Genomic DNA, 57,671 nt, shown 5'->3' with positions numbered 1-57,671 from the left:
TTAATGTCCTCTGACATACCTGTGAAGGGGTTATCTTTAACCAGCCCAGAGGCTACAGCCCATTTACAGCAAGCTGATAGGTAGGTTAGTACTCTCTTAGCTGCATTAGTGGATAGGGTAGCTAATAAATGGTTTCTAATGGCTACTGACTGGTTTAAGTCCTTAATAGGTAAGGCGGCTATATGGTTGGTATACTTCCTTGCATAGTCCCTTCTGTAGGTAGTTGTAGCTAGCTGAGGTTGCATATACTGGCAATAAGCCGCCCATAGTTGCCCTAAGTCAGTCTGAGGCGCGGTTGGTTTGACTATAGTTAGCTGAGGTCTGTTGTAACCCTCTATTTCCCTCTTATAGCGCTCAAGAGTGCAGTCAAATGACCCTGTAGCTATTTCCTCATTCATTAGCGCTACTAGCTTTTGCATCTGTTTTCTGTTATAGTCAGATGCATCTAGACCAGTCATTACATACCTGCTCTGACCTTCTTTGGTCAGCATGGTAGGCAACCTAAGCCTGAGTTTACCTCTATGGTCTTCAATGCCTACTGTTCCATTGGCTTGTCTTGTCCTCATTGGTTGCATCATGTTAGCTACCTATAACCTTTACCTTACTTAAGGTAGCTGAATGGTAGCTAGAAGTCAAGAGGGTAGCTTAAAGGGTAGCTGAATAGGGTCTAGCTAAGGTCTGGCGGCATAGCCAAGTGGTAAGGCAGAGGTCTGCAAAACCTCCATTCGGGAGTTCGAGTCCCCCTGCCGCCTTAAAGTGTACATTAACTAATTATTTGTCACTGTTAACAGATTGATGTCATGTTTAACAAAATGATGTCACTGTTAACAGGTTTTTTGTCATAACTACAAACGGATACCTATCACAAAGGCAGACCTCTGCCTTACCTTTCAACCCACCATAAATCTAGTAAAGTTTTAGTATAACTACTAAAACCTTAATATGTAGAAGCTTTCTCAACTCAAACTTGATAGAGGCTTATTGAAAAAAGCGATGCCTACCGCGGGCTACGCCTACGCGTATCTGAAAATGTGTTAGTACTCAACCTTCAATAAGCCTTATAGATGGAAAGGCTTTTAACTCGCTCCCTGTCGGTTTTTTCAACCCATCCGTTTGAAAAGGTTGTTAAAGCACCCAAGGATGCGCTAACCTTTTCCTCTAAGAATCTTTCAATCCTCCTAATTTAATAACGGGAGTTGAAACTGCTTGAATCTTTAACCCGGATCAAAAATAATTAAGGTGGGTTCCTCCTTGGTCGAAGGTGAAACGGTCACGCCACCACTGCGGTAAACCCGCACCTCTATTACTGGGGGCGCACCTGATTCGTGTCTACAACAGACAGCAGCTTCAAGGTGGGCAGCTACTAGGGTCAGAAAGCACGACTGTGTTCCCACAGTCAAACTAACCCAAACTTTTCACAGTTCAGCGGTTGATTACAACATGAACTGCGGCGCTATTACTTATTTTATTTTCAAGGTTCAAATTTTTGTCAATCTGCCATAACTCCACTGATGGACACTATGCCGATACTGTTTGGCATAATTTTTCTGTGCTTCCAGGCAATCTGGCAAAGATCAAGAGCCAGAGTTATTTATTTCAGGTAAAGGTAAGCGCTTTATGTTGTTGCAAGCACAGGAGCGATCGCTTAAGGTTGTGGAGTTTGACCGAAAAAAGGCGATCGCTTCTTTGGATGAAGGTAAACCTGTAATTCCGGTGTGGTTGGACGAAATTTATCAAAAGTTGGCGCTGAAGTTGGGAAAAAGTTAAAACTTCTGGGATAAAGCGGAAATGGTATTTACGCTTTCTCTAACCGTCGAACTCACATTTTTTTACCGTTTGGTGTAGTTTTCTGATAGAGAGTACCAATAAGCATCTCATGTATTGCCGTAAGCTGATTGGTTCAGCAGGGACTAGGAAGACAATTCATGGAGCGATCGCTTAATGGTGTAGAGTTTGGCTTGGAAAGTGCGATCGCACATCTGATAATGAGACTCAACTCATGATTCAGCTTTACTCAAATGCGATTTGGAGGAACATCGAAAGATATGAAATAGCATGGGACGATTACTTCAAATTTAAAGATAATAGAGGTAGATACTTTAGGTAAAGCAATATCTCATGGTTAATGTCATTCGAGGTGATGTAGATAATAAGCCAGTTTCATCTAGAAGGCTAGCTGAGTACTTTGAGAAGAGGACCGATATCGATGGCAGCTTATATCTGGGATACCCAATAATAGGAACGCCTCAAGGTGGTTATCAAATTGATGCTCTTTTATTATCCAGAGAGCATGGTGTTGTTATTTTCAATGTTATTGAGGGAACTAGTACTAACATAAATATAGAGGAGGCACAAGATGAAAGTGTAACCAAAGTTCAATCAAAACTACTTCAGCATAAAACTCTGATTGAAAGAAGGAAACTAATGGTGCAAATCAGTGTCGTAACATTTGCACCTGCGTTGAGTAATACACCAAATAATGTTTCAGAAGACTATCCAATCATAACTGATGAGCCTACCCTAGAAGAGTACTTGAAATCTTGTAAATGGGAACACAACCAATATTTTGAGAGCCTTAGCTCAGTTATACAAGCTATAACTTCCATCAGAAAAAGAAAGCAGCGTAGCTATGTTAAACGAGAAGATTCTAGGGGCGCAAAACTCCAGAAACTGGAAGATTCTATCGCCAACCTAGATAATAATTAGAGTGCTGCTGTCCTTGAAACTGTAGAAGGCGTACAGCGAATTAGAGGACTTGCCGGCTCAGGTAAAACTATAGTTCTAGCTCTTAAAGTTGCATATTTACAGGCAAAACATCCTGATTGGAATATTGCTGTTACTTTTAATACTCGCTCTCTTAAAAATCAGTTTAAACACTTTATTAACACTTTTAGTATTGAACATACTAGTGAAGAGCCGGACTGGGAAAAAATAAAAATTATTCACGCTTGGGGAAATCCCTCAACGGAAGGAATTTATTATGAAATATGTAAAAAACATAATATTGAATTCAGGGATTTAAATGCAGCAAAAAATATTACTAATGTATCTGGTCAAGAATTTGACAAAGTTTGTGAGGAAGCACTCGATAAAATCCACAGCTTTGAGCAGTATTATGATGCAATACTAGTTGATGAAGCACAAGATTTTTCTAAACATTTTCTGCAACTTTGTTACAAAATTTTGAAGCAGCCGAAAAGACTAGTTTATGCATACGATGAGTTACAAAGTCTGAGTAATAAGACAATGGAATCACCAGAAGAAATCTTTGGAAAAGATACTTATGGTAATCCATATGTTCAACTTCAAAACAGATCAGGAAAACCAAAACAAGACATTATATTAGAGAAATGCTATAGAAATTCTCGCCCACTTCTAACTTCTGCACATGCTTTGGGTTTTGGAATATATAGAAATGAAGGATTAATCCAGATGTTTGATGATGCAGGTTTATGGAGAGATATTGGTTATGAGTTAGAAGAAGGAAATCTAGAAGATGGAAAGCCTGTAAAGCTTAGTAGAACTAGCAATACTAGTCCAATGTTCCTCGAAAATCACTCAGCTATTGATGACTTAATTATATTTAAGTCCTTTAATAATAACCGCGAACAAAATGAATGGTTAGTCAAGGAAATAGAGAAGAATCTTAGGGAAGATGAATTAAAGTATGATGACATAATGATTATTCATTGTAACCCGTTTACAACTAAAAATGCCGTTGGAAGCTCTAGGGCTTTACTCTTTGAAAAAAAGATTAATTCTAATCTAGCTGGAGTCACAAATTCCCGCGACGAATTTTTTAGTGAAGAAGCAGTTACTTTCACAGGTATCTATAGAGCAAAGGGGAATGAAGCTGCGATGATATATGTTATAAATGCTCATGAATGCTTCTCTGGTACAGAGCTTTCCAGAAAAAGAAATATCTTGTTTACTGCCATGACAAGAAGCAAAGCTTGGTTAAGAGTATTGGGGTATGGCGAAGACATGAGGGGTTTGGTGAAAGAATTTGAAGAAGTGAAAAAAAGAAACTTTGTTCTTCAATTTACCTATCCTACAGCAGAAGAACGAATAAGAATGAATGTTATCAATAGAGATATGAGTCCTAAAGAGCGTGAGCGTAGAATTCAGAACCAAAGAAATTTAAAAGATATTGTTGAGGATTTAGAGAAGGGTGTTATGCAGAAAGAAGATTTGTCACCAGAATTAATAGAAAAGTTAAAAAATCAACTATTTTAAAATGACTAGTCATCAAGAAATTTATAGAGAAATTGAATACATTACTCAGAAACTAATAGAAGTTAGTTTATGCGATCAACAAAATTTTCCCTCATCTACATCTCTTGGTAGAGATAGTTATGAAATTGCATATTCTGGTATGCAGAATCTATCAATAGCACTGAAAAATATTGATTATAAGAACATATATAATGAACTAGACATAGGTAAAAACTACAATTTCAAAATGATTGATGGTGCCTTAATACAACTTTTATATACGTATAGAAAATCTGAGTTAATTTCACATAGGCTTGCCTTTTTACCATCACCATTTTTAGAAGTTTTCCAGAATGAGCCTACTATTTATGAAGCAGAGGAAATATATGCAGATATAATAGCAAAAAATATATTACCAGTACCAATTAGATTCGATTATGATCCAGACAATCATAAAGAATTAGATCACCCCAAATGCCATCTAACTTTGGGACAGTTTGAAAATTGTAGAATACCTGTTTGTTCCCCAATCGCACCGAGTACCTTCATATCCTTTATTATTCGTAGTTTTTACAATACTGCTTTTAGGAAATTTACAGATGACCTTACGTTTTCAAGTAACCTTTTCGATAAAACGATAACTGTTGCAGAGAAGAAAGTATTGCACATAGCTATTTATTGATTTTTTTTAGAGAATGCTTGATGGTTAACCGACTCATACAATCTGTTGGAAAAGCGAAGAATCAAGTAGTACTAATAATTTATGATCTTTCCATCCACTAATAACGCCGAATATTACACTTTACCACGACTTTTGAACATTCTGATAGCAAGCGTAAATTGTGGTGAGAAGTCCAACGGTGCTTCATAATATTTAATTATCATTCAATAATGCTTCTGACACTGTGCCATATCAGTAAATGTCATAAAACACCTTTGACACCAACCATCCGCCCATAACGCTGGAAACTTAAATCTTGCCCCACAGTTGGGACATTCTGAAAGCAAGCTTAACTTGTGGCGATCGCACCTTTGAGTCACTTTAAACTGCCACTCAATTTTGTGACAAGGCGACTCGGTATAACAAACAGCACATAACCGAATCGGCTCAAGTTTCATCCCCACCCCAGCAGGTGGTAACATGTGCGCTAACCTATCAGCATCAACCCCCACCACAACAGCTAATGCTTCTAACTGCTGACGGGTAGGAGGAGGATTAAAGCGAAACTTTTCCCATCGGGCGATCGCACCCCCAAGCCCTGCTGCTTTACCTAAGCCAGTTGGGGTTAAATCATTTGCCCGTCGAAAGCGCCCCAAAAAATGACTCAGGCTTTCTCCTTGATATGGTTGAACTCTAAATAGCCAAGGCTTAATATTTTCCACTTCCATCACTTGTACTCAGCAGCTACTTCCTTCAAAGTTTCCAAGTCAATTTTTTGCAGTCCCTTTTTTAAAGCCCGGATTGCAGTCTCTCGGAGAATCATATCCATCAAACCGATATAACCTCCAGTTGCTTCCCCTAATGTCTTCAACATCGTCTTACTCGAAAGGTTGGAAGCAACTGGCAATCTTAGTATTTGCTTCTCCCAAATATCCACCGTTCGCTTAAAATCTTCCCCTGACATCTTTCCAAAACGGTGACAAGATCGAAAACGGTTGTAAACCTGCTCATCCCGCTTAATCACTGCATCTAAGCGATCGGTTCCTGCCAAAATCACTGCTATTTCCAACCTGTCAAAAATATCACGCACTTCCGCAAAAGTTTTTGGCTTAAAGCGATCGGCTTCATCAATAATCAACATCTCCACCCCGCAACCTTTGAGAACCCGCAGTGTTCTATCTCGAATTTCTGCCACTGTTCCTTTAGTTACTTGATATTTAAAATGCTCCATAATTACCCAAAATAATTCCTTAGCACCGCACTCCTGGGGAATTTGGATATAAGCTACAGGTACAGTTGGGGGTTTTCCTGCAACTTGAGAGGGTTTATTCCTAAGCCTATAGGCATCACAACCCATTGTTTTTCCCGTTCTCGACTCACCTACCACACGCCCAGATTGTCTTGATTGGCGCTTTCCTTCCAACCAATCATGGAGAATTTGCACTTGTTCAAGTGGGACAAAACCTTTACGATTTAATCGTTGAATCTCCGCCTGTAAGGGTTTTAGGTATTTAGAATACTGTGACAATATTTTGTTAAATTGACAAATAATTAGTTAATGTACATAAAGGTTCTAGCCTCTAAGAGGCTAACCTACCTACTCTAGACTAGTTCTAGTACTTTTTACCTCTAGCAATGTGTAGAAGACAGCTTATATTAAGTTGTAAACTAGCGCACCTAAAGCTAAACCTGCCAACGAAAAGATAGACGCAATCCCAAAGGCTACCCCTTCTCTAAAACCAGCTGTTTGAAATTCTATTTTGACTAATATGGTCGCAGAAATGATAAGCAAGGTATCAAGAAATACCCGAAACCAGGCAAGCATGACAAAGAATAAGAAAGCTGCTAAAACGGCAACACCGAAAGACCTGGTATTTGATTTAAATAAAACGGTATAATAACGTGCCATCTTCGACCAAGGAGTGGTCAAAGTTATCAGTAAAAGTAAGATGGCAACCACAACTACCAGCCATACAAACAAAGGGGGACGTGTCTCAGATATCACCCAGCCCAAGGTACTGTAGCTAAGCAATTCTAGTGCCAAAGAAACCCAGGGAACTCTTTTCAAAATTGACATGGGTGATGTTTATTGTACTGGTTCAAGCTATTATTCCACAACTTTGTGGGTTAATTAGAGGCTCTGTTTTACTTGAGAATTTGATGAGTTTTTGACATTTGTCTCCCCTCAGCGATATCTAGGTATGAAGGGAGTTTCTTCGGTTCTAGGTAAAAGTGTGGCAAGGAACCTGGAGCAAATCAGACGAAGTTCTTTAGATTTTGACTGTCATGGCTTAGACTAGTAAATCTATCATCATCGTTCTTATAGCTTCAATCAATAGGCTGTTATGCTCTCCCCAACAAAGCCAAACAAGTTTACGAGAATTACGACACAAAGTATTTAAATATGTTCTTAAACATTTGTAAACTATTAGCAGCCGAGTAGCCGCGTATCACATCTTGTTAAGGAATTATCATGAGACAACTTGTTATTGCTGAGCGCGTATGCCTCATTGGTCATATCGTGTCAAAGGCATTTGGACTAGTAGGGATGCTACTGGTGGTACCTAATGCCGAAATAATTTTAAACTTATCGCAGGTTGGAGAAACTGCCATACAGTTAAGTATGGCTGGCGGCGGTGTAGTTGATATCATCTTGGGGACAATAGCTGTCTCTATTTATGCCTACCGGACGCTGGGATTGGGAGCTTGGGTGGCTTTTATGCTACCAGCTGTGTTGATCTCTTTGGGAAGTGAACTACTGGGAACCAGCACGGGTTTTCCATTCGGTGATTATAGCTACTTGAGTGGCTTGGGTTATAAGATTGCGGGGCTAGTTCCTTTTACAATTCCTTTATCTTGGTTTTATGTTGGGCTGTCGTCTTACTTAATTGCTAGAACTGGTTTGAAAGTGGCTCACAAACCCAGTTGGGGACGCCATATTGCTGCTATAGCTGTTGGTGCTTTGCTGTTCACTTGTTGGGACTTTGCCCTTGAGCCAGCTATGAGCCAATCGTCTCTGCCCTTCTGGTACTGGGAAAAACCAGGAGCTTTCTTTGGCACACCTTACCAGAACTATGCAGGTTGGTTTGGTACTAGTGCATTGTTTATGAGTGTGGCAGGATTGTTGTGGAAAAACACCTCGATTAAATTAGAGCGATCGCAGCTCAATCTGCCCTTAGTTGTTTATTTAACTAACTTTGCCTTCGCCGCCGGACTCAGCTTGGCAGCTGGTTTCTCCATCCCTGTATTGCTAGGCTTACTTCTAGGTGTAGCTCCCGCTGTGGCGCTGTGGTTAAGAAGCTCAACCACACCCGGCGCTCAAGTTGCTGTTGAACCAGCAACCAAGGAAGTCTCAGTAGTCGCTTTGAAGTAAGCCGATAAGTTAGGGATTGGGGAAGGTGGGGCCCCCTCTGGGGAACTCGGGGCCCCCTTTGGGGATTAGGGGCGAAGGGGTAATGGGGACTATGGACTGGGGAGCAAAAGAATAATTATCTTTTCCAATGCCCAATGCCCAATGCCCAATGCCCAATTGAAATTTGTATAGTCGGGATTTTAATTGTTGAGTATTTTGATAGTGGACAACGCCTTGACATTAGAAAGCGCCATATCGCTTTTCTTGCTACTGATCCAAGTACCAGCAACAGCGATTCTGCTTTCGCGCTTACTGAAGGGCCCAAGACGCCATCCGCCCATAGAACCCCAACAGCCAACACCGGAGCTATTGGGTAGTGTTAGTGTTGTCGTTCCCACGCTGAATGAGGCTCTTCGTATTAGCCCTCTGTTAGCTGGTTTAAGTCGGCAAAGCTACGAAGTCCGGGAAATTATCGTTGTAGATAGCAAGTCCCAGGATGGCACTCCCGATTTAGTCAAAGCAGCACAGCAACAAGATCCCCGCTTTCGCTTGATGACGGATGACCCCTTACCCTCTGGTTGGGTGGGGCGTCCTTGGGCGTTGCATAACGGCTTTTTGCATAGTTCAGAGGATAGTCAGTGGTTTATGGGGTTAGATGCTGATATCCAACCCCATCCTGGTTTGATTGCTGGTTTAGTGAAGACAGCCGAAGCACAAGGCTATGATCTGGTTTCCCTTTCGCCCCAGTTTATCCTCAAATATCCAGGGGAGTGCTGGTTACAACCGGCTTTGTTGATGACTCTGCTTTATCGGTTTGACCCAGCGGGGATCAATACAGAACAGCCAGAACGGGTGATGGCAAATGGACAGTGCTTTTTGTGCCGTCGTTCTGTTTTAGCTGCTGTAGGTGGTTATACCAGTGCGAGTAGTTCTTTTTGCGATGATGTCACCTTGGCAAGGAATATTGCTATCCAAGGTTTTAAGGTGGGCTTCTTGGATGGTGCAAAGGTACTGAGAGTAAGGATGTATGAAGGAGCTATGGAGACTTGGAAAGAATGGGGGCGGAGTCTCGATCTCAAAGATGCATCTTCTCCTGCTCAAATGTGGGGAGATTTATGGCTACTCTCCGCAGTCCAGGGTCTACCTCTGTTAATCATCCTGACTTACTTTCTCCTTTCTCCCCCTACTTCACTCTCCCACTCCCCCACTCCCCCACTCCTCCTACTAGGACTAAACTTACTTCTACTGGTAATTCGCTTTGCCATGCTATTAGCGATCGCACCTTCTTATGACCGCAAAAGTGTCAAAGGTGGCTGGTTATTCTGGCTTTCCCCTTTAGCTGATCCCATAGCAGTTTTACGAATCTTCTTGTCTGCATTCCGCACTCCACGCGAGTGGCGGGGAAGAAAGTATATATAGTACTGAGTGCTGAGTACAGACGCGATTATACCTCTGTGTGATCCCCTGCTCCCTCGTTCTTCACTCCTCACCTTCACCTCCCACTTGATCGCCGCGTTCCAGTTCCCAGAGAATTTGATTCCCTTCGCGGCGTACCCGTGATACTATCCAGTTTCGCCAGCGCCACTGATCTCCTCGACTAGTGACGGCGCTGGCGTGGACATCCATCAAGTCGGCTAGTTCCGAACTGGTGATTAGGTAGCCTTTTTCGGCAATTTCATCAGCGATACGCAGAGTTTCGATTAAGTTGCGGAGTTGCGAAACCCTCATCTCAGGCAGTTTTTCGTCATTTGTGGCTGCGGCTGTCCCAGTTGATGGTTCCATAATGGTTATTTCTGATGTAGAAATACTGATTTCCTGTGTTCTTTTGTCAATTATTGTAGAGTTTGTTTTAAAGTCAGATACTTTCGCTACATTTAGTTCATTTTGGGGATATGAAGATTGATTAGAATGTATGGGTAATAATTGTTGTAGAGATGGAGTTTTGCCACTGGCATAGGTGCGAGCAATCACATCACAACGTTCGTTACCTATGTTACCAGAATGTCCCCGGACGTGTTGCCACTTTACTAGTCGGTTATTGAGTTCATCAAGGGTTTCCAAAAGGTCTTGGTTTTGGACAGGGTTCCCATCTGACTTTTTCCAACCTTTCTTTTTCCAGCCTGTCACCCACTTGGTAACGCAGTTAATCAGGTATTCGCTATCGGTATAAAGGGTGATGGGTTCAGTTTGTCCAGAAGTTTCTAGAAATTTTAGGGCAGCGATCGCAGCTTGCATTTCCATTTTATTATTGGTGGTATGGGGCGATGCATCGCCCATTTCGTGAATTGAGCCATCGCTAAAGTAGACGACGACACCCCAACCGCCAGGCCCAGGATTACCGGTGCAAGCGCCATCTGTGTATATGCTTTGAATTATATGTTGGGTAGACATGGTGAAAATATCGAACTGCAAAGGACACACAGAGAAGTTTGATCAGCGGATTTTAGTAAATAATATTGCGGCTATTATACTGGTAAGCACTCCAGGTAGTTAATGATTGATATTTTTAATTTTTTGTAAAATTTGTGTAACTGCTTGCATAATTATTTCTCGTTGATCTATCCAAACGAAGTGACTACTTTTTTCTGCTAATAATTGTTGGCAATCAGTTGAGAGAAAGAGTAAATTAGAGTGCATTTGGTTGCGAAGTTTATCGGCTGATTGGATCGAAAAATAAAGCCTCCCCAAGGAAGGCTTTAAAAAAGTACCTGCTTTGATACTAATAATTGGAATAATCCCAAAATCGTTAGCTTTTTGAACTTGGCGACTACTGGTATTCAAACTCCACATTTCTCGAAACATAGTTAGCCAATGTTTTGCAGAGTAAAAATAATTTTTAACGATTCTTAATGATGTTGGTGAAAACTGGCGAAGCTCTTTTTTAATGATTTCAAATGCACCTATTATACCTAAAAAGCGGACAATTCCTAATGTAACCCCTAAAGATGCGATCGCAAAAGAAATTGAGAAAAATAATTTCAATAGCTTAAATATAAATAAGGTGAATAGAGTTGATATCAAGAACTTATTTTCTCTAGATAAATAGTTATTTCCCTGGCTTCTATAGGAATCATATTTGATTTCTGAAAAAAATTCATATTACTTCTTCTCCATGCCCCATTCCCCATTGCCTCTTCGCCCCTAATCCCCAAAGGGGGCCCCGAGTTCCCCAGAGGGGCCCCCACCTTCTCCATTCGGTGTATCTACGAGTCAGTTCACGAATCAAATCGGATTACTATATAGCGGTCATCGATTGGATGAGAACACCAAACTCCTTACTGTAAAATCATTTCAGCAAAGTTTTTGTATCTCACTCAACTGCATACCGCTCAGAAATGTTGAATCCTAATACAAAACTTTACATATCTAGTTACACTAACTCTAAAAAGCCTAAAATAGTCAACATGACATCATCTCCTCAAACCAATGAACATAACTGATTTTCTGACACATACAAGATTGTAAATAGCGGAATTTATCTAATAGCGTATGTCCCCATTGTTGTGGGATAGATAATATCTGTAAAATTAGATAAGCTATTAAACTAACGTAAATTTGTATAGTGATACCATTGACGTTTTTAGTAATTAATTTGTCAAGTTTTAAGTGCATCTTTAAAAACTTCCATAACAATTCAACTCCCCAACGTAATCGATAAATATCCCTAATTTCATCATCACTAACGGCAGCCTCTCCATCAGCAGGTAAACTAGTAACTAAGCGAAACTCGGTTTTCGCCTCTAAATCACAAAAGTTAATTACTCTATAGGCTTGAGCATCATCAGATGCACCGACTTTGACCAACCCATTTGAGCTATCAAATTCTAATTTTCAATTGTTTTTTATCCGCAAAACAAAATATTTGTTTTCTTGTACTAATTCTTGGATAAATTTTAATCCAGCAAAACCCCTATCCATTACTCCAACAGCATTTATTGGTAGACTAGACATCATTTTAGAACCAAATTTATAGTCATGGTCATGTCCAAAATTTATGAAGTTATCTGATGGACTTCCAGTAGCTAGATTTAGAGAACTGAAAAGTTTTACTTGATGGTGTCCTAATACCCATAACAATTTACTGGTAAGAGTAATAATTGTTGAATCTATTGGACAAATTGCATATTTATTGTGTAACTTGTTTTGAACTTTCTTCTGTACTAATTCATTTAATTTTTGGTAAATTTCTTGAAATGGTTTTTGGCTTCGATGTAAATTTGCTTTAGAGAAAGTAGAAATATCTACCTCAAATCCTGTGTTGTTTAATCTCTTAAACAAATCTCGCATACTTGTTAAGCTGTTATCCATAGCATAAGATAACCAGCACTCAAAGAACAGACGACTGTTCAATACTGGATAATCGTTTTTTGGCAGTCCTCTCAAGATACCTTTGACAATCTTGGGAAATGAATTTATAATCATTATCAAATAGATATACTTTAATCTTCAGCCCAAAATTTAACATATTTTGGGCTGTTTTTATCGGATTTTTCTTAACATTCAACACTTTTGGGAATGTGTATATACTCCATACCTTGAGATTCTACAATTTGTTTTTCATTAGGTAAAGCATTACTCGATGTTGGTAGTGCTAAATTCACAATTAATTGATATCCTGAGTGTTTTATTGCTGCAAACTGTTCTGTGGTCGGTTGTCCGCCAGTAGCAATTACATCCGACAATTGGAGAAAGTTGTCTATATCTTCAAGACGCTTGGTAGACATATTTACAATTTTCCTGATTTCTGTTTTAGCTTAACTTTCGCAGGACTTAGAGTATTCCAACTAAAAAATGATCCAAAAATTCAGTCACTTCGATACCCTTAAACAAAACTTAAGTCTAGAATCCAAAATTGTATATGTTGTAGATATTTGTTGCAACCTATTAGTTGAGGGATATTTGAGGTTAGCGATCGCACTTTACCAAGCTCTAGATAATGGCTACATAAATCAAGCTAGACGAGCGATCGCCTATTATTTATTCAATAACCAAATGGTTAATTAAACAATGTCCCCAGAAACAGCAACTCTCTTTAGTGAATCTGAACTCAGAGACTAAGCGATATGAGATGCTGTCTCTGACTCGTGAGTACGCCTTAGCAGAATTAGCTGCTTACCCAGATTTCGAGAAAGAAGCACGGAGGCGCTGGGTGAAATGGTATTTAGACTTTGCCTATAGTTATGCTGGAGAAGATTGGGAAAAGTGGATACATTACAATTCTGCTCAAAATTGGCTAGCTGATCTGGCAATTGAACAAGGCGATCGCGATGAAGCTCAAAAGCTATTAATTCAAGGCTTAACTGTCGCCGAAAGCAGCAACAATAAACGGCGTTTGGCTCGCTATCAGCGTTCTCTTGCTTGCTGGGAAAAAAAGTGGGGAAGTGTAGAAAAAGCTTACCAATTGTCAACTAAGGCGCTCAATGGTTTTAAGCATTTAGGAATGACGCGGGATGTAGAGGAGATGCAAAATTTACTTGATTAACTGTAATTGCCGACAATTGTGAAAGTAGCGATCGCTCAGTTAACTGATATTATCTCAATTTTTTCAGGCAGCGATCGCTGTTTTTTTTTGGATCTAATTCCTCGAAAATCGGCAGTTTGCTACTTGTGTGAGTGTTTTCGTCCCACTTTGTCCACCCAAAGACAGTAGATGAAGCTTTAACTAAATAACTATAAGGGATGAAATAGCTCTGCTTTCCAAACAGTTAAAAAGGAACAGATTTTTATGACATTTGATTACGACTTGTTTGTCATTGGTGCTGGGCCTGGGGGATTGGCAGCAGCTAAAAAAGCAGCAAGTTACGGTGTGCGTGTCGCCGTTGCTGAACAAGAAGCCCCCGGTGGTACTTGTGTAAATCGCGGTTGTATTCCTAAAAAACTGATTGTCTACGCTGCTGACTTCGCCCTACAAAATCAAATAGCGTACAGTTACGGATGGAGTGAGTGTCAAACACATTTTGACTGGACAATATTTATTAAGTCAGTACACCAGCATATCGACAGCATTAACCACTCCTATTTTCAGCAGTTGCACGAAGCTGGAATTGAACTAATCCGTGAACATGTCACTTTTATTGATGCCCATACTATCAATGTCAATGGACGTAAAGTTACAGCAGACAAAATTTTAATTGCTGTGGGAGCTCAACCCAGCAAACCAGACATCCCAGGTATAGAATACGCCATCACATCCCGCCAGATGTTTCACTTACCCTATCTACCGAAACGATTGGCAATTATTGGCGGCGGCTATATTGGCGCAGAATTTTCTAGTATGATGCACGCTTTCGGCTGCGAGGTAACAGTTATCGAAAAAGATGAGATGATTTTATCAGGGTTTGATGATGACATCCGCTCTGGGATGCAACTGGGTTTGAGCAAACGGGGAATTCAGTTTTTCACCAACAGCACTGCTCAAGAAATAAAATTCTCAGAAGAGGGTTTGTTGTTAATGATTACTGGTGATAGCCAAGAAATAATCACAGCAGACACTATCCTAGTTGCTACAGGTTACATCCCACATACCAAGAATCTCGGTTTAGAAAGCGTTCATGTTGAACTCGACGAACAAGGCGCAATCAAAGTAGATGAATACAGCCGCACCACCGAAGAAAACATTTTTGCTGTAGGTGACTGTACTAGCCGCCTGCAATTGACACCAGTTGCTAAAGCAGAAGGTAAAGCCTTTGCCGATACAGTTTTTGGCAATAAGCCACAAAAACTGAATTATGATTATGTACCATCTGCTGTTTTTTGCCGTCCAGAAGCAGCAAGCGTGGGCATGACAGAGGCAAAGGCACGAGCAAAATTTGGTGAATCTGTAAAATGCTATTGCACCCAATTTCAACCACTGTTATCTCAGATGACTAAACAGGATGAGCAAACAACAATAAAGTTAGTGGTAGATGGCAATTCTGGACAAGTTTTGGGCGCTCACATGGTGGGTGAAAATGCAGCTGATATCATTCAAATTTTGGGTGTTGCAATTCGTAAGGGTATCACCAAAGAAGACATAGATGAAACAATCGGTATTCATCCCACGGTTGGGGAAGAGTTCCTAGCGTTAAATTAGATAAAATGCAGGACTGACCAGCTTTTTGGAGAATCCAGGGTCAAAAGTCAAAAGTCAAGATCACTGAAGAAGGATACAAGCGAATGTGTTTATTTATTAGGACTTACGCAACTGGCACACAAGGCTTCTGGTATAAGAGTCAAGGGTCAAGGGTCAAGGGGAGCCACTGCGCCCTTGCGGCTCTTTTGACTTAAAGCAAGTGGCGTTCAAGAATCAAGGTTTTTTGGACTTTTGACCTTTGACTCTGGACAACCTCTGGCGTTAAAAATATGACACTTGCGTAAGTCCTGTTTATAAGGTAAATTCTGAACTCTTGACCTTTGACTCCACGAAATAAATTGGAGTAGTTGACGCATCCTAAGATGCTCCTGGCCAAGGTTTAGTGGGAGCCTCTGAATCGTCTAAAAATAAAGATGAGTTGTCTTGTGGCACAGAGTTTTTACCTTCAAAATTTACTACTTCGTCAAGTGCTTGAAGAACTTCTGATGCAGACTGATACCGCTGTTTAAAGTCATCTTGCACCATTTTACTGAGAATCTCAGCAAAGGAGTTGCTTACCTGTGCGCGATCGCTCCACCTTAATTCACCATAAGCATCTCTATTTAGCTCATGAGGAGCTACACCAGTCAAAGCTTTAATCCCAATCATGCCGACTGCATAGATATCACTACTATACTGAGGACGCCCAAAGCATTGCTCACTTGGTGCATAGCCCTGAGTCCCAATGCCAATGGTAAAGGGAGTTTGATCTTGAATATCAAGCTGATTTGCTATGACTTGTTTGACAGCACCAAAGTCAATGAGTACCAGCTTGCTGTCTAAGTGTCGCCGGATAATATTACTAGGTTTAATATCCCGGTGAATCACATCATTTTCATGGACAAATGTTAATGTTTGCAATAAATCCCTAATAATTTCAATAACTGCGCTTTCCAATAGGGGTTTGCCTAATAACAGTTCTTGACTCAATGAATGCCCAATGATATACTCCTGGACTAAATAAAATTCTTCGCCTTGTTCAAAATAAGCAAACAACTGAGGAATTTGGTTGTGTGTTCCCAATTTTTCTAATGTTTGCGCTTCTGAGTTAAACAAACGTCTGGCAAGTTGCAAACTTTCTGATTTAGTGTTGGCTGATTTTAGCTGTTTGACAACACATTGCGGGTAGCCAGGACGTTGGATATCTTGAGCAATGTAGGTTTCGCTGAATCCGCCTGAACCGAGAACTTTAACAATTTCGTAGCGTCCAGCAAGTACTTTTCCTGATAGAGCTAAATCTCGCTGCTGGAGTAAGTCTTCTAGATCATTTTGCTGGCTGATAATCTCTTGGACAACGGGAGAAGATTTATATCTTTGAAAAATGTCTATTAATTGACGCGTTCTGAGCTTATCCCTAGCGACTTCAGTTCCCAGGTAACAAAGTCCACTCATTGCGATCGCAAGCATTGGTATAGTAGTAGGAAAAATTAACTGACCATAGACAAATAACACATAGCTTATTCCTCCCCAAATACCAGCTAGGACAATGCTAAATAGCAATCTATTAATGCCGCGCTTGCTTCTAGTAATCATCCAAACTGTACTGCCAACTAGAACTAGTACAAACAAACCCCGCAGCAGTGGACTTTTAATTGCAACGGTGATCGTTTTACCTGTCATTAAACTTGCGATCGCATTGGCATGAATTTCCACTCCAGACATCTGCTCAGTGGTGTTGGTAGCAGATGTTGCATGATAATCATTGCTTAACTTATCTGTCGAGCCAATCAGGACAATCTTATCTTTGAAAACCTTTCCTTGCTGCAAATAGTTGTTCCAGTTTTCTGGCTCGAATACGTACCAAAAAGGAATTTGTTCAAATGTACCTGGACGTCCCCAAAAATAAATGCGATCGCCTTTTGGATGAGGATATTTTACTTGCGCTGCTCTTAGTACTGCTTGATCAAATGAGGGTAGTTTCGCTGTGAAGAGATCATCTTCAGCTAATAATTTGGGAAACTCGCTGGCTAATCGGTGAACCTTGCCATCCACCTCTATGGGAAAATTAGCTGAACCAATGGACACTGAACCTGTACGAAATATTTGTTGCGGCTGTGTCAGTTGTATGAATGGCCCTTGGTGCGTTTCAAAATTTTCGTAGAGCGCTGCTAAGGTAACTTTGCTACCATATTTTTGCAATACTACCTGGAGTTGGCGATCGTCGCTAACTCCGTAGCTACTTGGCGTGTCAAAAACTACATCTATCGCTACCGAGCGTACACCTGCCTTGATTAACTTTGCAATTACCTGGGCGTAAGCAGCACGTTTATAGGGAAAAGATTGCAGTGTTTCTAAATGGGCATACTGTTGCGTGTCTGTTTTATAGTACTGTTCGGGGACTGATATTGACTGATCGTCTATGGCTAAAATTACAATGTCTTCTGGAGGCACAATTGGCCCGCGTAGTTGAAAAAAAGTGGAAGGTGCTTGATTTTCCATCAATTGAACCAAGCCTAAACTAGAAGCATTCAGTAGTGCAGCCCCCATTGCTAAAGTACCAGCAAGTAGATGACCTAGACGAGCCATCAGCTTGGACTGGCGTGCTGATACCGTAGAAGTTGCTTTCGTAGGTTTACTTAAAAGTCTATTGGCAGCAGAGACATATTTTTTAGTTAAGGTAGATGTAGGTTCTTCTGCCATATCGTGCTACTGATTGATTTAGGTACAACACTTTTATTTATTCAGTCCCTGTTTTAGTGCAATCACGTTGAAATAAGACTTAAATGAGAAACTTATATATTTGTAAAGTATCCTTTCTTCATCGACAAACTTGTGTTGGTAGAGCTAGCCCTCACAAGATTCCAACTCAGCTACTGTCTAATTTATTGTCTTTGTCTGAGTGAGTTCCAACTTGTGATTGTTCCACAGATTCACAGTCAGAGATGCTCCGCCTCTGTACTTGATTGCAGCCATATTTTAGTCTACCGTAGCCAACAAGTACGACCTAAACTAGGAGGTCTACCAGAAGCTGTTCCAAGAGCAGATTCTGTCTCTAGTACAATATTGCTGCTCTCTATAAAGCGTAGCCTTCTATTGACAGCAAAACCTCTAGATAGGCATCAACTTATATCCTACCTTCAGCTTATGCTATACCTCTTTAGGAGTAAACTTTAGTGTTATACAGCTAAGAATGCTGTTGCTCAGTCTATTTTATTGGTAAATTTTGATCACAGGGTGGCTCTTGCAGTGCCGGAGGTGAAAAAGGTTTAGCGCCCAGGATCTCAACTCCAATTTTTTAGCCGATTTTATGCTTTGAGAGCGGTAAGATAAAAGCTATAGATGAAAAGCTACTTTATAGATATTAGCAAACTTGCCATTTGAGAATTGCTATAATCTATTGTTCCATCTAAATTCTTTTCTATTATTAGGTGTAAATTTCTATGGGTTCTCCAATGAATCGTCTGTCTATTTTTGTAGACGGAAACAATATGTTCTATGCTCAACAAAAAAATGGTTGGTTTTTCGACCCGCGGCGAGTCTTAGAATACTTCAAATACGAACAACCAGACACAGCCTTAATTAATGCATTCTGGTACACTGGGTTAAAAGATCCGCAAGATCAACGAGGTTTCAGAGATGCTCTAATTAGTCTGGGATATACAGTACGAACTAAAATTCTTAAAGAATACTATGATGATTCTTCCGGTCGTTATTCACAAAAAGCTAATTTAGATATTGAAATTGTTGTAGATATGTTTAATACAGTAGAACAGTATGACCGGGTAGTATTATTTAGTGGCGATGGAGATTTTGAAAGGGCAATCGAATTATTACGAGGAAAAAATACTTATATTACAGTAGTATCTACAGAAGGGATGATAGCTAGAGAATTACGTAATGCTACAGACAGATATATAGATTTAAATGATATCAGAGATCAAATAGAAAAAACAGAAGGTCAGTAGACTTATAAGTTATTTACAAAGGTAAGAATAAAAGAAGAACTAAGGTTGAATATATTTTGAGTTACAAGTAAAAATTAAAGAGGAAACTGCAAATGACAACTAAAACAGAACGAATAATAATTTTTGATACTACACTCCGAGATGGAGAACAATGTCCAGGGGCAACTTTGAATATAGATGAAAAGCTAGTTATAGCTAAGCAACTAGCTCGTCTGGGCGTGGATGTAATTGAGGCAGGCTTTGCCTTTGCTAGTCCTGGAGATTTTGAGGCAGTTAGCAAGATTGCTCAAATTGTAGGAACCGAAAATGGGCCTATAATTTGTAGTTTGGCAAGAGCAATTAAAGCAGATATTGAAGCGGCAGCAGAAGCATTAAAACCAGCAGTGAAAGGCAGAATTCACACATTTATTTCTACTTCTGATATTCATTTAGAATATCAACTGCGGAAGTCACGAGCAGAAGTGTTAGCGATCGCCGAAGAAATGGTAGCTTATGCCAAATCCTTCATGACTGATGTAGAATTTTCTCCAATGGATGCTGCTCGTTCCGATCCAGAATTTCTTTACCAAGTATTAGAGCGAACAATCGCCGCTGGTGCAACAACAGTTAATATTCCTGACACTGTGGGTTATATCACTCCCAGCGAATTTGGAGAAATAATTAAGGGCATTAGAGAAAATGTTCCCAACATCGACAAAGCGATTATTTCTGTTCACGGTCATAATGATTTAGGCTTAGCAGTTGCTAACTTCTTAGAAGCCGTAAAAAATGGCGCACGGCAACTAGAATGTACAATCAATGGCATTGGTGAACGAGCAGGAAATGCGTCATTAGAAGAATTGGTGATGGCATTACACGTCCGGCGGCAATATTTTAACTTTTATTTCGGAAAACCAGCTGATTCTCAAGAACCCCTGACAAATATCGACACTCGTGAGATTTATAGAACCTCGCGCTTAGTTTCTAATTTGACAGGAATGTTAGTGCAACCAAATAAAGCAATCGTAGGGGCAAATGCCTTTGCTCATGAGTCTGGTATTCACCAAGATGGTGTATTAAAAAATCGGCTCACCTATGAAATTATGGATGCCCAATTGATTGGTTTGACAGACAATCAAATAGTTTTGGGTAAACATTCAGGTAGAAATGCTTTCCGTACTCGGTTGAAAGAATTGGGCTTTGAACTATCGGAAACCGAATTAAATAAAGCATTCGTCAAATTCAAAGAGGTAGCGGATAAAAAGAAAGAAATTTCTGATCGGGATTTGGAAGCGATCGCTAATGATGAAATCCAACAAGCACCCGATTTATTCCGTGTAGAATTGGTGCAAGTTTCCTGTGGTAGCAATGCCCGTCCCACTGCTACAGTTACCCTCCGCACCCCAGAAGGTGAAGAGTTAACCGATGCAGCAATTGGTACTGGCCCAGTGGATGCAGTTTACAAGGCTATCAACCGTGTAGTCAATGTACCAAACCAGTTAATTGAGTTTTCTGTGCAGTCGGTAACGGGTGGTATTGATGCTATTGGGGAAGTAACCATCCGTTTGCGGTATGAATCTAGAGTATTTTCTGGTCATGCAGCGAACACAGATATCATAGTTGCTTCTGCACAAGCCTACGTTAATGCTCTTAATAGGCTTTACGCATCTTTGCAAACTCAAGAAAAGCCAGAGGAAGTAACTGCATAAAAACCCACAAGAACCCCATTACCAAAGTTCTGATCTAAAGCTTCCCTAGCTCAGATTTCTATGTGTGTCGCGCCAGTCGCTACAACGGAGGGAACCCCCGCAACGCGCTGGCTTCTCTGTGCCTCTGGGGTTAAATAATACCAATTAAAAAAAAGAATGTGACAGATAGACCATGTAGAGACGTTGCAATGCAACGTCTCTACTTGTTGCAATGCAACGTCTCTACTTGTTGCAATCATTAATTTAATAGGTATAAATTAAACCTATATAGACACAGAGGCACAGAGAGAAAAAAGATTTCACCGAACTAGAATTTGAGCTAATCTGCGAATACCCTCTACTAGTTGCTGCTCTGTGAGTTCACCATAGCCAAAGATAAACTCACCTGTGTTATTGGGTTTGAGATACTGTGGTTTAGCAGACATCATACCAACACCCATTTGAGCAGCAAGTTGAATGATCTCTTCATCACTCAGATGGCTGTGCAATTTCACCATCAAATGAATTCCAGCCTTTTCTCCTAAAATAGTTGCTTGTTGTCCAAAGTGAACATTCAAAGCCTTAACAAGAACTTGGCAACGCCGTTCATAAAGCGATCGCATTTTTCTAATATGACGTTCTAAATGCCCTTCGGCGATAAAGTCTGCAAGCACTTGCTGTTCTAGTAATGGTAGATGGCGATCGCTCAACCACTTCGCACGGGCAAATAAAGAAACTAAACTGTTTGGCAATACCAGATAGCCAATCCGCAATCCGGGAAAAAGCACTTTTGAGAAAGTACCTATGTACAGCACTGAGTCACTTCGATCCAATCCTTGCAAAGCAGGTATAGGTCTGTCACCATAGCGATATTCACTGTCATAGTCATCTTCGATAATTAATCCCCCAGTCTGCTGTGCCCAAGCTAGTAATTCTAAGCGGCGAGGTAAAGACAAAATTGCTCCAGTTGGGAACTGGTGAGAAGGCGTTACGTACACCAGAGGGATTGGTTGGCTGGCGTATACCAGTTCTTTCACTATCAAGCCTGAGTTATCGACAGTAATCGGTAAGAGTTGAGCGCCCTGAGTCTGAAAAATGAGGCGTGCGCTCATATAGCCAGGATCTTCGAGTGCAATGACATCCCCAGGCTCGATTAAAAGACGCACAATTAAATCGAGTGCTTGCTGAGTACCATTAACAATCAACACTTGATTGGGTTCACATTTGACAGCACGGGAAGTAGAAAGATAGCAAGCGATCGCTTCTCGTAAAGGTTTGTAACCCAAGGGTTCTGTCGAATAATCCAGCCAACTCAAATTGCTGTAAAAATAACGAGATAGTAACCTCCGCCACAGCTTGAGGGGAAATTGATCAAAAGCTGGTCTTCCGTACCGAAAGTTAATCAGGGCATCAGGTTCGGTAATTTTCGGGAGATCCTCTATCTGGGCTAGACTTGCCCCATAGCGATTTAATTTGATTGGTGGACGAGTAATTTGGCTAGACTCTATAGGCGTTGAATGTAGCAGATCATCGGGAAGTTGAGCGCACACAAACGTACCAGAACCTACAATTGTTGTCAAATAACCCTCACTTAAAAGTTGTTCATAGCTTTGGGTAATAGTAGTGCGAGAAACTCCCAGAGATTGGGCCAGCGATCGCGTCGAAGGAATGCGTTTTCCAGGCGACAACCGCCCGTTGAGAATAGCTTGACGCAGTTCTTGATATAGCTGTTGATGCAGTGGTACAGCAGAATTGCTGTCAATGGCGATCGCTAAATCCATAATCTGGCAATGAAAGTGGACTGGTATTAAATTATCAAATTGGCTCTTGTCTAAGACCACTTGGGAAATTATGCTGACAGTGGTTGAAATAAGCGCCCCCAACGATGCTGACGGAAAAACACATCACCATTAGAGAAGCAATTCCCCAAGAAGGCTCATTGATTGCAGAGCACTTTTATCAAATGTGGCGAGATATTGGCATTCCTGATGAAGCTATCGACCCTAACTGGCTTGATATTACCCTCCAGTTTACTGAACGAGCTCATAAGGATTTGTTTTACAAAGCTTTTGTGGCAGAAGTGAACAATGCAGTTGTGGGATCTGCAAGTTGTCAATTGTTTACAGGTTTATACCCAGATGTGCTGAAAGCGCAATACCGAAAATTCGGATACATCTGGGGTGTTTACGTTGAACCGTCTCATCGCAGACAAGGCATTGCCAAACACTTAACTAATAGTGCGATCGCTCATTTAAAAGCGATTGGTTGCACACGAGTAGTTCTTAATGCCTCTCCATCAGGTAAACCAGTCTACTCCAGCCTTGGTTTCTCACAGAGTAATGCAATGCACCTGGATTTGATGTAAATACAGTAATTTTCTTGTAATTGGAGCAAATAGTTATGAGTAGTTTAGATCGTGTTACTCCTACACAGCGCAGTCAGATCAAACGACTACCCCAAAGAGGAAATTATGAGCGTCAGGTAATCTATGAAATTTTAGACGAAGGGTTAGTCTGTCATGTAGGATTTGTCGTAGATGGACAGCCATTTGTCATTCCCACTGCTTATGGTCGAGTAGAAGACCAACTGTATATTCATGGTTCACCAGCTAGTCGGATGTTGCGATCGCTTCAGACTGGTATCGAAGTTTGCTTGACTGTCACCTTGCTAGATGGGCTAGTACTAGCGCGATCTGCGTTCCACCACTCGATGAACTATCGTTCGGTAGTCATATTTGGTACAGCGACTATAGTCCAAGACCCTAAACAGAAATTAGCAGCTCTGCGAGCTTTCACTGACCATGTAGTGCCGAAACGATGGGCACAAGTGCGCCAACCCAGCCGCCAGGAGTTACAGGGAACTCTAGTGCTTTCCTTATCTTTAGCAGAAGCATCCGCCAAAGTGCGGACAGGCCCACCACTGGATGATGAAGCCGACTACACTTTACCAGTGTGGGCAGGTGTTGTGCCACTGCAATTAGTTGCCAAAGAGGCGATCGCCGATTCTCGTGTGCAGTCAACGATTAACATCCCTGCTGAAGTACAAAACTACACACGTTTGCATATTAAGTGACAGATAGACCATGTAGAGACGTTGCAATGCAACGTCTCTCCCAAAATATTTGTTGCAATCATTAATTGAATCGGTATAAGGCGATGAAGGTTGAAGGCAAAGGCATCTGACAAAATTACTGAGCCGAGGAATTGATTCTAGCAGGTATATTCAGAATCATGCCCATCTACAACTGCTTATGAATCAACCCGGTAAAACATCTTGGCAAGAAGTCCACGCAGCCTTTAAAACAATCTGGGGTTATGAAGATTTCCGTCCACCACAGGGAGAAATTATCAGCAGTTTATTGGCACAAAAAGATGCACTGATTATTATGCCTACTGGTGGCGGAAAGTCCATTTGCTTTCAACTTCCCGCACTGCTACAAACAGGATTAACTTTAGTAGTTTCGCCCTTGGTAGCATTAATGGAAAATCAAGTACAGGAACTAATTGAGCATCACCAAAAAGCCGCACTTTTGCATAATGAATTGTCCACATATCAGCGCCGTGTAACACTACAAGCTTTAGAACGTCAACAGCTTAGGTTACTGTACTTATCGCCAGAGACTTTATTAAGTGCGCCAGTATGGGAGAGATTGTGTCATCCTCAGTTGCAAATCAATGGTTTCATCTTGGATGAAGCTCATTGTTTAGTGCAATGGGGTGATACCTTTCGACCAGCTTATCGCAGATTAGGAGCGGTACGGTCTGCATTACTCAAATCAAAACCACCAGGAACAAAAATCAGCATCGCTGCTTTTACTGCTACTGCTGACCCGTTAGCTCAAAAAATAATTTCAACAGTTTTACAATTACAGCAACCAGAGATTTTTTGCTTGAATCCTTACCGTCCTAATCTGCATACTAGCGTCCGCATAGCTTGGACACCACAAGGTAGGAAACAACAATTATTAAAGTTTATTCAAAATAGACCGCAACAATCTGGGTTAGTTTATGTTCGTACCCGGCGAGATAGCGAGAATTTAGCCCAATGGCTAGCAGACATGGGTTATGAAACAGCTAGTTATCATGCGGGATTAGGTGCAGCAGAACGCCGTGCAGTAGAAGCAAGCTGGTTAGGCGGAAAAATGCCCTTTGTAGTCTGTACCTGTGCATTTGGTATGGGGATAAATAAACCAGATGTGCGTTGGGTAATTCACTTTCACGCGCCACATCTGCTGTCTGAATATGTGCAAGAAATTGGTCGGGCTGGACGGGATGGGAAACCAGCCCAGGCGCTGACTTTGGTGAGTGAACCGACGGGGTGGTTAGACCGAGAAGATAAGCAAAGACAGCAGTTTTTTCAAGAACAAATGCGATCGCAACAACAAACAGCGCAGCAACTTGTGAAAAAATTACCAAAACAGGGAGAAATCAATGCAGTGACGCGACAATTTCCCGAAGCTGCGATCGCTTTAGCTTTACTCCATAGCAGCGGTCAGCTAAACTGGCTTGATCCTTTTCATTACAGCATTGGGCAAAAAGCCGGAAATCAGCCACCCACACAATTACACGCTGCAAAACAAATGCATCAATACCTCACTACCAAGCAGTGTCGTTGGCAGTTTTTGTTAAATGCCTTTGGTTTTGACAAAGAAGCAGCTAACCTGCGTTGCGGACATTGCGATAATTGCCGTCAATAAATCAGTCTCCTTTTTCTCTATTGTCTTTAACAAACCTGACATTTATTAAAAATAATCTGATTAATAGTTGACATTGTTGGAGTCTTGATCGCATTACCCTTATGGAATGTGTTGAGGCAATCAATCCAGATATTTTGGCTGAGATCAGCAAATGGGCGAAGAAGGCTACTCTGGATGAAGATGTAAAAAACCTGCGACGTTCTCCACGCCAGAAGGTGAAAGAGATAGACCTTGAGGAGAATCTGCTATGAACAATTACCCTGGTCATTCAGGACTAATTAATAGTTTCACTATAGTGACACTCACAGCTTTAAGCACTCTGATGCTCAGACTCTTCTTTTTGCAAGAGAAAATCGAGATAGTCTTGTAATTGCAACAGCCTCGCTCCAGATAGCTGGCGTAACTTGGCTAAAATCATTTCTTCTTGCTGCCACTGGGCAATGGGGATAATTTGAGATGCTGGTACTTCGATCGTCACATGGGGCAGATCAAACCCTTCCAGACTATACCCGTCCTCTTCACCTTCAGGCATGGGGTAATGTTCCACAATTGTTGCAACATTCCCTCGCTTCAGGTTGTATTCTGGTAAGTCTTGCGCTAAGGCAACTTGGGAGAATAGGGGGTGCTGTACCTTCATTAGTTGGCTCCTTGATCTGGCACTAAGGTGACAAATTTGGTTGTATCGTTTGCAACCATCCAAATGGTCAAGATATTGAGTTCAACGCCATTGATTCCTTGCAGACACGCACGAATGGCATACTTCTGACCATAGCGAGTTGTTTCGATCCCCTCGGCAGGTTGCGTTAAAACTTGAGCGCGTAGATCCCGTTCCAGTTGTTGCCAGTTGTCTAGTGTGTACCCAGCTCTAGCCAGAAATTTAGATTTATCGTCTTTTGGCAACGGCATAAGCAGATACTTAGTTAGCTTTTCTTCTGCGATTTGTGCATCCTGCGATAAAAAGGCCATCGGCTCATAGCATGAATTTTGGGTAGGAATTATTGACTACATTTTACTCTGGGACGTTGGTCGTTTGCCTATCTGAGATATTGCAGTTCTCCAGCATTAAGTACTTGCTCTGCGGTTAGCTGTAATTCCGGGAAGATGGTAGAAACAATTAATGTGTTTCCTACAAATACAGCTTCTTCATAAAACCCATCAACTAATGTCAATACAGTTATCCTGTTCCTTTGGGGGTCAACAATCCAATATTCAGCAATTCCCCTTGCAGCATACTCGGAACGTTTGTAGCGGTAGTCCCGGTTTTCATTAGCTTTGCCAGGAGAAACGACTTCGATAACCAGTGCTGGAGGTGGCATATCCAAAGTAATTGTGGATCTTGTTGAGCCTTGTAAGGCTTTTGCTAGATCATCTGTCAGCACAACAAGGTCAGGAACACGAGTTGTCGCACGAGAACCAGCAACAACAATTTCAGCTTTGTTACTCAACCGATTGATGGGGACAAACCTAAGCAAATTGACTAGCAAAAACAGAGATATCTGAACATTTTTTGGGCTTTCAGGTGGCATTGCAATTAATTCCCCTGCCACCAGTTCATACTGGCTATCACTGCCATCTTCATACTTCAAATATTCCTCAAGCGTTAGATGTTTGCCAGTGATTGCAGTCATATCGCTTCAACGCAAGTTAGGTACTATATAGTTTACCAAATTTATTCTGGTACAATTTCGTTGACTATTAAAACAATGAACAGTTATCAGTGAAGTTGATAACTGTTCATTAATAACTGATTGACCTTGTAATTGCCTAAAACTGCTGCAAAAACCGCAAATCGCTAGCGTATAAGCGGCGAATATCGTCGATTTGGTGTAACACCATCGCAAAACGTTCTACACCAAAACCGGCGGCAAACCCGGTATAAACTTCTGGGTCGTAACCCACAGACTTAAGTACATTTGGATCGACCATACCGCAGCCCATCACCTCCAGCCAGCGATCATTCCACTGCAAATCCACCTCAGCCGAGGGTTCAGTAAAAGGGAAATAACTGGCACGGAAACGAATTGGCAGGTCGCCAAATACTGCTTGCAAAAATACCTTAATTGTGCCCTTGAGGTCTGTAAAAGTTAGTCCCTCGTCAATTGCTAAAAGTTCTATTTGATGAAAAACCGCTGAGTGAGTGGCGTCTACATTATCTCGCCGATAAACTCGCCCTGGAGCAACAACCCTAATGGGTGGTTCCTCTCTTTCCATGTAACGAATTTGTACTGACGAGGTATGAGTACGTAGCAGATTCCCATCTGGTAGGTAGAAAGTATCCTGCATATCACGGGCGGGGTGGTCAGGCGGGGTATTGAGAGCCTCGAAATTATAATAATCTGTTTCCATTTCTGGCCCTTGAACCACCGTATAGCCCATACCGACAAAGATATCCAGCGCCCGGTCAATAATGCCATTCAAGGGATGGATGCGACCTTGAGGGCGGTAAATTCCCGGCATAGTCACATCTAAAGTTTCAGCCTCTAGCTGTGCTTCGATTTGCACGGTTTCCAGAGCGGTGCGTTGCTGGTCTAAACTGGTTTGTAGAGACTCTTTGACTGTATTGGCGATCGCCCCAATTTTCGGTCGTTCCTCTGCACTCATTTGCCCCATACTTCGCAACAGTGCCCCCAGTTGCCCCTTTTTGCCCAGATAGCTAACTCTTAGTTCTTCTAGGCGTTCTAGGGTATCGGCGGCTGCGATCGCTTTTTCTCCTTCCTGCCGCAGTGCTAAAAGTTGAGCCTCTAAATTGCTAGTCATTGGTTAATTAGTCATTAGTCATTAGTCATTAGTCTATAGTTCAAAGCTCAAGACTGCTCAACAAATCATCTGAGCATTGTGCCATTGCTGAAATCAAAGGTAAGGGTCGAAGGTAGACTTAGTTAATTGAATGTATGTATATTTTATATTTTTTGTTCTAAACTTGTGACCCAAGACAATTGACAAATGACCAATGACCAATGACAAAGAGAGAAGTCTGTAGCAAGATCCGGCAGGGAACGTCTAAAAGCGAATCGGCGAACAGAACTTCCAAGACAAATGACCAATGACAAACGACTTATGAAATTACTTATTAGCAATGATGATGGCATTTCGGCCCTAGGTATTCGTACTCTAGCTAACTGTTTGGCAGAAGCTGGTCATGATGTCAGCGTAGTTTGCCCAGATCGAGAGCGATCAGCAACTGGACATGGACTAACTATGCACCAACCCATCCGCGCCGAAATGGTCGATGCACTTTTTCATCCTGCTGTCAATGCCTGGGCTTGTGATGGTACTCCTTCAGACTGTGTGAAATTGGCACTGTGGGCTTTGCTAGAGTCGCCCCCCGACTTGGTTCTCTCTGGCATTAATCAAGGTGCGAATTTGGGAACGGAAATTCTCTATTCCGGTACAGTTTCTGCGGCAATGGAAGGTCTAATTGAAGGCATTCCCAGTGTGGCGCTGAGTCTTATCAGTCACACCTCTAAGGACTTTCAACCTGCGGCTAATTTTGCCAAAATTTTAGTGGAGCAATTAGCACAAAAACCCCTAGAAGATTTGATGTTGCTCAACGTCAATATTCCTGCTGTTAAGTGGGAAGAAATTGCCGGAGTCACTCTCACCCGTCAGGGAGTACGGCGCTACATTGATGTGTTTGATAAGCGAGTCGATCCCCGTGGAAAAACGTATTACTGGTTAACAGGAGAAGTAATTGAAGATGTGGAACCCCCATCAGGGTTAAATTTGCCTAAATACATACCCTTAGATGTGCATGTTGTCCGTAAAAACCACATCAGTATAACGCCGTTACAGTACAATCTCACCTATGCAACCGGACTGGATAAATTGTCTGAGTGGGAATTTAAGTTTCCCTGAATCATTTTATCTATGGGCAACGATTTAGGATGGAACGTCTATTGAGGAAGAAAGTTGATGGTATCTGCGTCCATGTTGTCGGTAAAATGACCAGTCATACTCTGCGTATTTTTTTGCGTCAGCGTTTTGGTATTGATGTTATTACTTTTGAACAGCATCCTGTGGCTTAATTCACATAAGGCGTATAGTTAAATGCATCACAGGAAAATGTAGGCTATAAAGTAGGAGCACTCTTAAAATAACTGATATACATACGTGTTTAAATCTTGGTAATTGTGCTTTGTAATACCTTGATTAGGTTACAAAACCAGCTAATAACAGAGTATGCTGTTTTACCAATAAATCACTCTCTGCTAAAACCAATGAGACACCATAAACTTAGACCAAATAAGTAACATTTTTTTGATTGATCGCCCGCTCAGTCCAGCAAGCAACACCCATGTCTAGGATAGAGAACCAATTTACTGTGCAATTTTGGGGCGTTCGCGGCAGCATCCCCAGTCCAGGGCCACACACCGTCCGTTACGGTGGTAATACCCCTTGCGTTGAGATGCAAGTGGGTGGTAAACGCTTAATCTTCGATGCTGGTACAGGACTACATGTTTTGGGGCAATCTTTGTTGCGCCAAATGCCAATAGAAGCTCATATATTTTTCACCCACTCGCATTGGGATCACATGCAGGGTTTTCCCTTTTTTAGTCCAGGATTTGTCAAAGGGAATAACTTTCATATCTACGGCGCGATCGCTCCGGATAGTTCAACCATAGAACAACGCCTAAATGACCAAATGCTCCACCCGAATTTTCCCGTACCCTTGCAGATTATGCAAGCCAATTTGAATTTCTACGATATTCAACCAGGGCAACCAATACTTATTGATGACATTACCGTAGAAACATCACCTTTAAACCATCCGGGTGAAGCTGTAGGATACCGAGTAAACTGGTTAGGCGGTGCTGCTGTTTACATTACCGATACGGAACATTATCCCGACCGACTCGATGACAACGTTCTGTGGTTATCTCGGAATGCCGACATCCTAATCTACGATTCCACCTATACTGATGACGAATACCATTGTCCAAAATCCCCAAAAATTGGCTGGGGACATTCCACCTGGCAAGAAGCTGTAAAAGTAGCAAAAGCTGCTAACGTCAAAACTTTGGTGATTTATCATCACGACCCTGCACATAATGACGACTTTTTGGATAATGTTGGGGAACAAGCAGCAGTGAAATTTCCTGGTGCAATTATGGCACGCGAAGGAATGGTACTTCAGGTTCCCGTCTCAGTTCCCTTATCAGAATCTTTTCCTGTCAGCAAGTTTTCAGCTTAACGGTTGCAGTCGAAGCAATTGTAGATTTTAGATTAGATTGGTGATCAAGAGCTTTCAGCACGGGAGCGTACCTGTTGGGTACACGGCAACAATCGGAGGACACGCTTTAAGGCGGTTTACCATAGAGTAGCTTACTGCTGATAGCTAAAATAAACCTAAAATCCCAGAATCCACGTGCTAAATCTGTCTCAAAATGGGTGTTCTGTGTGGGTTGCTTCTTCGACCGAATTGGCTCTAACACCAACCACTGTTGCTCTTGGCAAATTTGACGGTGTCCATCTTGGTCATCAAAGAGTAATTCAACCAGTTTTGCAGCAAGCAAGGAGACAAGAGGGAGGGCGAGAGTGGGATAGACAAACAGAGGGAGAGAGGGAGATTGGAAAAGAAAGTCATTCTTCATCTTTCCCCCCATCCTCTCATCCCCCCTCTTCTGCACCTCTAGCATCACCAAACGAACGTATCCACTCGACAGTTGTCACCTTTGATCCCCATCCACAGGAGTTTTTTACAGGGAAACCTCGGACTTTGTTAACGCCACTGGATGAAAAAGTTGAACAACTGCGATCGCTTGGGGTAGAACAATTAGTCCTGCTGCCTTTTGACAAAGAATTATCTGCTTTGACCCCCGAAGAGTTCGTGGAAAAAATTCTCGTACAGCAACTGCGATGTCAAAAAATTAGCATCGGGGAAGATTTTTGTTTTGGCGAAAAGCGCAGTGGCACTGCTAAAGATTTGCAATTACTCGCTGCCAAGTACAGTATTCCAGTTACCATCGTCCCTTTACAAACTTATACAGGCGTACCACCAGAAAGTACGGATGTTAACATTGATCCAACACCGCAAGCGCGTATTAGCACTTCACTGATTCGCCAAACACTTGAGCACGGCGACATTGAAAATGCAAATCTCCTACTAGGACGTCCCTACACCCTAAGTGGTGTTGTTGTTCAAGGCCAACAACTGGGCAGAACTATTGGCTTTCCCACCGCCAATCTCCAACTCCCAAAAGAAAAGTTTTTACCTCGCCAAGGGGTTTATGCAGTCCGCGTTTTCATACATAGTGAAACGCCAAATACTTCTCCTATTCAGAGCTTGGGTGTAATGAATATCGGCAACCGCCCAACTGTAAATGGTACTTATTCATCTGCGGAAGTACATTTGTTTGAGTGGTCTGGTGACTTATATGGCAAAAAGCTGGTTGTGCAACTAGCAAAATTTTTACGCCCTGAACAAAAATTTCCTTCTTTAGAAGCCCTGAAAACACAAATTCAACTTGATTGCATTGCTGCTAGAGAAGTTTTGAGTATTGAGTGCTGAGTGGGAACAATAAATCGGGCATGGAGCATAGGGCATAGTCAAAAATTACTGACAATGCCCAATTCCCAATTCCCCAATCCCAATTCCCCAATCCCACAGTACATGAGAGAAAAAATTGACGCTCTAACACAAAATCTGGCTTATACCATCGTTGGCAAAACCGAGGCTATACGCTTAGTGCTAGTCGCTCTATTAGGCGGTGGTCATGCCCTGCTAGAGGATGTTCCTGGCGTTGGCAAAACTCTGCTCGCAAAATCCCTAGCTCGTTCCATAGATGGCAAATTTCAACGCTTACAATGCACCCCTGATTTATTGCCAACTGACATCACTGGTACCAACATCTGGAACCCAAAAAGCGGCGAATTTACTTTTCTTTCTGGGCCAATATTTGCCAATGTGTTGCTAGCCGACGAAATCAACCGGGCTACACCCCGCACTCAGTCAGCTTTACTGGAAGTCATGGAGGAGCATCAGGTAACAGTCGATGGTGTCTCCCGTGCTGTTCCCCAACCCTTCTTTGTCATTGCCACCCAAAACCCTATTGAGTATCAAGGTACTTTTCCCCTGCCAGAAGCGCAAATGGATCGATTTATGTTGTCGTTAAGTTTGGGCTATCCTTCTGAGGCAGAAGAATTCCAGATGCTGCAAAGCCTTCAAAAGGGTGTTAAGGTTGCTGATTTGCAACCTTGTATTACTTTGACAGAGGTACAAGAATTACGTGACATTTGTTCTCAGGTAAGAGTAGCAGCCTCCTTGCAAAAGTACATCCTCGAATTGGTGAGGGCAACACGACAAGACGAAGAAATTGCCCTTGGTGCTAGTCCACGCGGCACATTAGGATTACAACGAGCTACCCAAGCGCTAGCTTTTCTGCTAGGACGTGATTATGCAATTCCCGATGATGTAAAATTTCTTGCTCCTCACGTTCTTTGTCATCGCCTCATCCCTAGGGGAGGACGCAGTTCTCGAACTGTTGTTGAGCGATTATTGCGATCAATTTCTATTCCTTAAAGGAGGTAAGCCGCGGAACAAGGGTGTAAAGAAAGTATTCAAAAGATTAATTAACACGTACAAAAATGACTAGCGATCGCCAAATTTTCTAGAAAGGTATTGGCTGGAAACGAAGCAATGACTTGGGCAGATGCCAATTGAATCGGCGTATCTGCATAAATTGGGGGTAATCCGGCTGAAATCTCCATCTGGCTGCGACTCCTACTAATACACCACTTCTGTTTCAGAATCTTGAGTAGTATGAAATTCCCAGTATTTATCTGCAATGCGATCGGGACTGTATTTGGGGTCTGCCGCGTCCACTGTACCGCAAATTGTGATTGTTCCCACCCGAATATTTGGACTTTTTAAAGCACCTGCAAGCGTGTTAGCCAAACTGCGAATACCAGCTTTACCAATAGAGAGCGAGGCAAAATCAGGACTGGGATACAAAGCAAATCCACCGCCAGTCAACAGAATTGTTCCCTTACCCTGTGCTTGCATTGCTGGGATAACGGCTTGGGCTGCTACTAATGCGCCAGCAATATTCACCTTAAAATCATTGACTAGTGTCTCAAAAGATGTATTCAGAACATTTTCCATTCTTGGAACCGCCGCATTGTAAACAAGCACATCTGGATTTCCCAACTGCTCTTGAATAGAGGCAAATGCTGATTTTAAAGAAGCTTCATCACCCGCATCAGCCACAAAGTCATATACTTCATAGCCTGACCCTTGCAACTGCTCTCGATACTCCTGTAACTTACTTTGGTTGCGAGCAATCATGGCGATCGCAAAACCTTCTTTAGCAAAACGACGGGCGATCGCTAATCCATTACCTTCACCCATTCCCACGATGATTAGTAAAGAAGTCATAATTATTTGTTCCTAATCCATAGTGATAATTGCTAAAGTTTACAGCATTGCTTCTGCGTCATTGGCTGGCAAGTAAACTTGAAACTGGCTACCTTTACCTACCTCGCTATACACTTTGACAAAACCACCGTGGTTTTTGATGATATTAACAACAATAGAAAGCCCTAATCCCGTACCTTGGCTCGTATCTTTGGTTGTAAAAAACGGTTGAAAAATTTGCTCTAACAACTCTTGTGGTATACCGCATCCTGTGTCCGAAACGGTTATGAGCACGTAATCACCCACTTCTGCCTCCAAATTCCGCCCGACACAGTTTTGATCACAAAATAGATTTTCAGCAGAAATAGTTAGTGTGCCCCCCTGTGGCATGGCATCACGAGCATTTACACACAGATTCATCAATACCTGATGTAATTGGGTAGAGTCTGCCGAAACCATCCAAATATCTTGCGCTGGTATATTAGTGCGGATTTCAATTGATTTTGGAAACGTATTTTTGGCAGTCTGCTCAATTTCCTTAAGCAAATATTTTATTTGTAAAGGAACTCGCTTTCCTTGCGCTCCCCGTGCATAAGACAGAATTTGTTTGACCAGTTCAACACCGCGTTTAGAGTTATCCTCTAATATTGTCAGTAGTTGCCGATTCTGCTCATTACAATTGGGCAGATGAAGTGGCAGCAGTTGAGCAATTATCAGAATCGGCGTCAGTACGTTATTCAAATCATGTGCAATCGCACTTGCTATAATACCAAGGCTCTCTAGCCGTTGTGCCCTAGAAAACTGGGCTGAAAGTTGTTTTTTCTCAGTTAGGTCAGTATCAACAGTGAAAATAGATTTATGGCTGTTCTCCACTACGCCAAAGAATTCCCGTGGATGTGAACATACCTCATCTTTTAGCGGCTTGCTCACACTTTCCAGTATATTTTGGATAGCAAGACGAAGGCTTTGTGACGTAGTATCTCTTTTAACCAAGTAGTCAGCAGCACCACTTTTCATCGCCTGTACTGCTATCTGTTCATTTCCCTGACCAGTTAGCATTATGACTGGAAGGTTTGTTTTACCAAACTGAGTCTTCAGCTGACTTAAAATTTCTAGCCCATCCATATCTGGTAGCAGATAATCAAGCAAAATTACGTCCGGAATTTGTTGGCAACAAAATAACAGCGCCTCTTCTCCGGTTTCTGCCTCTAAAATATTGTAGGTGCGTTGCTTATCCCCCAGCAAGTAGCGTCGATAAGTTTCCCGGTCTTCTAAGCAGTCGTCGGCAAATAGAAGTTTTGGTGTAATTATTGCCACACAGCCCTCGATCAACATTTATAATATCTGCTCCCTTAATTTCAGATATCACATTGGGTGGATAAACGCAAGAATTTCACCAGTTCAAAACTTTTGAGTGGAAATCCAAGCTCTAATCCTGATCTAGCCGTAAAACTTTTTTTACATCCACTGCTATCCAAAATTCCAAGGGAGTAGCTTCTTTAGTATCTAGTACAAAACCGATTGGTTCAGAAGATGTCATTTATGATCTCCCAAAGATGCCAGAAATGATTGCAGCCGTCGCTTAATTAGTATTGCATTACCCATTCTTCTTCCTAATTCCCGTTCTAAAGCGCTAACGGGTGCGAGATTTTGTGATGCGCGGGGATCTTGTGATGGATGGGAAGCGTAATGGGGAATTAAATAACAAGTTTGATTAGCTATTTCTTTAGCTGTTTCTAAAGATATTTCGCTAGATAATTCCAGTCGCACAATCCCATGTAAGCCTTGGTTCCCAAGTATTTCTGAACTAACTTGAGAAGTACCAGATTTTAAATACCATGAATAACGGGGGCGATTTTTTTCTGCAATTAAGAAAATAGGCGATCGCTCTCCCGGTGCTAACTCCCATAACAATGCAGCATATTTTTCACTTAAGTAATTTTTGTGCATTGTTTTCACATAACCCAAAAGAAAATCAGGCGAGTTATAAGACAATCGCCCATCCCGAATCACTAAAGTATCCAGATCTTTTGCCATCTGTTTGGTTACTAACTGTTCTTCTGCGGCTAGCATGGCATTTTGGACAATTAAGCCTCGGACTTCGGGAGTATTATCTTGACTAGGTTTAACTGGTTCATAGACTAATTCTGCTTTGCTTCCCAAAAAACAAGGAATGCGAGTTAAGACAGCTTCTTGTTCACCGCCAAAACCTAAAACTCGGCGAATACTGATTTGAGAGCAACTAGCTTGGGGCACAGAGCGATCTAATACTACAGCACCTACAGCGATCGTACCGAAAATACCGTAAAAAATTGTGTTGCCATTGCCACCCACAAGCGCAGCGTCTAGCCGACGACGCCCATCGATAAAGATAAGCCGATTAGGTAGCGATCGCGCCTGGGGAGATTGAAAACAGTCCCAATTTTCAGTTTCTACTGTAGGGTTAACATCACTTTCACACAGGAAAAGCTCTTCGCTGATTTGAATTGGTGGCTCGTAGTCATTCCCCCAAGGCTCCAAGCGAAAATTATGCGATCGCCAAAAGTTACTTACATAATTGTCTCTAGGCATTACTTTGAGTTCTATTTAGCAAATATCAGGTTCTTAACACACTGATAAGAATACCAATAATTGCCGAACTTAAAGATTGTTTTTGTGTGAGTCGCATTGATTTATACAATTCAAACACCACCTTTTTGAATAATTTCCCGGTACGCAGTTGCAGCCAGAGTCGCTTGGCGCTTTAATTCTGGGTCATTATCTAGGTCAACATGATATAGACCAAAATCGCTATCCGGGCCAAACTTCAGACCCCATTCACGGTTAGAAGTAATACACCAAGAAACATAGCCCACCACATTTACACCGTCGTGACGAGCGCGTTGCACTTGCTGGATATGCTGGCCAATGTATTCCTCGCGTTTGACAACTTTATCAGCTACATCAACACAGCCGTTCTCAACAATGAAAATCTCCTTACCGGGAAATAATTGGCTGTGGAACTTGAGCATATCGTAGAGTATGCCAGGCCAGACTGGTGCATTACCGAAACGCCCGAAAGCTGCATCCATCAACTGCTGAATGCGGTTAAGTCGTAAATTGCTGATGCCCCAATAGTAGTCAAACCCGACAAAATCTTGCTGATCGACGCATTCTTGAGGACAGAGGAATGTTGGCAGTTTTCCAGCCATGCCAAGATGCCACCAGTTACTTGTCAGTGATGTTGAGAGAGCGCCGAAAATCTTCAAGATGGGATCAAACAATCTTACAACAGAGCGCAGTACAGGCAAGCGTTCCTGAGTAGCAACGGCTTGAAATTTAACTTTGCTAGGATCACCGAAAATTTGCTTTGCTAAAGCACGAGCTAGATCGATTTCTAAGCCGCTGAATTCACCTGTTTCTGGGTTGCGATAGCCAAACCCAGGAACATTATCTTTAACGGCAACAATTAAATAACCCCGGTCTTGAATCCGACGCAGTAGAGGTTTGGGCAGGGGTTTGTTAGGCGCTGGGGGTTGCTCCTCTCCTTGATGTGTGATGTCAGCTAGGGTTGAGCGTCTGCCTAGGCGGGGCGGTTCTGGCACTGGTTGATCGGGGAAGTAGCGAGCATAACTGGTAGCCCAAGCACCGGATTCTTTGAAGTTTCGCACTGCTATGTCTACAGCATTGAGCAACTCGCGATCGCCTTTAACTACAGCAGCCGCATAATTTTCTTCAGTTAGCCCTTCACCATTTTTACCAACGAGCCGATATTGCCCCGGAAACTGCTGTGCGATTCCTAACAAAATGCTGTCATCAGCGAGGATGGCGCTGATTTGCTCGTAATCCAACGCTCTGAGAGCATCAGCATGATTCTCTACTACTTGGATATTGGCTGCGGGAAATAGTTGATATACAGTAGATTCGGCGGTAGTGCTTTTAACCACTGCTATAGGTTTGCCATCGACATCTTCGAGTCGCTGAATTGGATTTGCTGACTTCACCAGTAAAAATTGACCTGCTTGATAGTATGCCTCGGAGAAAGCCACTTGCTGTTGTCGCTCCTGCGTTACAGTCAAGGTAGCAATCACTACATCTACCTGGCCTTTTTCCAGCAAAGCCCGCTCACTGAAACGTTTTCCTTGAGCAACGAAGTCTTCAGGACTGCGGAGATTCATGACGTTGCGATCCACCAGTTTTTGCAACCATAAGGGTAGACCCAACAACATGGGGTTTGCTCCTACTTGAGCATCTGGGTTGACTTGCTTGAGAATAGTTCTAGCATTAGTATGTGCTATGAACAAATTTCGCATCAGTTTGCGGACTGCGGTCATCTGGTCGGCGATGGTTGCGCCTCGATCTAAACCGGGTGGCATAAAATAAGCTCTCTCCCACCAAGGTTTGACATAGCCATAAATGAGTTGACTGGGTTCGTTAAAGCTAATCCAGTAGCGCACTAAGGGGCCCAAACGCTGAGCAACTTCTTTGGCATAAGTGGCGAAAATGGATGGGAAATCTGGGGAAATTAAACCCCCCCGTTCTTCAACATGGATGGGATGGGTGAAGTGATGCAGAGTGGCCATAGGTTCCATACCATGCGATCGAATAGTTTCAATCACTTGGCGATAGTGTTCAAAGGCTTCCTCATTAAACTGACCAGGTTTAGGTTCTACCCGCGACCAGGCGATAGAAAAACGGAACATCTTGCAACCAAGAGACTTGGCTAAGGCTATATCTTCGGCGTAGCGATGCCAAAAGTCAGTTGCTTGACCCCTAATTGTCAGGGCGCGACGACGCTCCCACACATCCCGAATGTCTTCATAGCGGGAGTCATAAGCTTCGCATTGATGGTCAGCTGTAGCAACACCAAACATGAATGAATCTGGTAAAGGTGAGAAGCGAGCTTTGTCGGTAAGTGGCTTTGTTTGTGCGTCTGACATAGAAATAACTCCTTTAGAAATAATCAAAGTAATTAGACTGAAATAATGGTTCGCTCTGCTAACCTGTGAGCAGCATCAGGGTCGTGACTCGGAAGATAGACTGTAGGAAATTCCTGTATGTACTGCAAAATCAGCTTTAGTGTCTGGCGAGATTTTTCTTCATCTTGAGCAACACCGTCAACAATCTGATCCAACATTAGTTGCTGAGTGTAAGAAGCATCACCAGCAAAAAATAAAGATAGTCCGTCAGCTTGTACCAAAACAGACAAGTGCCCCCCAGTATGACCTTCTGTAGGAATTAACCTGACATCTCCAGCTTTTGTCAGCGGGTAACTCTCTAAAAAAGGCCCAATTGGCTGAGATTCATACTCGATTAGGTGAGGGTTTAACCACTCTGGCCAACGCTGAGTTAAATAACCTCTTAGCTGTCCGCGCCAACCACCAGTTAGTTCATACTCTCTACGAGAAATAATAATTTCGGCGTTAGGAAAATGGTGCAGACCGCCTATATGGTCTGTGTGTAGATGAGTGAGAATTACCCAACGTACATCATTTGGTTCTATGCCCAAAGCTCGTAACCGAAAATTCACCTCGTCTTCAGGTTGCAAACATGGTTTGATACTCAGCTGAAAATAAGGGTTCCACCAAGGGAAGTAACCCGGTTCTATGGTGCGTGCAGTTTCGCCTGTATCGATTAAGATAATGCCTTCTGGATGCTCAATTGCCCAGCTATAAATGGGTAAAGGCTCAGCCCAGTTGCGGTCAAGAATCGTGTTTACCAGACGCATAGCACCATGACCTTTGCCATAGCACTGACAAGTTTTGATGGTTACAAGTCCGCTCTGAACAGCGTGAATACGCATTTTTATACCTTGGTATGACAGTTATTAGTGCCGCTATGCGGAATTCATAATGGGCTGCGCTAACGGACTTTTTAATGGGCTACGCCCCACTGCGCCAACGTTTCATTGATTGGGAATGGATAGTTTATTGACGCTGTGTTGTACGAGAGTTTGAGAGATATTTTGCGTAAGTCCTGCCATAGAAAATTGCGATCGCCAAAAGTGATACTACTAAAACGATGACAATTAACCGAATAAAGATATTCACTAGCAACTCCTCTAAGTAATTGTCTGCCTATCAATACCAAACCGCACTTTTAACCCATCACGCGGGGTAGGAAACAAATCTTGGTTCAATTCCAGATTCTGTGGTAACAGTTCCCAACTATATCGACGCAACAAATGTACCCCCATTATCTTCAGCAATACAGTGATCAAGTCTTCGCCTGCACAACGGTGTCCGTCTCTAGGCCCACCACCTTGGGGTACATAGCTGTTTTCCGGTAAGGCTGCAAAGTTTTCTGGAGCAAAGCGACAGGGCTTAAAACTGTTCGGTTCAGAAAAAACCCCAGGGATATGCATGGTGGTATGGATTCCTGCCACTGCGCCCCAACCTTTGGGAATGTGGAAGTTTTGAAACTCACAGTCTTTGTTTACCTGGGCAAAAAAAGTAGCAGCATTAATGGGATAGAAGCGGCGGATTTCTTTGGTAATTTGCTCCAGATATACCAACTTTTGCAACCGTACCATATCCAGTGACCCATCAGGTACATATTGCTTGACTTCTTGCCTAGCACGTGCTGCAATCTCTGGATGTTGGGCTAGGGTCAGGGAAAGCAGGGTGAGGGCAACATAAAAACCAGAATAAGCCGCAAAGAACAGATGCATGACCTCGCGGCGCAACTGTGCATCGGTGAGAGTGCTACCATCTTCACTACGGGCTGATAACAGCAATCCTAGTAGATCCTGGCGAGGTTGCTGACGGTGCTGCCCAATCGCTTGGTCGATGTAATTGAGTAACCAATCACGATTCTTGAGCGCCCGTCCATAAGCATTAAAACCCAAGTTAATCGGTACTGAGGAGAAACCTTTGATAAAAATGTCTGTGATTTCTCCCACAGCTTCACTCATTGGGCCTGGCTCTCCCCCGATAAATAACGCATTGGTTAAAGATGCGCTCAGCTTACGGTATTCTGTTAACCAGGTAAAGCTACCCAGTTTTTCCCAGCGTCCCAGGTAGTAAGTCGCTGTTTGTTCAATGCTGGGTATGTATTGATCGAAAGCCTCCGGTGTAAAAGCCTGGAGAATAATCCTTTTCCGGCGACGATGTTCGTCACCATCCAATAGTGGTAAAGCGTCCCAGTCTAGTAGTTCTTTTATCGGGTGTGGACTGGCATTTTCACGGGTGAAATATTCTTGATTTAGAAAGAAAGTAAAAGCCTCCGGGCCGTTAAAAGCAATAACAGGTTTGCCAAATAAATGAGTTTTAAAGACTGGGCCATATTTTTTAACACGTTTGCGGTAAAAGCTATGGATATCCATAGCTAATGGAATCGTCTCACCCAACAGCGGCAAACCGTAAGAACCAGGTGGTAGGTTTTGATTATCTTGACCATTGCAGGTGTAGTGCCGCACCAGTAGAGCTACCAAAATAGAGATAGCTAAGATAATTCCGAAAGTGCGAGCAAATCCCGCTTGTAAAATCAAATTGGCAACCAAAAAGCTCAAACCAACGTAAAGATGCACCCCAGTTCGTTGGATTTGTACCCAAGTTGCCGAAGAATCACTAAACCATCCCAAACTTATATCTAATCCCCACCATAAAGCTAAGATTAATTTACTTGCTGCGAGGGCGTAGGCGATCGCACTCCCATCAGCAGCAAAAGCTTCTTGGATGCTGCCATAAATTCCAAACACCTCATAAAACAAATGAACCAAATAAGCTAAAAAGCTAAAAGTCCATAACAGCAACCAATAATTACTCTTTTTTGCTGATTTTCCTAGCAATATATATAAATAAATTGCTGGAATTAATAACACCGTACTAGCCCAAAATGAGTAAATTGCACGGTGTAAATTCAAATTTGGTTGAAACTCTGCCAATAATAGGGCAGCTATCAATGTAGTTGCAAAAAGAAAAAAAGTATTAGCAAATTCTGCTAAGTAAATATTTCTTTGAAATTTAAATATTTCCATTTTTATGTAACTGTGAATATTGTTCTTTGAAGAGAGCTTTGTCAAGTTCAAAAAATTACTCTTTAACCTCTTTCCTCTGTGCCCTCTGTGCCTCTGCGGTTAAATAAATTATTTTTTTACCACAGAGACGCAGAGATTAAACTTTTAAAGTGTCTTGAGATACTCTAATAAATCTTCCAAAGCTGCCTTATTCCAGGCAGTTCCCTGATAAGTCCAAGGATAATCATGCCCTTTATTAGAGTTACCCTGAACATGGGTATCTAACTTAAAGTAATGTTGATCATCAGGTTTAGTTGGCGAAGCCAAACCGACATCAATCGGATCGTAAAGATTGTCTCCACGATAAAAAATTTCTCGACGAGGTTTGAGATTAATTAACTCTGCCAAAGTCAAGACACTGCCATTGTGCAAATAGGGAGCGCGAGCAAAAACTGATTCTATAGGAGCGTTAATGAAACCTTTGGTATTTCCTAAAGGCCCTGGTCTGATGTTTTCTCGTTTGGGTTTTAAGGGATTGCTATCAGGGAAGAAAACATCAACAGCATTCGGTAGTTCTTGATAGTAACGATAGTTAAGCCGTTCAGAATCAGTTTGAATTTCTTCTATCGGTGTAATTAAACCCTGAAGTTCACCTTTCACCCAAGTGTTATCTTCAGAATTGCGATCGCCATGACAGGTAGCGCAACTCTGCTGAAAGATAGCATGACCACGTTCTATTTTTTGTGGATCAAGCTTGAGGTCTTTAAATACCTCTGCATATTTAGGCCCTTGCAAGCCTCTGGTGTATTCAATGGCTTGAGTAACATTATGAGAAATTTCTGGCACTACTAAGTTATTCGGGGTGGCTCCTGCTGCAAGAGCTGCAAGCACGCTGCGACTGAGACGATCTCTAACGCTACCGTCATATTGCGCCCACTCGCGATTTTCCTGCTCGTACAATGACGGCAATTTGGAATAAGATTTATCTGAGGCGGCGGGACGATCCATCACAAAATGGACTAACTCTTTAAAAGGTTGCGTTCGAGCCGGGCCAATGGGTGACAATTTGGAGTCTCTCAGGTTTTTGCCATTATAGGGGGCATCCCATTTCGGAAGTGAAGCTAGTACTTGACCTCTAGCAGTGGATAGCCAAAAACCAATTACAGTTTTATCTACAATTGTTAGAGGTTTTTGGTATTTAGCTTCATAAGCCTTGGCAATGTTTTCTACAGTCAGACGTTTCTGATCAAGAATTGCAGTTTTAAAGGCGTCTACCCAGGCAAACAAGTCTAACGAAGTACTCCCCATACCTGTGACTATCACAGCTTCATCTCCGGGAAACCTCCTAATGTGGGATGTGTGACACAATGCACAGCTAAAACCCACAAACTTTACAGGCGAGGGATTTCCCGATTGAGGTTGATAGTTAGAAACACTAAAGCCCACTGGCAAACCTTCTTTGTCCTCCGGCTTTCCGTGGATCAATCCGAATTGCTCAATCCAATCCCCAGCTTGTTTGCCTGCTGGCTGAAATTGATCGGGGAATAAATCGGGCAATACTTGGAAAACTGGTAAAGGCGCTAACTCAGTACCGATACTACCGTGGATAAATGCTTCTTTTGGTGTTCTAAATTGAGGCTTTGCCCAAGTTGATTCTATGTACAAAAACCCAAAGGTAGCTACCAGCAAGATAGAGATGAGGGAGATGGCAACAATCCTGATAACTTTTAGCATACTTTCCTCTCACAAAGATTTGGCGACAGTCTTTAGCGATCGCCCCAAAATTCAGCGTGCTGGGCTTGGCGACGGAAAAGAGCCGGATCGTAGTACTTTTGGTAGTATTCCAACTCTATGTGGCTAAATTGCAGCCAGATGCCAGGAACAAAGAAGGCATCGACGTGGGCAGGAAAACGACCGTAAGTTTCGTAGATATAGTTGCAGATATCTTTGGTGTACTGAATTGCTTCTTTAGAATGGGGTTCGGCATCGCGCAGAAAGGCTTCAGCACTTGATTTTGATTGATAGGAGCGGGCAAATACATCCTTGTCTCCATAGGCTCCCTGGCTACCGTACTTCTCTTCAATGACGCGATCGACTGCTTCATCCATAGAACTAATGTATGGTGGGCAAAGTCCTTCCAACACACCATCGATACCAACTGGATTGGGTTGGCTAGCGGGCGGCGGGGCCCAAATACTTTTCTTCGGAGTTGGTGGTTCCATGCGAAACCCAAGACCATACCATTCTTTGGCGGGGTTGTGTTCTAAAATAAAGGGTTGGAAGACTGACCCATGCACCCAACCACCAACACCCATTGCCTGACCAATGAGCATTAAGTTTTGCAAAATAAAGAAACATTCATGGTCGGTACGCATGGTGTGGGCGAGTCCCAAGGGAACAGTGTTATTGGGGTTGACAAAACCACCCTTGACTCGCTCAATCCCACCAATGGGTTGATAAGGGATTTTAGGACTCAGCCCTAAGTGCATTCCTGCCCAAGCTGCCCAGTCTGCCAAACTTTTGGGTCGAAATTTCTGCCAGTCATCAACAAATAAAGGTTTTTGACCGTCTGGTTCTGAAAGTAGGATAAGCAGAACATTAATATATTGACGGGTACAATCGACGACGGGGAAAAAGAGAGTTGTCCCAGGAAGGTTAGAGATTTGCTTGTTCCAACCGAGGTAGTAGGGATAAATCCGGGGGAAATCTAGGCGGCGATCGCTAATTTTATGTTTGACGGCAGCAGCAGCTTTTAGCCAGTGTTCCTCTGACCAATCTTCCCATTTAGGAGGTAAATCGCCAAGGGCTGCTAAAGCTTGGCGACCCTTGAGTCGCTTGATTAGCCAGATGCCTTCATCGTTGATCATGAAAAAGGAGGTAGCTTGAGAATTATCAGCGCTACTACCAGAACGAGCAACAATGTTAAGGAAGGGGGTTCCCAGTTCTTTGCCACCTTCTGGTTTATCGAGAGGGCCATCGTGGGTTGTGATACCAGTCATCCCCGTAGCAACAATCAAAATCGCCTCTTCCAAAGGACTAAGGGGGTCTGGCTGATTTTGGCTGGTATGGCTAAGTTCTCCTGCTACGACTGAAGCACCACGGGCTAATCTGCGAGTGCGTCGCTCAACAATTGCTTCTATCAGCGGGTAGCGAAATAGCTCTTTCAAGCCAGGATGTTGGTTGATATCAGATGCTAGAGGTTCAGTGAGTAGTTGATTAATCTCGTTCATTTGCAATTACCTTGTGGGGAATGGGCATTGGGCATTGGGCATTGGGCATTGGGCATGGGGCATTGGGCATTGGGCATTGGGCATTGGCATTGGGGAAGAATAATAACTCTTGACTCTTGACTCTTGACTCTTGACTCTTGACTCTTGACTCTTGACTCTTGACCTCTACCTCAATTGATTGAACTTGTCTAATTCCGCCAGGATAGTCGGAAAAATATCCTTGGCTGTGTTTTTGCCCATGAAACAGTCCATGTGTGCATAATCAGGGATAACATGGCGAACATACAAGTCGCCACCATTTTTATCGCACAATAGCTTGTAAGTAATTTCCGAACCCTCTGGCAGGAAAAAGGCGTTGTCTGCGCCGTGAATCAACGCTATGGGAATGGCTAAGCGTTCTAGATGGGGCAAGTAAACATCTTTACCATCTTTATCAACAATGTGTCCCTGGCGTAGGATCAGAGATATATGTCTGAAGAAGGTTAGATTACCTGGGCCAAATATCTCGTGGATAGCATCGTGGGTGGCTTCGTTCAACTGGGCGATTTTGTAGACTTCTCCATACATGAAGAGAATGCGGCGGTCAACAGGGTTGTTGTAGGGTTCTTTGGTGGGATACAGTCTTAAAACCGTGTCGTAAAGTTTATTTTGCCAATCGGCATGGGTATCAAAGTCTGGGTTGAGAGTTTCTACCCCCAGCACTGTCAGAAATGAAGCTAGACGCAAACCAGCTCTAATTTCGTTCAGAGTTGCGGCTTTAGGATGGGTCGTTAGTTGCGAACAAACGGCGGAACGCACTCCTTTTAAACCCGCTAGCATGGCCATTAAAAAGGACATGGAACCAACGCAGTGACCCACGACTTGAACTGTTTCTGACCCAGTGATGCTACGCACTTGCTCAACTGCTGCTGGCCAATCGTAAAGCGCAATCTCATCGGCGGAAAATTGGGTGGTGGCGGATGGCAAATCGGCACTAGCTCGATAATCGAATAGCCAGACATCATAGCCTTGAGCATACAAGAACTCTGGCAGGTTTGTGTCTACGGTATCGATGGAAAATGCTAAGGTGGAAGTACCAAAGCCTGGTGCTAGCATGACTGGGCCTTTTGTCCCGCCTTGATATCGAATTAGTCGCAATTGGACTCCATCGTCAGTTGTGCAAAAATGAACTTGGGGCGCTGACATCCGCAGAGGGCGCTTTTGACGGGGAGGTGCATCGGGATCGAATACTTTTGAAGGAGCAAATATTCCACCGTAAACGTTAAATAAGACTCCGGCAAAAAAGCTGCCGAAACGAGCAGTTTCTTCTACCTGTTGCGTCAAACTAGTGGTGTTGGTAACTTGCAACGTAGTCATCTGGTGAAGGAAATCTGCTGGGAGAATCTTTAAGATTCCTTGCCCTAAAACAGGACTGTTGAGACTCTCGCCGTCATGCACGGTAATGTATAGCGTGGTGGTGTCTGCCCAAATGTCAAAACCTGGGTCATTGTGTACGACTTTGAAGCCATTTAAGTAATAAACTTTACCCTCTTCGCTAGTCATTTTCATGCGGTAGACCATGCGACGCGTATTTACGCTGTCTGGGTCAACGATAAATAAGTTAAATTCACCATCGGTAACGCTGAGAGGTTCTGGCGATAGAGCTGGAGCAATTACACTACCAACGATTTTGGCTTTGTGGCTTTCATCTGTGAGCATCATGTCCAAATCGTCGGAGCTGACTGTGAGGGTGAATTCAAATTGGGAGCCACTCTGTTTACCCTGTTGTGCTGCGCGTTTATAGTCGTTTTGGACTGCTTTAGAAAAGTAGCCGCGCATGGTTTCGGTGAACCGAATTCCCACTTTGTTTGTTGCTGTTGTGGTTGTTGCCATGAAACACCTCGGTTATTAAAGAATCGCTGCTGAATTTTCTTGGATAAAGAAGTAGTTGGGAGTAGCTCTTTCAATGTGACTCGTAAAATTTCTTTTTTTCTCTCTGTGCTCTCTGCGTCTCTGCGGTTTAAAAGTAATTTATTTAACCGCAGAGGCGCAGAGAACGCAGAGGTAAGAGGTTAGAGCCAGGAGTCAAGAGTTGAGAGATTAAGCGACGCAGATTCCATATTTGGGTAGCAGGTCGTGGATGATGTAAAAGTGATGGGACTGCAAGGCGTCGTGAAATAGTTTCCAATTACTTGCCAAAAAGCTGGGGTGATAGGGAAATCTTTCGTTTTCTCGGTCAACTGAGTTTTCGGTACCAAGGGCTACGTGTTTCCACGAGTCTTTGCCTTTGGGGATATAAGTAACATTTGCTTTGCCGAAGCTGAACTTACCCTGAGCGATCGCACTCAACCATTTTTGGTGACGCGGGCTACTTTTGTTGTCTGTGATACTCTCTAGCATCTGGGCAATTAAAGTCTTATCTGATTGTGGCAGTCCGGGTACAACTGCATCAGAATTACCTGCTATATACTGCTGCATGACTTTGCACATATTGTCTGCCGCTTCTAGAAAGTCTTTGGGATTGTTTCTGGTAATTTGCTCGCCCCTACCGTTGGAGTAACCCCAGCGCAAAAATGGCTTGTCAGGATGGCTGAGAACAGAACCATGTCCCAAGGGTAAAGCCTCACTCACGAAGTAATTCTGAAGACGATCCATGAGGTTGCGATCGGGTTGACCATGTTCATCTAGTAGATGTTTGGCTTCATTGACTCGATGATTAACACCGGCAAAGCCCTGATGTGCCCAAGTGTCAACATATACGTGAGCAGTAATCCCCAGGCGATGCAGTCCGTAGGGAGTGTGGCGGTGATTTATACATTCCCTCACCATCTCCTGAGCTACGTAGCTGTTGGGGCGACAAATTAGCTTGTCGATAAAACTTCCTTGAGGGTCTTCAGTTGCTGGTAATCCGCCGTTACCTGGCAGAAAATGAAACGGAATCCAAACGCCGTAATTTGCCAGTTCCTCAAAGTTGCGATAGTCCAGCATCTTGTGTGCAGAACTGATGCGGTGAAACAGTGCGCCGTTATCAAACCGGATGAATCCGTCATTTATTGCATCGTCTACGTATTGAGCACTATAAGCGATGATATTAGCAGGTTCGTGTTCAAACCCCGCTAGTCTCGCTGCAACGTAGGTAACACCATGATGAAAGTCGATTTGCATATTGAGTCAAAGGTCAAGGGTCAGTAACAGCTAACAATTAACCATCTAAAGGTAGAGTTCAGATAATGTGCCAGCAAAGAAGCGACTGAAGCGATCAATTGCTTGCAGACGTTCCGTGGGGCTGGGGGCGTTGGTGACTTTCAGGGTGGTCATTTGCTTGACAAAATCTACAGGCTGAATTTTCAGAATGCCTTTACCTAATACGGGATTAGTGTTATTGTCGCCAGCATAAACGGTGATATAAAGGGTGGTGGTGTCAGACCACAAATCAAAACCTGGGTCATCGTGAAGTTCTTTGTAGCCCTCTAAGTAGTAGGACTGTCCCGCTTCTGTGGTCATGGGTAGACGGTAGAGCATCTGTCGTGTTTCATGTTGGTCTTGTGCCACGACAAACAGGTTAAACTCGCCATTGGTGACAGTTAGCGGTTCGGTAGCGAGAGCGGGGGCTGTTACTGTACCAACTATCTTGGCGGGATGTTTGGGGTCGTTGAGTAGATGTTCTAAATCATCGGCAATTACTGTCAGGGTAAATTGCAGGGGTGATCTGTCTTTTTGACCCTGCTGGGCGGCACGTTGATAGTCGTCTTTGACTTCAGTGGAAAAGTAACCGCGCATGGTTTCAGTAAACTGAATTCCCACTTTGGCGGGCGTGTTGACGCCTGGGGAAGTTGGTGCTGAAGGTAGATTGTAGTTAATTGTCCACCCCCGGTCTTTAGCGATGAGGGCACAGCAGCGCTCAGCTATGGCAGAAATTGTAAGTAGTGGATTAACTCCCAGTGTACGGGGAATCACGGAACCGTCGGAAACATATAGGTTTTCGTAAACGGCTGTACCTTGGTTGCTAGAAAATACTTGTCCTTTGTGGTTAACAACACCGTGTTCGGCATTTCCTGCTAGGATACAGCCACCTAAAGGATGGACGGTGATTAGGTCGTGGCCGAATAAATTAGTCCAAATGGGGTTGGGAATTTGTGTGCCACCCAGGGGACGAGTTGCCTCTGTGAGGCGATCATTTACCCGTTGAAAAATGGATTGTTTACCTACATTTTCCCAACGAATGCGGAGACGGTCATTTTCTAAGTACATTTCTCCGGCTGCATCATCGTGGGTCATCACTAGGTAAGTCTGGGTATTGCGGACTGCACCAGTGTAAGCACCGTGAGTTAAACTTTCTGCCTCTCGTAGCTTTTCTTGGAGGCGATCGCCTAAACCTTCATCAGTATCTTTACCTAGTATGGTGCCAACAGCAGCAAGACTTTTTGGCAATATGGGAGCTAGCGCACCAGGAATTGAGCCTTCTTCGATTACCATGCCGTTATCTAACCGTGGTTGCTCGCGCATATCGATAATACCGCTGATACAGGGGCCGACGGGTTCCTGTCCACTAGGAGGACGATTACCAAAGCCAACGCCGTTAATTTTTTGCTCGGTGTTATAGCCGAAGGCCAGCACATCGCCATTACCTGTAAAGTTATGTCCTACCTGGCTAGATAATGCTAAACCTGCTTGTTGCGATCGCAGTAAAATTTCTGTAGAACCGAGAGTACCAGCCGCTAGGATAACTATATCGGCACTAACAAACATTGCGGGAGCGTCAAATTTCTCTTGTCCGGCGTTGAGTAGTTGGAAGTGAACCAACCAGCGATTATTCTGTTTTTCAACTTGCCGCACGGATACTTGGGTATAAATTTCTGCGCCGTGGTTTTTCGCATCGGGCAGGTAATTCATCAATACAGTATTTTTTGCCTTGTTGTTGCAACCTGATACACAATCACCGCAGAGATTGCATTTGTTCTGTTCTATGCCGACATGATTAACCCCATCTTTAAAAGTCACATTGATGGGTGGTCGATAAAAATTTTCATTCAAGTATTTAGAAGACTTTTCTAATGCATCTAATTTTGGCAAAGGCGGAAAATCTTGAGGATAGGCAGTAGGTTTGAGCATTTCCTCTGCACGACGATATCCCTCGGCCAATAATGTTTTGACATCATCACGCAATTCCTGGGGCCAGCGCTGATCTGCAAAAACACGGGGTTCAGCTTGTAATGACACATTGGCATTGACGAGCGATGTGCCACCCAGCCCACAACCGACGAATATATTAATATCTTTATTGACGTGAAAATCGTACAAGCCTGTGCATGAACCAATGCGTTTAGTAGGCAAATCTACTTGTATTTCACCCAGTGATTTGACTTCATTATTTGGGTATTCACCTGGTTGAAATTCTTTGCCTCGTTCTAGTAAACATACCTGCTGTCCAGCCCGTGCTAGGCGTGAAGCAGCAATCCCACCGCCATAGCCGGAACCAATAATCACAACTTTATAGTGATTTTTTAAGTTTTCAATAGGGCTTGATAAACGAGTCATAGTATCAATCCTTTAAAAGTGTGGACATTGCAAGATACGCTTCAGCCAGGTTCACGACGAAGGAGAAAGATCATCAGAATGGAACTTGAGATTCAAAAGCGGGTTTTTTAACACCACTGCTGTTTTACCTCAACAGCGCTAGAGGCGGTTCCGCAAAATCCGCAGATCTAGAAAGCATTGTTAATAATTATTCATGAAAAAAATAAATTGTAAAAGGCGTTGGGGATTGGGCATTGGGCATTGGGCATTGGGCATTGGGCATTGGGCATTGGGCATTGGGGTATTCAAATGAAAAATTATGGAATTTGCTCTAACCCCAAATATATTTGGGAATGTTTTCCCAAGTCCCCAGGGAGAGGAATGCCCCGATCTGTTAAAAATTTGTTTTCGACAGTTTTTCAATTTGCCCAGTAAAGTACGCTTCCTCATGTTTAATCTGTTGCGCTAGTTCTAACCCTTTTTGAAAAGCTGTTAGTGCTTGAGGATATTCTTTGCGTTCTAAATGCAATTTACCAATTTGGTCATACGCTTGCATCATTCCGTAAAAATTGACGGCTCGTTTCTCAGTCTCCACAAGAATTTGGCTAGCTTGCAAAGCATCATCTATTTGTCCCTGAGAACGGTACAGTGTGATTAACTTCTGCAAAGCTTCACCAGCACCAACGTACTGCTGCAATTGCCAAGCTGTAGTGTAGGCTTCTTGATAATTTTTAAAAGCTTCTTGCAATAAGCTAGGATTTTCCTTTGCTAGGGATTCGTAATCTGAGGCGATCGCTAGCTTCAATTCTGGTATTTCAGTAAGATTATTTTCATTGACATAAATTTCCGCTAGCTTATTTTGTACAATGATTGCCTGCTGGGGTTGTTTTGCTTGCTCGTAAATATAAGCTAATTGTTTCAAGTATGCTAACTCATTCAGGCGATCGCCTTTGGAAGTAGCTAAACCTAACAATTCCTCGTAAGTAATGGCAGCTTTGGGATAATCAAACCAACTCAGATTCATCTCTCCAATCGTCTTGAGAGTTTCTACTAATGCTGCTGGATTTTGTTGTCGCACTACTGCCAAAACTTGCTCATAAACTTCTACGGCGAGTTTAGGCAATCGCACTTTTTGGTAAGCTTCACCTAGCGATCGCAAAAGTTCTAGATCAACACCTTTTTGGGCAATACTTTTTTGAGTATCTGTTTTTTTGGGTTGTGCCTGCTTTTGAATTGCTTGTAATCGCTGAGTAATATATTGTAATTCTTGGCGATCGTTTTGATTCCAGGCGATCGCACCTACTCGTGATAGTGCTTGCACCTCTGCTAATGCACCTAAAAACCGCCGCAAGCGTAGTTCCCGATTCCAAATTTCATACGCTGCTAGTTTATCCCCTGCTTGCAGTTTTGCCGCAGCTTCTTGGTTTAACTCATCCAACGCCACCTCTAACTTTTGCCTCTCACCCTGAGTTAACGGCTGTTTGTCACGCAAAGATGGTAGCAGTGGATCAGGTGTAGTAAGTTCTAGCGGACTTGGAGGAAATTTATCAGGCTCCTTGGGCTTTTTACCCTCTGCCAGCGTTAAGAAACTGCTAAGAAGGAGTATAGCTGTGGTAATAACACTTAAGTGCCGTAGCATGGGTACTTTACCTTACTTTGGTTAAGTTGTATTTAGTCATTTGTCAACAGTCAATAGTCAATAGTCAATAGTCAATAGTCAATAGTTATTTTCTCCATCTCTATCATCTCCCCATTCCCTAGTCCCTAGTCCCTAGTTCCCAGTTCCCAATGCCCAATGCCCAATGCCCAATGCCCAATGCCCCATTCTCCATTCCCCATTCCCCAGCTCTACAATACTCCCAGATAGTTTTTAAGCAACTGGTTAATCATCTGTAATGACTCATTCTACGGATATTGCTACTTTAGCTCGCTGGATGGCCGCTGACTTTAGCAATCAAGAACAAGCTTTTGAAAATCCGCCTTTATATGCCCATATTCGTGTGTGTATCCGTCCCCTGCCTTGGGAATTGTTCTCAGGGATCAGCTTGTTTCTCGAACAAGCTTATGATTTTATGCTCACTCAACCCTACCGGATAAGGATAATGAAGTTGATTAAGGCAGAAAACCATATTCTCATCGAACACTACACAATTAAGGAAGAACAAAAGTTTTACGGCGCATCCCGCGATCCCGAACGCCTCAAAGACTTATCTGTTGACCAACTGGAGAAAATGCCAGGTTGCAACATGGTTGTAGAGTGGACAGGTAAGAGCTTCAAAGGCAGGGTTGAACCTGGTAAAGGCTGCATCGTAGTTCGTGACGGTAAAAACACTTATCTTGATAATGAATTTGAGATTGACGCTGAAAACTTTCTCAGCCTTGACCGAGGAAGGGATTTAGAAAGTGATGAACATCTCTGGGGTTCTATCGCCGGCCCCTTTTGCTTTGTCCGTTGGGGCAATTTTGCCGATGAAGTTAAAGTAAGTCTTGAGTCTTGAGTCCTGAGTTAGGTAGGACTAGCCCTTTCAAGCTGACCAATGAAGATGCGTTGTTTCAGTGCTACCATCTCAAATCCTCCGCTCAGCTTTTGGGCTTTTTAAAGGTTGAAATAACCAATCTTCGTTCCCAATTTCACCACCTTGAAAGGGCTACTAATAGGACTAGCCCTTTCAAGGTAAACGTTTGTACTATGAAATAAATGATGTTTTTAACCCAATTTTGTGACTTTGGCTCAGGCGATCGCTTAATTTACAGTCCAAAAATTTGGAGGTGAATGCATAAATTCCTTGTTCAATTTCAGCCGATGCTTTAAATGCCGTAAAAATTTTGATAGTACAATATGCTCACCTTGAAAGGGCTAGTCCTATTAGTTAGGAATAACACATAACTTTATTGGTCAAAATGCACTTTTGGAGAAATCTGGGGACGAGGAGGATTGAGCAGCGTCCCCAGTTTGTAAACCTATCTAAATACCAGTAACAAACCTGAGAATATTTATGATCGTGCCTAGAGGCCCTGCTATGGTGCTTAAGGTATCGCTAGTCTTGGCTATGCCAGAGCGGCTAACTAGCACAACATCATTATTGCGGAGTATAGGATTAGTCTCCTCATTAATACCTTGTGAGAAATCCACTTTGACTTGACGTTTAGTCACAGAACCATTAGGGTTGAGCCTAACCAAATCTACAGTACCTCTGCTAGCTCTAGCATCGTTGAATCCACCCGCAGCCAGTAGTGCTTGATTTAAAGAGCTATTAGGCTGAATATCTACAGCTCCTGGTCTTTTAACTTCACCTACCACACCAACTTGAATGCGTCCAGGAGACAAAGTAGTAGTAGCTAATTGGGTAGCTTCTGCTGGGCTAATCTCAGTTGCCGTAGGAATAAAAATCGTATCTCCATCTTGCACAATTAAATCTTGATTAATATCACCACTCTCTAAAAGTTGCCAAAGATTGATATCTACAGTTTGTTCTGAGCCGCTTCTTGTAGGTCGGCGTAGGATAATATTGCGAACATTCGCTTGTGGCGTAATTCCTCCAGCTAATTGAATTGTCCGCGTTATAGTTGGCAGTCCGCTGCCAGTTGGCTGACTATTGCCTGTGGCGGCGGTAGTGGCTTCTGTGCTACCTGTAGTGACAAGATACGAGCCAGGACGGTTGACTTCACCAACAATAGCGACGGTACGGGGTGTGTTTGGGCTGGCAGCAAAGTTAGCGGCAGATAAGTTGCGTGCTCTTGCTAAGTCAAATTTGGTTGCAGTTGGCACGACTATGGTGTCTCCATCCCGCAAGGTAATATCCTGCGTTAATCTACCTGTCTGGATGAGTTCTTCCAAATTGAGCGTGACTACTTGCTCTGAGCCTCGCCCTTGCTTACGCCGTAATTGCACTTGAGTCATATCCGCACTACCAAGCGTCCCCTGCGCTGTGGTGAGTGCAGCTAAGACAGTTGGATATTGTACACCTGGATTGTCTCCTGCGCCGCCGCTTAAACTTAGAGTATAAGCCCCTGGACGTGTTACCTCTCCGGCAACAAAGACGTTTACGGGACGAGGCGATAATAGATTGATTGAAATCAGGGGACGTTTAAGAAAGCGAGAGTATCTTCTGGCAATTTCATCAGAAGCTTGTTCCGTTGTTAGTCCCAGAATGGGTACACTACCGATCAAAGGTAAGTTAATCGCTCCACCTGGAGGAATTTGATATTCACCTGTATATTCAGGTACTTCAAATACATTTACACGTATGCGATCGCCGCCTCCTAATGAGTAATTGGTATCTATTTGTGTAGTAGTTGAGGTTTGTGTAGTGGGTGATGTTTGTGTAGTGGGTGTTATTGGTGTTATTTGCGTAAGTGGTGTTATTTGATTGGTGGGTAATCCTGGTTGTCCCTGAGCTAGGCTGGCAGATGGCACAGCGACATTGACAGCCGCTAACAAGGCCACACCCGCAGCTGGCTGGGCGAGGAATTTCAACAAACCTGTGTTAAGCATATTTACCTGAGACTCTGAGACTACTATTGGTAAAGTACTGTCTAAACATTTTTATTTTGACTATACTTAATTATTCAAGTTCCCCGACACTCTTATTTTCCTAGAAAAGTGTAATTTTCCGGAGTAAATTTATTGTCTGAATTTGAATTTTTAGTGAAGTTAACTTAAAGCTAAACTAGCTTCAATCTAGCAATCCTCAAAGAATATAGGACTGACGCAAAAAATATAGTTTAAATAACAAATTATCTGTTGTGTAACCATATACCTGTAAAAAAAATCTTGGGAACTAAATTAATATTCTGGCAATTTGACGGTAATTTTAAATACGGCATGGGTAGTTATTATCGGCAAAATTCTTATCAACAACTCCTAACTAAATTTACATGAGTAATAAGTAAGTACAGATTTTCTGAAACAATACATATTTGGACAATTTGGTATTAGGTAAGCCATTTTATTTTTGGATCTGTTGGATAAAAAATTCTTCTAGAGAGTGGCGCGACAATTTCATAGTAATAATTTGTCCTCCCATTAGACGGAGACTGGCAAGAAAATCATAGTAATTGTCTTGTAGTGTACCTTGCCAAGAACCATCAGGCTCGAAAGCTAGGCTGGGTATCCATTTTTTGAGAATTTCCCAGTCACCACCTTGACCTTTGACATTATATATGTTTGTCATGCCTAAGAGTTCATTGAGGGAACCAGAACAAATTAATTCACCTTGAGCGAGGATGGCAATGCGATCGCAAATTTGCTCCACTTCACTAAGAATATGGCTGTTAAAAAAAATTGTCTTACCATCAGCTTTTAGCGCCAGGATAATTTCCCGCATTTGATAACGTCCCACTGGATCAAGTCCAGACATTGGCTCATCTAAAAAGACTAATTCTGGCTCGTTAATTAGCGCCTGCGCCATACCGACACGCTGTAGCATTCCCTTAGAGTAGCGGCGAATCTGCTTTTTACGGGCATCGGCTTGAGATAAACCCACTAATTCCAGCAGTTGCGGAATGCGTTGGCGTTGCACCTTTTTGGGAATTTGGAATAGTCCAGCTGCTAGCTGTAAAAATTCCCAGCCTGTGAGATAGTCATATAAATAGGGATTTTCTGGCAGATAGCCGATATTTTGCTTAATGCTGCGATCGCCTAGAGGCTTACCCAACAATAATCCCTGTCCAGATGTCGGCCGAATAATTCCCAGCAGCAGTTTTAAAAGGGTAGTTTTCCCAGCACCATTTGGCCCCAGCAACCCAAAAGTTTCCCCTTTGTAAACTTTTAAAGAACAGCTTTTGAGGGATATAACTTTTTGATTCAGCCAAAAGCCAGTACGATAGATTTTTCGTAACTCAGAAGTTACCAGTACTGGTGGAGTATCTTTAGTATTCAGTTGAGAATTAGCGTCGTCTGCAACAGACTTCATCTCGTTTCAATTATCCATTTGGTATTAATTGCAAGTCAGTCAGTAGGCTGATAATAACCATCACTGCCTAGTCTGTCAATTATCGCAAACTGAGTAGCCAATTAATACCATACGCATCCCTTTTACTAAGTAACTATAACTAGTTTAGAGAAAAGGAAACAGGAGTCAAGGGTTAAGAGGCAAAGGTGTGGAGGTGTACAGGGGAAAGACTTTCTGCAACTTCCCCCCTGTTCCCACTCCCCCTGCTTCCTCTGTCTTTTAACTCCTATCTCTTTTCATAAAACGCCTTTGGAACTGGGAATCGTACCAGCACGACGAGGATCGATTTCTACAGCTATCCGCGTTGCTCTCGCAAACGCTTTAAATGTCGCCTCAATGATGTGATGGGAATTAATGCCATCCAATTGCCGAATGTGCAGTGTCATTTGGCTGTGGTTGACTAGCGCAACAAAGAATTCGCGTGTCAGTTGAGTATCATAGGTTCCTACGCGCTGGGTAGGAATTTGCAAGCCATAGCTGAGGTGAGGGCGACCGGAAAAGTCTAGCGCTACCTGAACTAAAGCTTCATCCAGGGGTGCGAGGAAATTACCAAAGCGGACAATACCTTTTCTATCGCCTAGTGCTTGGTTTAGAGCTTGTCCCAAGGTAATGCCCACATCTTCATTAGTGTGGTGGTCATCAATTTCCCAATCTCCTTTGGCTTGGACATTCAAGTCAATTAGTCCGTGAGAGGCAATTTGATGCAACATGTGATCCAAGAATGGAACACCTGTTTCGGCTTTGCAGGTTCCTCTACCATCTAAATTGATGGTAACTTGCACATCGGTTTCGCCAGTGGTGCGATGAACAGTGGCCATGCGAGGGGCTTTAGTTAACTGGTCGTAGTTTAAGGAATTATTAACTTGGCTAATTTGCATAGGGCATGGGACATGGGGGATATGGCATGGGGTATGGAGAATGATGAATGGGCAAGAGTTTTACTCATACTCAATGCCCAATGCCCAATTCCCAATGCCCCATTCCCAAATCGTATTACATTCCCATAATTTCATATCCTGCATCTACATAAAGAACTTGTCCGGTAATTCCGCTAGACAAATCGCTACATAAAAAAGCCGCAGCATTGCCAACTTC

The 57,671-nt window shown here is 42.7% G+C and carries 52 protein-coding genes, 1 tRNA gene and 4 pseudogenes (1 of these 57 running past the window's edge); 23 read left to right on the top strand and 34 right to left on the bottom strand.

Annotated features, from left to right (window positions below):
* Window positions 1–578: the beginning of a tyrosine-type recombinase/integrase gene (locus IQ246_RS08415; RefSeq protein WP_244141964.1), read on the bottom strand. It extends 625 nt beyond the left edge of the window; only the first 578 of its 1,203 coding nucleotides appear in the window; its start codon is at window positions 576–578; its stop codon lies off the left edge, out of view.
* A gap of 102 nt (window positions 579–680) precedes the next feature.
* Here IQ246_RS08415 and IQ246_RS08410 point away from each other — a divergent pair.
* Window positions 681–752, top strand: a tRNA-Cys gene (locus tag IQ246_RS08410).
* A gap of 462 nt (window positions 753–1,214) precedes the next feature.
* Here IQ246_RS08410 and IQ246_RS08405 read toward each other — a convergent pair.
* Complete coding sequence (locus IQ246_RS08405; RefSeq protein ID WP_194001926.1) at window positions 1,215–1,394, bottom strand: hypothetical protein; 180 nt, start codon at window positions 1,392–1,394, stop codon at window positions 1,215–1,217.
* 223 nt (window positions 1,395–1,617) lie between these two features.
* On the opposite strand from IQ246_RS08405, the gene IQ246_RS08400 reads away from it, so the two are divergent.
* The 4 genes from IQ246_RS08400 to IQ246_RS08390 all read left to right on the top strand — a co-directional run bounded on the left by IQ246_RS08400 (window position 1,618) and on the right by IQ246_RS08390 (window position 4,897).
* Window positions 1,618–1,767 (top strand): hypothetical protein, encoded by a 150-nt coding sequence (locus IQ246_RS08400; protein WP_244141963.1) that lies wholly within the window; start codon window positions 1,618–1,620, stop codon window positions 1,765–1,767.
* A gap of 351 nt (window positions 1,768–2,118) precedes the next feature.
* Window positions 2,119–2,706 (top strand): hypothetical protein, encoded by a 588-nt coding sequence (locus IQ246_RS29865; RefSeq protein WP_208492075.1) that lies wholly within the window; start codon window positions 2,119–2,121, stop codon window positions 2,704–2,706.
* 540 nt (window positions 2,707–3,246) lie between these two features.
* Entirely contained in the window at window positions 3,247–4,236 is a 990-nt protein-coding gene (locus IQ246_RS29855) for an ATP-binding domain-containing protein (protein ID WP_208492074.1), read from the top strand.
* A 1-nt stretch (window position 4,237) separates the two neighbouring features.
* On the top strand, window positions 4,238–4,897 hold the full coding sequence (locus tag IQ246_RS08390; protein ID WP_194001924.1) for a DUF2290 domain-containing protein: 660 nt from the start codon (window positions 4,238–4,240) through the stop codon (window positions 4,895–4,897).
* A 203-nt stretch (window positions 4,898–5,100) separates the two neighbouring features.
* Here IQ246_RS08390 and IQ246_RS08385 read toward each other — a convergent pair whose 3' ends face one another.
* The 3 genes from IQ246_RS08385 to IQ246_RS08375 form a co-directional block, all read right to left on the bottom strand.
* Window positions 5,101–5,604 (bottom strand): TniQ family protein, encoded by a 504-nt coding sequence (locus tag IQ246_RS08385; RefSeq protein ID WP_194001922.1) that lies wholly within the window; start codon window positions 5,602–5,604, stop codon window positions 5,101–5,103.
* Window positions 5,604–6,404 (bottom strand): TniB family NTP-binding protein, encoded by an 801-nt coding sequence (locus tag IQ246_RS08380; RefSeq protein WP_208492073.1) that lies wholly within the window; start codon window positions 6,402–6,404, stop codon window positions 5,604–5,606. The genes IQ246_RS08385 and IQ246_RS08380 overlap by 1 nt, the downstream gene beginning before the upstream one ends.
* Window positions 6,405–6,527: 123 nt before the next feature.
* Window positions 6,528–6,953 (bottom strand): hypothetical protein, encoded by a 426-nt coding sequence (locus IQ246_RS08375; protein ID WP_194001920.1) that lies wholly within the window; start codon window positions 6,951–6,953, stop codon window positions 6,528–6,530.
* A 396-nt stretch (window positions 6,954–7,349) separates the two neighbouring features.
* Between IQ246_RS08375 and cruF the strand changes: the two genes are divergently transcribed.
* Together cruF and cruG are read left to right on the top strand one after the other, a co-directional pair.
* Window positions 7,350–8,249 (top strand): gamma-carotene 1'-hydroxylase CruF, encoded by a 900-nt coding sequence (gene cruF, locus IQ246_RS08370; RefSeq protein ID WP_194001918.1) that lies wholly within the window; start codon window positions 7,350–7,352, stop codon window positions 8,247–8,249.
* A 201-nt stretch (window positions 8,250–8,450) separates the two neighbouring features.
* Window positions 8,451–9,647 (top strand): 2'-O-glycosyltransferase CruG, encoded by a 1,197-nt coding sequence (gene cruG, locus IQ246_RS08365; RefSeq protein WP_194001916.1) that lies wholly within the window; start codon window positions 8,451–8,453, stop codon window positions 9,645–9,647.
* Window positions 9,648–9,707: 60 nt separating this feature from the next.
* Here cruG and rnhA read toward each other — a convergent pair whose 3' ends face one another.
* The 4 genes and pseudogenes from rnhA to IQ246_RS08345 form a co-directional block, all read right to left on the bottom strand.
* Window positions 9,708–10,619, bottom strand: a complete 912-nt coding sequence (gene rnhA / locus IQ246_RS08360; protein ID WP_194001914.1) for a ribonuclease HI — start codon at window positions 10,617–10,619, stop codon at window positions 9,708–9,710.
* Window positions 10,620–10,718: 99 nt separating this feature from the next.
* Window positions 10,719–11,249 (bottom strand): hypothetical protein, encoded by a 531-nt coding sequence (locus tag IQ246_RS08355; protein ID WP_194001912.1) that lies wholly within the window; start codon window positions 11,247–11,249, stop codon window positions 10,719–10,721.
* A 378-nt stretch (window positions 11,250–11,627) separates the two neighbouring features.
* Window positions 11,628–12,650 (bottom strand): annotated as a pseudogene (locus IQ246_RS08350) (IS4 family transposase).
* A gap of 71 nt (window positions 12,651–12,721) precedes the next feature.
* Window positions 12,722–12,952, bottom strand: a complete 231-nt coding sequence (locus IQ246_RS08345) for a hypothetical protein (protein ID WP_339379213.1) — start codon at window positions 12,950–12,952, stop codon at window positions 12,722–12,724.
* A gap of 67 nt (window positions 12,953–13,019) precedes the next feature.
* Between IQ246_RS08345 and IQ246_RS08340 the strand changes: the two genes are divergently transcribed.
* The 3 genes from IQ246_RS08340 (at window position 13,020) to gorA (ending at window position 15,300) form a co-directional block, all read left to right on the top strand.
* Window positions 13,020–13,232, top strand: a complete 213-nt coding sequence (locus IQ246_RS08340; protein WP_194001910.1) for a hypothetical protein — start codon at window positions 13,020–13,022, stop codon at window positions 13,230–13,232.
* 64 nt (window positions 13,233–13,296) lie between these two features.
* Complete coding sequence (locus tag IQ246_RS08335) at window positions 13,297–13,710, top strand: hypothetical protein (protein ID WP_244141962.1); 414 nt, start codon at window positions 13,297–13,299, stop codon at window positions 13,708–13,710.
* Between the two features lie 243 nt (window positions 13,711–13,953).
* On the top strand, window positions 13,954–15,300 hold the full coding sequence (gorA, locus tag IQ246_RS08330; RefSeq protein ID WP_194001908.1) for a glutathione-disulfide reductase: 1,347 nt from the start codon (window positions 13,954–13,956) through the stop codon (window positions 15,298–15,300).
* Window positions 15,301–15,657: 357 nt separating this feature from the next.
* On the opposite strand, the gene IQ246_RS08325 is transcribed toward gorA, so the two are convergent.
* Window positions 15,658–17,979 (bottom strand): CHASE2 domain-containing serine/threonine-protein kinase, encoded by a 2,322-nt coding sequence (locus IQ246_RS08325; protein WP_194001906.1) that lies wholly within the window; start codon window positions 17,977–17,979, stop codon window positions 15,658–15,660.
* A gap of 740 nt (window positions 17,980–18,719) precedes the next feature.
* Between IQ246_RS08325 and IQ246_RS08320 the strand changes: the two genes are divergently transcribed.
* Entirely contained in the window at window positions 18,720–19,244 is a 525-nt protein-coding gene (locus IQ246_RS08320) for an NYN domain-containing protein (protein ID WP_194001904.1), read from the top strand.
* A 92-nt stretch (window positions 19,245–19,336) separates the two neighbouring features.
* Window positions 19,337–20,932: a 2-isopropylmalate synthase gene (locus IQ246_RS08315; protein ID WP_194001902.1), complete on the top strand. Its 1,596-nt coding sequence runs from the start codon at window positions 19,337–19,339 to the stop codon at window positions 20,930–20,932.
* Between the two features lie 299 nt (window positions 20,933–21,231).
* Here the strand turns inward: IQ246_RS08315 and IQ246_RS08310 are convergent, their stop codons facing one another.
* Complete coding sequence (locus IQ246_RS08310; protein ID WP_194001935.1) at window positions 21,232–22,692, bottom strand: PLP-dependent aminotransferase family protein; 1,461 nt, start codon at window positions 22,690–22,692, stop codon at window positions 21,232–21,234.
* Between the two features lie 104 nt (window positions 22,693–22,796).
* On the opposite strand from IQ246_RS08310, the gene IQ246_RS08305 reads away from it, so the two are divergent.
* The 4 genes from IQ246_RS08305 to IQ246_RS08290 all read left to right on the top strand — a co-directional run bounded on the left by IQ246_RS08305 (window position 22,797) and on the right by IQ246_RS08290 (window position 25,858).
* Window positions 22,797–23,276 (top strand): GNAT family N-acetyltransferase, encoded by a 480-nt coding sequence (locus IQ246_RS08305; RefSeq protein ID WP_194001900.1) that lies wholly within the window; start codon window positions 22,797–22,799, stop codon window positions 23,274–23,276.
* A gap of 35 nt (window positions 23,277–23,311) precedes the next feature.
* Window positions 23,312–23,983 (top strand): pyridoxamine 5'-phosphate oxidase family protein, encoded by a 672-nt coding sequence (locus tag IQ246_RS08300; protein ID WP_194001897.1) that lies wholly within the window; start codon window positions 23,312–23,314, stop codon window positions 23,981–23,983.
* 178 nt (window positions 23,984–24,161) lie between these two features.
* On the top strand, window positions 24,162–25,607 hold the full coding sequence (locus tag IQ246_RS08295) for an ATP-dependent DNA helicase RecQ (RefSeq protein ID WP_194001895.1): 1,446 nt from the start codon (window positions 24,162–24,164) through the stop codon (window positions 25,605–25,607).
* Window positions 25,608–25,708: 101 nt separating this feature from the next.
* Window positions 25,709–25,858 (top strand): hypothetical protein, encoded by a 150-nt coding sequence (locus IQ246_RS08290; protein ID WP_194001893.1) that lies wholly within the window; start codon window positions 25,709–25,711, stop codon window positions 25,856–25,858.
* Window positions 25,859–25,917: 59 nt separating this feature from the next.
* Here IQ246_RS08290 and IQ246_RS08285 read toward each other — a convergent pair whose 3' ends face one another.
* From IQ246_RS08285 to pheS, 4 genes are all read right to left on the bottom strand, one after another.
* A complete protein-coding gene (locus tag IQ246_RS08285) occupies window positions 25,918–26,244 on the bottom strand; it encodes a DUF4926 domain-containing protein (protein WP_194001891.1) in 327 nt (108 codons plus the stop codon).
* On the bottom strand, window positions 26,244–26,573 hold the full coding sequence (locus IQ246_RS08280; protein WP_194001889.1) for a DUF6883 domain-containing protein: 330 nt from the start codon (window positions 26,571–26,573) through the stop codon (window positions 26,244–26,246). Before IQ246_RS08280 ends, IQ246_RS08285 begins: the two co-directional genes overlap by 1 nt.
* Window positions 26,574–26,641: 68 nt before the next feature.
* Window positions 26,642–27,235 carry a Uma2 family endonuclease gene (locus IQ246_RS08275; protein ID WP_194001887.1) on the bottom strand — a complete coding sequence of 198 codons (594 nt, stop codon included), beginning with the start codon at window positions 27,233–27,235 and terminating at the stop codon, window positions 26,642–26,644.
* 136 nt (window positions 27,236–27,371) lie between these two features.
* A complete protein-coding gene (gene pheS, locus IQ246_RS08270; RefSeq protein ID WP_194001886.1) occupies window positions 27,372–28,364 on the bottom strand; it encodes a phenylalanine--tRNA ligase subunit alpha in 993 nt (330 codons plus the stop codon).
* Between the two features lie 300 nt (window positions 28,365–28,664).
* Between pheS and surE the strand changes: the two genes are divergently transcribed.
* From surE to IQ246_RS08245, 5 genes are all read left to right on the top strand, one after another.
* Window positions 28,665–29,462: a 5'/3'-nucleotidase SurE gene (gene surE / locus IQ246_RS08265; RefSeq protein WP_194001884.1), complete on the top strand. Its 798-nt coding sequence runs from the start codon at window positions 28,665–28,667 to the stop codon at window positions 29,460–29,462.
* 29 nt (window positions 29,463–29,491) lie between these two features.
* On the top strand, window positions 29,492–29,632 hold the full coding sequence (locus IQ246_RS08260; protein WP_244141961.1) for a hypothetical protein: 141 nt from the start codon (window positions 29,492–29,494) through the stop codon (window positions 29,630–29,632).
* 269 nt (window positions 29,633–29,901) lie between these two features.
* On the top strand, window positions 29,902–30,798 hold the full coding sequence (locus tag IQ246_RS08255; RefSeq protein ID WP_194001882.1) for an MBL fold metallo-hydrolase: 897 nt from the start codon (window positions 29,902–29,904) through the stop codon (window positions 30,796–30,798).
* Between the two features lie 174 nt (window positions 30,799–30,972).
* Window positions 30,973–32,115, top strand: coding sequence for a bifunctional riboflavin kinase/FAD synthetase (locus tag IQ246_RS08250; protein ID WP_194001880.1), 1,143 nt, complete (start codon window positions 30,973–30,975; stop codon window positions 32,113–32,115).
* 102 nt (window positions 32,116–32,217) lie between these two features.
* A complete protein-coding gene (locus IQ246_RS08245) occupies window positions 32,218–33,126 on the top strand; it encodes a MoxR family ATPase (protein ID WP_194001932.1) in 909 nt (302 codons plus the stop codon).
* Window positions 33,127–33,197: 71 nt separating this feature from the next.
* On the opposite strand, the pseudogene IQ246_RS08240 reads toward IQ246_RS08245, so the two are convergent.
* From IQ246_RS08240 to IQ246_RS08180, 15 genes and pseudogenes are all read right to left on the bottom strand, one after another.
* A pseudogene (locus IQ246_RS08240) lies at window positions 33,198–33,314 on the bottom strand (gluconolactonase); the annotation flags it as partial.
* A gap of 16 nt (window positions 33,315–33,330) precedes the next feature.
* On the bottom strand, window positions 33,331–33,981 hold the full coding sequence (locus IQ246_RS08235) for an SDR family NAD(P)-dependent oxidoreductase (protein WP_194001878.1): 651 nt from the start codon (window positions 33,979–33,981) through the stop codon (window positions 33,331–33,333).
* Window positions 33,982–34,044: 63 nt separating this feature from the next.
* A pseudogene (locus IQ246_RS30215) lies at window positions 34,045–34,830 on the bottom strand (nitrogen regulation protein NR(II)); the annotation flags it as partial.
* 120 nt (window positions 34,831–34,950) lie between these two features.
* A pseudogene (locus IQ246_RS30210) lies at window positions 34,951–35,295 on the bottom strand (response regulator); the annotation flags it as partial.
* A gap of 201 nt (window positions 35,296–35,496) precedes the next feature.
* Window positions 35,497–36,531 (bottom strand): hypothetical protein, encoded by a 1,035-nt coding sequence (locus IQ246_RS08225; protein ID WP_194001873.1) that lies wholly within the window; start codon window positions 36,529–36,531, stop codon window positions 35,497–35,499.
* A gap of 110 nt (window positions 36,532–36,641) precedes the next feature.
* The gene (locus IQ246_RS08220; RefSeq protein ID WP_194001871.1) at window positions 36,642–38,879 is read right to left on the bottom strand and encodes a family 1 glycosylhydrolase; all 2,238 of its coding nucleotides are present in this window, start codon (window positions 38,877–38,879) and stop codon (window positions 36,642–36,644) included.
* 32 nt (window positions 38,880–38,911) lie between these two features.
* Window positions 38,912–39,742 (bottom strand): N-acyl homoserine lactonase family protein, encoded by an 831-nt coding sequence (locus IQ246_RS08215; RefSeq protein WP_194001869.1) that lies wholly within the window; start codon window positions 39,740–39,742, stop codon window positions 38,912–38,914.
* A 124-nt stretch (window positions 39,743–39,866) separates the two neighbouring features.
* Complete coding sequence (locus IQ246_RS30810) at window positions 39,867–39,989, bottom strand: hypothetical protein (RefSeq protein ID WP_255515498.1); 123 nt, start codon at window positions 39,987–39,989, stop codon at window positions 39,867–39,869.
* Window positions 39,990–40,000: 11 nt separating this feature from the next.
* On the bottom strand, window positions 40,001–41,917 hold the full coding sequence (locus IQ246_RS08210) for a cytochrome P450 (protein ID WP_244141960.1): 1,917 nt from the start codon (window positions 41,915–41,917) through the stop codon (window positions 40,001–40,003).
* Between the two features lie 144 nt (window positions 41,918–42,061).
* A complete protein-coding gene (locus IQ246_RS08205; protein WP_194001867.1) occupies window positions 42,062–43,630 on the bottom strand; it encodes a cytochrome c in 1,569 nt (522 codons plus the stop codon).
* A 32-nt stretch (window positions 43,631–43,662) separates the two neighbouring features.
* A complete protein-coding gene (locus IQ246_RS08200) occupies window positions 43,663–45,126 on the bottom strand; it encodes a hypothetical protein (RefSeq protein WP_194001865.1) in 1,464 nt (487 codons plus the stop codon).
* Between the two features lie 165 nt (window positions 45,127–45,291).
* Window positions 45,292–46,998 carry an alpha/beta fold hydrolase gene (locus IQ246_RS08195; RefSeq protein WP_194001863.1) on the bottom strand — a complete coding sequence of 569 codons (1,707 nt, stop codon included), beginning with the start codon at window positions 46,996–46,998 and terminating at the stop codon, window positions 45,292–45,294.
* Window positions 46,999–47,205: 207 nt separating this feature from the next.
* Entirely contained in the window at window positions 47,206–48,270 is a 1,065-nt protein-coding gene (locus IQ246_RS08190; RefSeq protein ID WP_194001861.1) for a DUF6765 family protein, read from the bottom strand.
* Between the two features lie 45 nt (window positions 48,271–48,315).
* Complete coding sequence (locus IQ246_RS08185; protein WP_194001859.1) at window positions 48,316–50,643, bottom strand: GMC family oxidoreductase N-terminal domain-containing protein; 2,328 nt, start codon at window positions 50,641–50,643, stop codon at window positions 48,316–48,318.
* A 373-nt stretch (window positions 50,644–51,016) separates the two neighbouring features.
* Complete coding sequence (locus IQ246_RS08180; protein ID WP_194001857.1) at window positions 51,017–52,261, bottom strand: lipopolysaccharide assembly protein LapB; 1,245 nt, start codon at window positions 52,259–52,261, stop codon at window positions 51,017–51,019.
* Window positions 52,262–52,517: 256 nt separating this feature from the next.
* Between IQ246_RS08180 and IQ246_RS08175 the strand changes: the two genes are divergently transcribed.
* Window positions 52,518–53,120, top strand: a complete 603-nt coding sequence (locus IQ246_RS08175) for a chromophore lyase CpcT/CpeT (RefSeq protein WP_194001855.1) — start codon at window positions 52,518–52,520, stop codon at window positions 53,118–53,120.
* A 467-nt stretch (window positions 53,121–53,587) separates the two neighbouring features.
* Here IQ246_RS08175 and IQ246_RS08170 read toward each other — a convergent pair whose 3' ends face one another.
* The 3 genes from IQ246_RS08170 to hisB form a co-directional block, all read right to left on the bottom strand.
* Window positions 53,588–55,117: an SLBB domain-containing protein gene (locus IQ246_RS08170; RefSeq protein WP_194001853.1), complete on the bottom strand. Its 1,530-nt coding sequence runs from the start codon at window positions 55,115–55,117 to the stop codon at window positions 53,588–53,590.
* A 454-nt stretch (window positions 55,118–55,571) separates the two neighbouring features.
* A complete protein-coding gene (locus IQ246_RS08165) occupies window positions 55,572–56,537 on the bottom strand; it encodes an ABC transporter ATP-binding protein (RefSeq protein ID WP_194001851.1) in 966 nt (321 codons plus the stop codon).
* A gap of 275 nt (window positions 56,538–56,812) precedes the next feature.
* Window positions 56,813–57,454: an imidazoleglycerol-phosphate dehydratase HisB gene (hisB, locus tag IQ246_RS08160; RefSeq protein WP_194001849.1), complete on the bottom strand. Its 642-nt coding sequence runs from the start codon at window positions 57,452–57,454 to the stop codon at window positions 56,813–56,815.
* Here hisB and IQ246_RS08155 point away from each other — a divergent pair.
* Window positions 57,440–57,583, top strand: coding sequence for a hypothetical protein (locus tag IQ246_RS08155; protein WP_194001847.1), 144 nt, complete (start codon window positions 57,440–57,442; stop codon window positions 57,581–57,583). The genes hisB and IQ246_RS08155 overlap by 15 nt on opposite strands.
* Here IQ246_RS08155 and IQ246_RS08150 read toward each other — a convergent pair.
* A partial coding sequence (locus tag IQ246_RS08150) for an SDR family oxidoreductase (protein WP_194001845.1) occupies window positions 57,570–57,671 on the bottom strand: 102 nt, incomplete at its 5' end. The two genes, IQ246_RS08155 and IQ246_RS08150, sit on opposite strands and share 14 nt — an antisense overlap.

It is taken from the genome of aff. Roholtiella sp. LEGE 12411, from assembly GCF_015206995.1.
GTDB lineage: Bacteria > Cyanobacteriota > Cyanobacteriia > Cyanobacteriales > Nostocaceae > Komarekiella.
The sequence above is the reverse complement of the archived record's forward strand: the minus strand, read 5'-3'. Positions and strand labels throughout refer to the sequence as shown.

Coding starts and splice junctions, on each gene's coding strand:
- IQ246_RS08175 (WP_194001855.1), top strand. CDS start 52,518: ATGACTCATTCTACGGATATTGCTACTTTAGCTCGCTGGATGGCCGCT.
- IQ246_RS08255 (WP_194001882.1), top strand. CDS start 29,902: ATGTCTAGGATAGAGAACCAATTTACTGTGCAATTTTGGGGCGTTCGC.
- IQ246_RS08305 (WP_194001900.1), top strand. CDS start 22,797: ATGCTGACGGAAAAACACATCACCATTAGAGAAGCAATTCCCCAAGAA.
- IQ246_RS08400 (WP_244141963.1), top strand. CDS start 1,618: ATGTTGTTGCAAGCACAGGAGCGATCGCTTAAGGTTGTGGAGTTTGAC.
- IQ246_RS08295 (WP_194001895.1), top strand. CDS start 24,162: ATGAATCAACCCGGTAAAACATCTTGGCAAGAAGTCCACGCAGCCTTT.
- IQ246_RS08375 (WP_194001920.1), bottom strand. CDS start 6,953: ATGTCAATTTTGAAAAGAGTTCCCTGGGTTTCTTTGGCACTAGAATTG.
- rnhA (WP_194001914.1), bottom strand. CDS start 10,619: ATGTCTACCCAACATATAATTCAAAGCATATACACAGATGGCGCTTGC.
- IQ246_RS08190 (WP_194001861.1), bottom strand. CDS start 48,270: ATGCAAATCGACTTTCATCATGGTGTTACCTACGTTGCAGCGAGACTA.
- IQ246_RS08300 (WP_194001897.1), top strand. CDS start 23,312: ATGAGTAGTTTAGATCGTGTTACTCCTACACAGCGCAGTCAGATCAAA.
- IQ246_RS08210 (WP_244141960.1), bottom strand. CDS start 41,917: ATGGAAATATTTAAATTTCAAAGAAATATTTACTTAGCAGAATTTGCT.
- IQ246_RS08310 (WP_194001935.1), bottom strand. CDS start 22,692: ATGGATTTAGCGATCGCCATTGACAGCAATTCTGCTGTACCACTGCAT.
- IQ246_RS08290 (WP_194001893.1), top strand. CDS start 25,709: ATGGAATGTGTTGAGGCAATCAATCCAGATATTTTGGCTGAGATCAGC.
- IQ246_RS08215 (WP_194001869.1), bottom strand. CDS start 39,742: ATGCGTATTCACGCTGTTCAGAGCGGACTTGTAACCATCAAAACTTGT.
- IQ246_RS08225 (WP_194001873.1), bottom strand. CDS start 36,531: ATGCCTAGAGACAATTATGTAAGTAACTTTTGGCGATCGCATAATTTT.
- IQ246_RS08180 (WP_194001857.1), bottom strand. CDS start 52,261: ATGCTACGGCACTTAAGTGTTATTACCACAGCTATACTCCTTCTTAGC.
- IQ246_RS08165 (WP_194001851.1), bottom strand. CDS start 56,537: ATGAAGTCTGTTGCAGACGACGCTAATTCTCAACTGAATACTAAAGAT.
- IQ246_RS29865 (WP_208492075.1), top strand. CDS start 2,119: ATGGTTAATGTCATTCGAGGTGATGTAGATAATAAGCCAGTTTCATCT.
- surE (WP_194001884.1), top strand. CDS start 28,665: ATGAAATTACTTATTAGCAATGATGATGGCATTTCGGCCCTAGGTATT.
- IQ246_RS08280 (WP_194001889.1), bottom strand. CDS start 26,573: ATGGCCTTTTTATCGCAGGATGCACAAATCGCAGAAGAAAAGCTAACT.
- IQ246_RS08220 (WP_194001871.1), bottom strand. CDS start 38,879: ATGTCAGACGCACAAACAAAGCCACTTACCGACAAAGCTCGCTTCTCA.
- IQ246_RS08320 (WP_194001904.1), top strand. CDS start 18,720: ATGGGTTCTCCAATGAATCGTCTGTCTATTTTTGTAGACGGAAACAAT.
- IQ246_RS08260 (WP_244141961.1), top strand. CDS start 29,492: ATGGAACGTCTATTGAGGAAGAAAGTTGATGGTATCTGCGTCCATGTT.
- IQ246_RS08275 (WP_194001887.1), bottom strand. CDS start 27,235: ATGACTGCAATCACTGGCAAACATCTAACGCTTGAGGAATATTTGAAG.
- gorA (WP_194001908.1), top strand. CDS start 13,954: ATGACATTTGATTACGACTTGTTTGTCATTGGTGCTGGGCCTGGGGGA.
- IQ246_RS08335 (WP_244141962.1), top strand. CDS start 13,297: ATGCTGTCTCTGACTCGTGAGTACGCCTTAGCAGAATTAGCTGCTTAC.
- IQ246_RS08170 (WP_194001853.1), bottom strand. CDS start 55,117: ATGCTTAACACAGGTTTGTTGAAATTCCTCGCCCAGCCAGCTGCGGGT.
- IQ246_RS08340 (WP_194001910.1), top strand. CDS start 13,020: ATGATCCAAAAATTCAGTCACTTCGATACCCTTAAACAAAACTTAAGT.
- cruF (WP_194001918.1), top strand. CDS start 7,350: ATGAGACAACTTGTTATTGCTGAGCGCGTATGCCTCATTGGTCATATC.
- IQ246_RS08200 (WP_194001865.1), bottom strand. CDS start 45,126: ATGAACGAGATTAATCAACTACTCACTGAACCTCTAGCATCTGATATC.
- IQ246_RS08385 (WP_194001922.1), bottom strand. CDS start 5,604: ATGGAAGTGGAAAATATTAAGCCTTGGCTATTTAGAGTTCAACCATAT.
- IQ246_RS29855 (WP_208492074.1), top strand. CDS start 3,247: ATGGAATCACCAGAAGAAATCTTTGGAAAAGATACTTATGGTAATCCA.
- pheS (WP_194001886.1), bottom strand. CDS start 28,364: ATGACTAGCAATTTAGAGGCTCAACTTTTAGCACTGCGGCAGGAAGGA.
- IQ246_RS08205 (WP_194001867.1), bottom strand. CDS start 43,630: ATGCTAAAAGTTATCAGGATTGTTGCCATCTCCCTCATCTCTATCTTG.
- IQ246_RS08325 (WP_194001906.1), bottom strand. CDS start 17,979: ATGGCAGAAGAACCTACATCTACCTTAACTAAAAAATATGTCTCTGCT.
- IQ246_RS08285 (WP_194001891.1), bottom strand. CDS start 26,244: ATGAAGGTACAGCACCCCCTATTCTCCCAAGTTGCCTTAGCGCAAGAC.
- IQ246_RS08315 (WP_194001902.1), top strand. CDS start 19,337: ATGACAACTAAAACAGAACGAATAATAATTTTTGATACTACACTCCGA.
- IQ246_RS08235 (WP_194001878.1), bottom strand. CDS start 33,981: ATGACTTCTTTACTAATCATCGTGGGAATGGGTGAAGGTAATGGATTA.
- IQ246_RS08245 (WP_194001932.1), top strand. CDS start 32,218: ATGAGAGAAAAAATTGACGCTCTAACACAAAATCTGGCTTATACCATC.
- IQ246_RS08195 (WP_194001863.1), bottom strand. CDS start 46,998: ATGGCAACAACCACAACAGCAACAAACAAAGTGGGAATTCGGTTCACC.
- IQ246_RS08345 (WP_339379213.1), bottom strand. CDS start 12,952: ATGTCTACCAAGCGTCTTGAAGATATAGACAACTTTCTCCAATTGTCG.
- IQ246_RS08185 (WP_194001859.1), bottom strand. CDS start 50,643: ATGACTCGTTTATCAAGCCCTATTGAAAACTTAAAAAATCACTATAAA.
- IQ246_RS08390 (WP_194001924.1), top strand. CDS start 4,238: ATGACTAGTCATCAAGAAATTTATAGAGAAATTGAATACATTACTCAG.
- hisB (WP_194001849.1), bottom strand. CDS start 57,454: ATGCAAATTAGCCAAGTTAATAATTCCTTAAACTACGACCAGTTAACT.